The sequence below is a fragment of the Pseudomonas sp. 3JA genome, assembly GCF_036961705.1.
GTDB classification, from domain to species: Bacteria; Pseudomonadota; Gammaproteobacteria; order Pseudomonadales; family Pseudomonadaceae; genus Aquipseudomonas; species Aquipseudomonas fluorescens_Q.
Window position 1 is genome coordinate 1 of sequence record NZ_JBAMDJ010000032.1, and the last position, 57,671, is coordinate 57,671.

General features: G+C 59.9%; 46 protein-coding genes and 3 pseudogenes (1 of these 49 running past the window's edge). 22 read left to right on the forward strand and 27 right to left on the reverse strand.

Annotation, left to right across the window (positions count from 1 at the left end; all coding sequences use genetic code 11):
• Nucleotides 1–3: 3 nt before the first annotated feature.
• Nucleotides 4–1,995: a sigma-54 interaction domain-containing protein gene (locus V7773_RS22240; protein WP_336075153.1), complete on the reverse strand. Its 1,992-nt coding sequence runs from the start codon at nucleotides 1,993–1,995 to the stop codon at nucleotides 4–6.
• Nucleotides 1,996–2,189: 194 nt separating this feature from the next.
• On the opposite strand from V7773_RS22240, the gene V7773_RS22245 reads away from it, so the two are divergent.
• The 3 genes from V7773_RS22245 (at nucleotide 2,190) to V7773_RS22255 (ending at nucleotide 5,006) form a co-directional block, all read left to right on the forward strand.
• Nucleotides 2,190–3,212: a Gfo/Idh/MocA family oxidoreductase gene (locus tag V7773_RS22245; RefSeq protein WP_336075154.1), complete on the forward strand. Its 1,023-nt coding sequence runs from the start codon at nucleotides 2,190–2,192 to the stop codon at nucleotides 3,210–3,212.
• Entirely contained in the window at nucleotides 3,209–4,000 is a 792-nt protein-coding gene (locus V7773_RS22250; protein WP_336075157.1) for a TIM barrel protein, read from the forward strand. The genes V7773_RS22245 and V7773_RS22250 overlap by 4 nt, the downstream gene beginning before the upstream one ends.
• Nucleotides 4,001–4,079: 79 nt before the next feature.
• Nucleotides 4,080–5,006, forward strand: coding sequence for a sugar ABC transporter substrate-binding protein (locus V7773_RS22255; protein WP_336075158.1), 927 nt, complete (start codon nucleotides 4,080–4,082; stop codon nucleotides 5,004–5,006).
• Nucleotides 5,007–5,102: 96 nt separating this feature from the next.
• On the opposite strand, the gene V7773_RS22260 is transcribed toward V7773_RS22255, so the two are convergent.
• The 4 genes from V7773_RS22260 to V7773_RS22275 form a co-directional block, all read right to left on the reverse strand.
• On the reverse strand, nucleotides 5,103–5,864 hold the full coding sequence (locus V7773_RS22260) for an SDR family oxidoreductase (protein ID WP_336075159.1): 762 nt from the start codon (nucleotides 5,862–5,864) through the stop codon (nucleotides 5,103–5,105).
• A 34-nt stretch (nucleotides 5,865–5,898) separates the two neighbouring features.
• The gene (locus V7773_RS22265; RefSeq protein ID WP_336075161.1) at nucleotides 5,899–6,726 is read right to left on the reverse strand and encodes a DMT family transporter; all 828 of its coding nucleotides are present in this window, start codon (nucleotides 6,724–6,726) and stop codon (nucleotides 5,899–5,901) included.
• A gap of 68 nt (nucleotides 6,727–6,794) precedes the next feature.
• Nucleotides 6,795–7,700, reverse strand: coding sequence for a transcriptional regulator GcvA (gene gcvA, locus V7773_RS22270; protein WP_336075162.1), 906 nt, complete (start codon nucleotides 7,698–7,700; stop codon nucleotides 6,795–6,797).
• A gap of 335 nt (nucleotides 7,701–8,035) precedes the next feature.
• Nucleotides 8,036–9,001 (reverse strand): LysR family transcriptional regulator, encoded by a 966-nt coding sequence (locus V7773_RS22275; protein WP_063321798.1) that lies wholly within the window; start codon nucleotides 8,999–9,001, stop codon nucleotides 8,036–8,038.
• Nucleotides 9,002–9,296: 295 nt separating this feature from the next.
• Here V7773_RS22275 and argH point away from each other — a divergent pair, with 295 nt between their 5' ends.
• From argH to V7773_RS22325, 10 genes are all read left to right on the forward strand, one after another.
• The gene (gene argH / locus V7773_RS22280) at nucleotides 9,297–10,724 is read left to right on the forward strand and encodes an argininosuccinate lyase (protein WP_063321799.1); all 1,428 of its coding nucleotides are present in this window, start codon (nucleotides 9,297–9,299) and stop codon (nucleotides 10,722–10,724) included.
• Between the two features lie 140 nt (nucleotides 10,725–10,864).
• Nucleotides 10,865–11,743: an amino acid ABC transporter permease gene (locus V7773_RS22285; RefSeq protein ID WP_063321800.1), complete on the forward strand. Its 879-nt coding sequence runs from the start codon at nucleotides 10,865–10,867 to the stop codon at nucleotides 11,741–11,743.
• Between the two features lie 10 nt (nucleotides 11,744–11,753).
• Nucleotides 11,754–12,518, forward strand: a complete 765-nt coding sequence (locus V7773_RS22290; RefSeq protein WP_008001408.1) for an amino acid ABC transporter ATP-binding protein — start codon at nucleotides 11,754–11,756, stop codon at nucleotides 12,516–12,518.
• A 39-nt stretch (nucleotides 12,519–12,557) separates the two neighbouring features.
• On the forward strand, nucleotides 12,558–13,382 hold the full coding sequence (locus tag V7773_RS22295) for an ABC transporter substrate-binding protein (RefSeq protein WP_063321801.1): 825 nt from the start codon (nucleotides 12,558–12,560) through the stop codon (nucleotides 13,380–13,382).
• Between the two features lie 150 nt (nucleotides 13,383–13,532).
• Nucleotides 13,533–14,381 carry a polysaccharide deacetylase family protein gene (locus V7773_RS22300; protein WP_063321802.1) on the forward strand — a complete coding sequence of 283 codons (849 nt, stop codon included), beginning with the start codon at nucleotides 13,533–13,535 and terminating at the stop codon, nucleotides 14,379–14,381.
• Nucleotides 14,374–15,261 carry a polysaccharide deacetylase family protein gene (locus V7773_RS22305; protein WP_063321803.1) on the forward strand — a complete coding sequence of 296 codons (888 nt, stop codon included), beginning with the start codon at nucleotides 14,374–14,376 and terminating at the stop codon, nucleotides 15,259–15,261. The genes V7773_RS22300 and V7773_RS22305 overlap by 8 nt, the downstream gene beginning before the upstream one ends.
• Nucleotides 15,258–16,649: an MmgE/PrpD family protein gene (locus V7773_RS22310; RefSeq protein ID WP_336075170.1), complete on the forward strand. Its 1,392-nt coding sequence runs from the start codon at nucleotides 15,258–15,260 to the stop codon at nucleotides 16,647–16,649. Before V7773_RS22305 ends, V7773_RS22310 begins: the two co-directional genes overlap by 4 nt.
• 20 nt (nucleotides 16,650–16,669) lie before the next feature.
• On the forward strand, nucleotides 16,670–17,848 hold the full coding sequence (locus tag V7773_RS22315) for an MFS transporter (RefSeq protein ID WP_336075173.1): 1,179 nt from the start codon (nucleotides 16,670–16,672) through the stop codon (nucleotides 17,846–17,848).
• A gap of 156 nt (nucleotides 17,849–18,004) precedes the next feature.
• Nucleotides 18,005–18,445 (forward strand): hypothetical protein, encoded by a 441-nt coding sequence (locus tag V7773_RS22320; RefSeq protein ID WP_092142391.1) that lies wholly within the window; start codon nucleotides 18,005–18,007, stop codon nucleotides 18,443–18,445.
• Nucleotides 18,446–18,476: 31 nt separating this feature from the next.
• Nucleotides 18,477–21,386 carry a DUF4132 domain-containing protein gene (locus V7773_RS22325; RefSeq protein ID WP_336075175.1) on the forward strand — a complete coding sequence of 970 codons (2,910 nt, stop codon included), beginning with the start codon at nucleotides 18,477–18,479 and terminating at the stop codon, nucleotides 21,384–21,386.
• Nucleotides 21,387–21,440: 54 nt separating this feature from the next.
• On the opposite strand, the gene V7773_RS22330 is transcribed toward V7773_RS22325, so the two are convergent.
• The gene (locus tag V7773_RS22330; RefSeq protein WP_336075177.1) at nucleotides 21,441–22,355 is read right to left on the reverse strand and encodes a LysR substrate-binding domain-containing protein; all 915 of its coding nucleotides are present in this window, start codon (nucleotides 22,353–22,355) and stop codon (nucleotides 21,441–21,443) included.
• A 185-nt stretch (nucleotides 22,356–22,540) separates the two neighbouring features.
• Here V7773_RS22330 and V7773_RS22335 point away from each other — a divergent pair, with 185 nt between their 5' ends.
• The 7 genes from V7773_RS22335 (at nucleotide 22,541) to V7773_RS22365 (ending at nucleotide 30,584) form a co-directional block, all read left to right on the forward strand.
• Nucleotides 22,541–24,061, forward strand: coding sequence for an ABC transporter substrate-binding protein (locus tag V7773_RS22335; protein ID WP_092142400.1), 1,521 nt, complete (start codon nucleotides 22,541–22,543; stop codon nucleotides 24,059–24,061).
• A 102-nt stretch (nucleotides 24,062–24,163) separates the two neighbouring features.
• Entirely contained in the window at nucleotides 24,164–25,081 is a 918-nt protein-coding gene (locus V7773_RS22340; RefSeq protein WP_336075178.1) for an ABC transporter permease, read from the forward strand.
• 9 nt (nucleotides 25,082–25,090) lie between these two features.
• Nucleotides 25,091–25,993, forward strand: a complete 903-nt coding sequence (locus V7773_RS22345; protein ID WP_092344584.1) for an ABC transporter permease — start codon at nucleotides 25,091–25,093, stop codon at nucleotides 25,991–25,993.
• Between the two features lie 16 nt (nucleotides 25,994–26,009).
• Nucleotides 26,010–27,026 (forward strand): ABC transporter ATP-binding protein, encoded by a 1,017-nt coding sequence (locus tag V7773_RS22350; protein ID WP_336075181.1) that lies wholly within the window; start codon nucleotides 26,010–26,012, stop codon nucleotides 27,024–27,026.
• Nucleotides 27,023–28,012: an ABC transporter ATP-binding protein gene (locus V7773_RS22355; protein ID WP_336075182.1), complete on the forward strand. Its 990-nt coding sequence runs from the start codon at nucleotides 27,023–27,025 to the stop codon at nucleotides 28,010–28,012. The genes V7773_RS22350 and V7773_RS22355 overlap by 4 nt, the downstream gene beginning before the upstream one ends.
• A complete protein-coding gene (locus V7773_RS22360) occupies nucleotides 28,009–29,433 on the forward strand; it encodes a M20 family metallopeptidase (protein WP_336075184.1) in 1,425 nt (474 codons plus the stop codon). Before V7773_RS22355 ends, V7773_RS22360 begins: the two co-directional genes overlap by 4 nt.
• Nucleotides 29,430–30,584 carry a M20 family metallopeptidase gene (locus tag V7773_RS22365; RefSeq protein ID WP_336075186.1) on the forward strand — a complete coding sequence of 385 codons (1,155 nt, stop codon included), beginning with the start codon at nucleotides 29,430–29,432 and terminating at the stop codon, nucleotides 30,582–30,584. Before V7773_RS22360 ends, V7773_RS22365 begins: the two co-directional genes overlap by 4 nt.
• A gap of 10 nt (nucleotides 30,585–30,594) precedes the next feature.
• On the opposite strand, the gene mdeB is transcribed toward V7773_RS22365, so the two are convergent.
• The 4 genes from mdeB to V7773_RS22385 form a co-directional block, all read right to left on the reverse strand.
• Entirely contained in the window at nucleotides 30,595–33,291 is a 2,697-nt protein-coding gene (mdeB, locus tag V7773_RS22370) for an alpha-ketoglutarate dehydrogenase (RefSeq protein WP_336075187.1), read from the reverse strand.
• A complete protein-coding gene (locus V7773_RS22375; protein WP_336075188.1) occupies nucleotides 33,288–33,710 on the reverse strand; it encodes a hypothetical protein in 423 nt (140 codons plus the stop codon). The genes mdeB and V7773_RS22375 overlap by 4 nt, the downstream gene beginning before the upstream one ends.
• 46 nt (nucleotides 33,711–33,756) lie before the next feature.
• Nucleotides 33,757–34,215 (reverse strand): transketolase, encoded by a 459-nt coding sequence (locus V7773_RS22380; RefSeq protein WP_092221658.1) that lies wholly within the window; start codon nucleotides 34,213–34,215, stop codon nucleotides 33,757–33,759.
• A 124-nt stretch (nucleotides 34,216–34,339) separates the two neighbouring features.
• Nucleotides 34,340–35,356, reverse strand: a complete 1,017-nt coding sequence (locus V7773_RS22385; RefSeq protein WP_072339314.1) for a 1-aminocyclopropane-1-carboxylate deaminase — start codon at nucleotides 35,354–35,356, stop codon at nucleotides 34,340–34,342.
• A 199-nt stretch (nucleotides 35,357–35,555) separates the two neighbouring features.
• On the opposite strand from V7773_RS22385, the gene V7773_RS22390 reads away from it, so the two are divergent.
• A complete protein-coding gene (locus tag V7773_RS22390) occupies nucleotides 35,556–36,065 on the forward strand; it encodes an Lrp/AsnC family transcriptional regulator (protein ID WP_063321819.1) in 510 nt (169 codons plus the stop codon).
• A gap of 25 nt (nucleotides 36,066–36,090) precedes the next feature.
• Here V7773_RS22390 and V7773_RS30560 read toward each other — a convergent pair whose 3' ends face one another.
• From V7773_RS30560 to V7773_RS22425, 9 genes and pseudogenes are all read right to left on the reverse strand, one after another.
• A complete protein-coding gene (locus V7773_RS30560) occupies nucleotides 36,091–36,951 on the reverse strand; it encodes a sensor histidine kinase (RefSeq protein ID WP_442963496.1) in 861 nt (286 codons plus the stop codon).
• A pseudogene (locus tag V7773_RS30565) lies at nucleotides 36,952–37,446 on the reverse strand (response regulator transcription factor); the annotation flags it as partial.
• Nucleotides 37,447–37,497: 51 nt separating this feature from the next.
• Nucleotides 37,498–39,810 (reverse strand): annotated as a pseudogene (locus V7773_RS30570) (ATP-binding protein); the annotation flags it as partial.
• Between the two features lie 31 nt (nucleotides 39,811–39,841).
• A complete protein-coding gene (locus V7773_RS22400) occupies nucleotides 39,842–41,014 on the reverse strand; it encodes an ABC transporter substrate-binding protein (protein ID WP_336075195.1) in 1,173 nt (390 codons plus the stop codon).
• A gap of 427 nt (nucleotides 41,015–41,441) precedes the next feature.
• Nucleotides 41,442–41,753 (reverse strand): annotated as a pseudogene (locus V7773_RS22405) (AAA family ATPase); the annotation flags it as partial.
• A 9-nt stretch (nucleotides 41,754–41,762) separates the two neighbouring features.
• Complete coding sequence (locus tag V7773_RS22410; RefSeq protein WP_336075235.1) at nucleotides 41,763–42,539, reverse strand: EAL domain-containing protein; 777 nt, start codon at nucleotides 42,537–42,539, stop codon at nucleotides 41,763–41,765.
• A gap of 280 nt (nucleotides 42,540–42,819) precedes the next feature.
• Nucleotides 42,820–43,734, reverse strand: coding sequence for an HlyD family secretion protein (locus V7773_RS22415; protein WP_336075197.1), 915 nt, complete (start codon nucleotides 43,732–43,734; stop codon nucleotides 42,820–42,822).
• A 2-nt stretch (nucleotides 43,735–43,736) separates the two neighbouring features.
• Nucleotides 43,737–43,946, reverse strand: coding sequence for a DUF1656 domain-containing protein (locus V7773_RS22420; RefSeq protein ID WP_336075198.1), 210 nt, complete (start codon nucleotides 43,944–43,946; stop codon nucleotides 43,737–43,739).
• On the reverse strand, nucleotides 43,936–45,945 hold the full coding sequence (locus V7773_RS22425; protein WP_336075201.1) for an FUSC family protein: 2,010 nt from the start codon (nucleotides 45,943–45,945) through the stop codon (nucleotides 43,936–43,938). The genes V7773_RS22420 and V7773_RS22425 overlap by 11 nt, the downstream gene beginning before the upstream one ends.
• 179 nt (nucleotides 45,946–46,124) lie before the next feature.
• Here V7773_RS22425 and V7773_RS22430 point away from each other — a divergent pair, with 179 nt between their 5' ends.
• A complete protein-coding gene (locus tag V7773_RS22430) occupies nucleotides 46,125–46,949 on the forward strand; it encodes an AraC family transcriptional regulator (RefSeq protein WP_336075203.1) in 825 nt (274 codons plus the stop codon).
• A 231-nt stretch (nucleotides 46,950–47,180) separates the two neighbouring features.
• Here the strand turns inward: V7773_RS22430 and V7773_RS22435 are convergent, their stop codons facing one another.
• From V7773_RS22435 to V7773_RS22470, 8 genes are all read right to left on the reverse strand, one after another.
• Entirely contained in the window at nucleotides 47,181–48,218 is a 1,038-nt protein-coding gene (locus V7773_RS22435) for a formylglycine-generating enzyme family protein (protein ID WP_336075204.1), read from the reverse strand.
• A gap of 41 nt (nucleotides 48,219–48,259) precedes the next feature.
• A complete protein-coding gene (locus V7773_RS22440) occupies nucleotides 48,260–49,939 on the reverse strand; it encodes an arylsulfatase (RefSeq protein WP_336075205.1) in 1,680 nt (559 codons plus the stop codon).
• A 26-nt stretch (nucleotides 49,940–49,965) separates the two neighbouring features.
• Nucleotides 49,966–51,360, reverse strand: coding sequence for an alginate export family protein (locus tag V7773_RS22445; RefSeq protein ID WP_238992609.1), 1,395 nt, complete (start codon nucleotides 51,358–51,360; stop codon nucleotides 49,966–49,968).
• A 479-nt stretch (nucleotides 51,361–51,839) separates the two neighbouring features.
• Nucleotides 51,840–53,057, reverse strand: a complete 1,218-nt coding sequence (locus tag V7773_RS22450) for a CoA transferase (protein ID WP_336075206.1) — start codon at nucleotides 53,055–53,057, stop codon at nucleotides 51,840–51,842.
• A complete protein-coding gene (locus V7773_RS22455; protein ID WP_336075207.1) occupies nucleotides 53,057–54,727 on the reverse strand; it encodes an acyl-CoA dehydrogenase family protein in 1,671 nt (556 codons plus the stop codon). The genes V7773_RS22450 and V7773_RS22455 overlap by 1 nt, the downstream gene beginning before the upstream one ends.
• Nucleotides 54,728–54,744: 17 nt before the next feature.
• Nucleotides 54,745–55,644: an HpcH/HpaI aldolase/citrate lyase family protein gene (locus V7773_RS22460; RefSeq protein WP_218190037.1), complete on the reverse strand. Its 900-nt coding sequence runs from the start codon at nucleotides 55,642–55,644 to the stop codon at nucleotides 54,745–54,747.
• Nucleotides 55,641–56,498, reverse strand: coding sequence for an FAS1-like dehydratase domain-containing protein (locus tag V7773_RS22465; RefSeq protein WP_336075208.1), 858 nt, complete (start codon nucleotides 56,496–56,498; stop codon nucleotides 55,641–55,643). Before V7773_RS22465 ends, V7773_RS22460 begins: the two co-directional genes overlap by 4 nt.
• Nucleotides 56,491–57,671: the 3' portion of a 3-hydroxyacyl-CoA dehydrogenase gene (locus V7773_RS22470; RefSeq protein WP_092412213.1), read on the reverse strand. The gene runs 337 nt beyond the window's last position; the window shows 1,181 of its 1,518 coding nt (coding positions 338–1,518); its start codon lies off the right edge, out of view; its stop codon occupies nucleotides 56,491–56,493. The genes V7773_RS22465 and V7773_RS22470 overlap by 8 nt, the downstream gene beginning before the upstream one ends.

Consider the following 57,671-nt stretch of genomic DNA (forward strand, 5'->3'; position numbering starts at 1 on the left):
CCACTAAGAACGGAACGCATCAACCTTGAGCCCAAACCGACTCATCTTGTTGTACAACCCGCCACGCGACACATTCAGCCGTTGAGCAGCCAGGCGGATGTTTCCGCGCGTGTCTTTAAGGGCGGCGATAATGGCATTCATCTCATGGGTGCCCAGGTCCGGCGTCATCCGCGGCCCGGCGGCACTTCCCCATGTCGATGGGCGCCCTCGCTGCCTGATTTCCAGGGCAAGATCGCTCGGCTCGATCAGTTCGGTCATCGCCAGGTTGGTCGCCCGCTCAATGACATTTTCCAGCTCACGGACATTGCCTGGCCAGTGATAGGCGCCAAGCATGTCCAGCGCCGCAGGCGAAAGGTCCTGCATCGACTTGCGTAGCGACCGCGCGCACCGCGCGAGAAAATGCCGCGCGAGCAACGGTACATCTTCGCGGCGCATCCGCAGTGGCGGCACCGTCAGGTTCAGCACGTTGAGCCGGTAGTAAAGGTCCTCCCGAAAGGCGCCTTCGGCCACGGCCTGGCTCAGGTTGCGATGGGTGGCGGCGATGATGCGCACGTTGACCCGCAGCGATTTTTTCGCCCCCACCCGTGTCACCTCGCCTTCCTGCAGGACACGCAACAGGCTGACCTGCGCATCAAAGGACATGTCACCGATTTCATCGAGGAAGATCGTCCCACCATCGGCCAATTCGAACTTGCCTGCCGACCCACCACGCGCCGCGCCGGTGAAAGCGCCTTCGACATGTCCAAACAGTTCGCTCTGCACCAGGTCACGGGGAATGGCGCCGCAATTAACCGCCACAAAAGGCCCGCCACAACGGTCACTGCCATTATGGATAGCCTGGGCGAACAGCTCCTTGCCAGTGCCGCTCTCACCGAGGATCAGCGTGGTCGAATCACTGCGACTGGCAACCCGCGCCAGGTGCAGTGCATCCTCAATCGCCTGTGAACGGCCGAGGATGGTTTCGAAGGTGTAGCTGGCCTGGGTGCCAATGATCCGCCGGGTGATTTCGCGGATGCGTCGGTTCTCGCGCAACGATACAATCCGCCCGCCTTGCTCCAGCGGGCAGACCGACACCAGGCAGGCCAGATGGCTGCGGTCAGGCAATTCAAAGGTGCAGTCCAAGTCGCGCACGCCGTCCCCGCCCGCGAGCAGGACTGCATCGGTCAATTCGCTCTGGCCCAGGCTCTTGAACGGACTGCCGAGCAGGTCATGGCCGACGCGGAACAGTTGTCGAGCGTAATGGTTGAGGGCCTTGATGCGGCCCTGCTCATCCAAAACCACCAAGCCCTCGTTGAGCACCTCAAGGACTGTCTGTTGTTCTTCCAGCAAGGCTTGCAGCGCCATCTGCCTGGAGACCGCCTCGGCCGCAGCCTGGACGGTGCCCAACGTATGGAAATGAAACCAGCCGGGCTCTGCCGTCAAGGTCAACATACCCAGCGTCCGGCCTTGGGCATCGCGGATTGGCGCGGCGGCGCAATGCATCCGGCGCTGGCGCAGGCCAAGCCCGAAGTTCTCCTCGGCCAGCACATACACCAAACGGTCTTCGACAATAGCCAGCCCGGTGCAGTTGGTGCCCTGTACCGACTCCAGCAATCGACTGCCGATGGGTGTGAGGTCCAGGCCACAGAAATACAACGTCGTGCCTTCGGCATCGGTCAGGTTGATATGGCCCCTGGGGTTATAGGCGAGCAAACCGCGCATGACTTGCGCCGCAGCGGCGATCAGCACCCGGTTGGCGGCCAGTGTCGCGGTCAGGTCGGCAGGCGCGACAAAACGGTACTCGCCGTCTTCTGGGTCGAGGCCGGCATGGACGCTGCGCAACCAGGATTCCCAAATCACCCGGCGGATCCCCGCAGGCCGTTCGATAGCTCCCTGCAAACACGCGCGCCAAGCCTCATCCAGCGCAGTGCCTGGCCCTTGGTTCAACGACGCGGGGCCCAGCGTGGTGAGGTAGTCACGGTCTTCGGCACTCAATGCTGCAGGTTGCTGGTTCATTATTCGGCCACATGTCCATATTTTCGACATGTCAGTATAGACATGTCATTTAAATGAACATGACTTTGAATAAAGCCAAATAAATTTCCTTTAATATCAACCAGTTAATTATTGGCACAGCGCTTGCTCCCTGCTTGCACAGACGAGGACATTCTTACCGCCGAGTCGCTAAAACAATAAAGGGAGTCATGTTCATGAGCACATCCAAGACCCTTCGCCTTGGCCTCATCGGCGCCGGCCGCATGGGCAGTTTTCACGGCCTGACCGCCGCCCGGCACATCCCCGGCGCCTGCCTCGCCGCCATCGCCGACCCTACGCCCGGCCAAGCCGCACGCTTGGCGGCAGAACTGGACGTGCAGAAGGTCTATACCGACCCACAGCAATTACTCGATGACCCGGACATCGACGCCGTGCTGATCGCCGCCCCGGCACGCAGCCATGCCGAGTTGGTGATCAGTGCGGCCCGGGCCGGCAAAGGCGTGTTCTGCGAAAAACCGATGGCCATCACCCTCGACGAGGCCGACCGCGCCATCGCCGCCGCTGCCGATGCTCGGGTGACGCTACAAGTCGGCTTCAACCGCCGCTTCGCCAGAAGCTTCCGCACCGCCCACCTGGACGTGGTTGCCGGCCGGATCGGTACGCCACAACTGCTGCGCTCGTTGACCCGCGACCCAGCGCTGAACAACCCGGCTGCGTCACCACAATGGGTGATCTTCCTGGAAACCCTGATCCATGACTTCGACACCCTGCGCTACCTGAATCCGGGCGCCGAGGCGGTTGAGGTTTTTGTGATGGCCGATGCCCTGATCGCACCGGCCTACAAGGCCAAAGGGTTTCTCGACACTGCGGTGGTCACGATCCGTTTCGATAACGGCGCCATTGCCACGGCCGAGGCCAATTTCCAGGCCGTGTATGGCTACGACGTCCGCGGCGAAGTATTCGGCAGCGCTGGCATGCTGACCATGGGCAACGTCAACGACTCCGACTTGCTGCGGTACCTGGCCAATGGAGTCCAGGCCGATACCCAGCGCATGGACACCGACCTGCTGCGGGATGCCTATGTGGCCGAGCTCAACCACTTCGCCAACTGCGTGCGCAGTGGAAAAAAACCTCTCGCCAGCGGTGAAGACGCGCGGGCGGCACTGGCCATTGCCCGTGCCTGTATCGAATCCTTCCAACAGGGCAAAGCGGTGCGCGTGCAAGGAGCCCGGTCATGAGTTTCATCCCGTTCAAACTGGCGATCAGCGCCGAAATGGTCTTCCTCGACCTGCCCTTCATCGAGCGTGTCAAACGCATTCATGCCCTGGGCTTCAGCGTCGAGATATGGAACTGGACGACCAAAGACATCCAAGCCCTCGCAGCGAGCGGCGCGGACTTCACCTCCATGACCGGCTACATCTCAGGCAACCTGACCGATCCCGAGGGCATCCAGCAACTGCTCGACAGCGCCCAGGAATCCTTGGCCGTCGCCGCTCAATTGGGCTGCCCCAGCCTGAACCTGCATGGCACCGGCCTGGGTGACCAGGGCCTGCCGGTCAAACCCGTGGCCCAGACCACCGGGCGCATGTGGTTAAGCGCCTGCAAGACGCTGGAAAAAATCGCCCGCCTGGGCGAAGACGCCGGTCGGGTTTTCCTGCTGGAAAACCTCAACACCGCAGTCGACCACCCGGGTACGCCGTTCGCCCGCGCTGACGATACCTTGGCGCTGATCGAAGCCGTGGGCAGCCCGCACCTGAAGATGAACCTGGACCTCTATCACGCACAGATCGGCGAAGGAAACCTGATCGAACTGATCCAGCGCGCCGGCAACGCCATCGGCGAAATCCAGGTCGCCGATGTGCCGGGGCGCATGGAGCCCGGCACCGGTGAAATCCACTATCCCGCCATTGCCAAGGCCTTGTTCGGCATGGGATACAGCGGTGTCGTCGGCCTCGAAGGCTGGGCCAGCGGTGACAGCGAGGTCGCGCTGGAGCGTTTCCGGCAGGCCTTCACGCTTGATGGATAAAGGCGCGCCGAATTCAAAAGTGCGGCAGATTTTCATCTCTTGGTGACGTACAACTCATAACAACAAAAGGACAATCATCATGCGTCGTTGCACACTGCTTTTCGCCACCCTGCTGTTGCTGTTCAGCCAATGGGCCGCCGCCGACTACCGCATCGGCGTCAGCATCGCCAGGGTCGACGACAACTTCATGACCTACGTGCGTAACGGCCTGGACGAGGCCGCGAAAAAGGAAAACGTGCAGATCCAGTTCGAGGACGCCCAAGGCGATGTGGTGCGCCAACTCAACCAGGTCCAGGGCTTTATCAACCAGAAAGTGGATGCGGTGATTGTCCTGCCGGTGGACACCTCCGCCACGGCCAATATCACCCGCGCCGCGGTCGAAGCGAAGATGCCGCTGGTCTACGTCAACCGTCACCCGGACGAGCGCACCTTGCCCAAGGGCGTCGTCACGGTCGCGTCCAATGACATCGAGGCCGGACAGCTGCAGATGCGCTACCTGGCCGAAAAGCTCGGCGGCAAGGGCAACCTCGCGATCATCATGGGCGACCTGGCGCAAAACGCCACCCACGACCGCACCGAAGGCGTCAAACAGGTGCTCAAGGACTACCCGGGAATCAAGATCGTCGAACAGCAAAGTGCCGAGTGGCAGCGCAACAAAGGGATGGACCTGACCAGTAACTGGTTGCTGGCGGGCAGTCGGTTCGACGCCATCGTCGCCAACAACGACGAGATGGCCATCGGTGCGGCCATGGCCTTGCAGCAGGCCGGCAAGGCCAAGGGCGAGGTCGCCATCGTCGGGATCGACGGCTTGCCCGACGGCCTCGCGGCGATCAAGCGCGGGATGCTGGTCGCCTCGGTGTTCCAGGATCCCAAGGCCCAGGCGACCAGCGCGGTACAGGCAGCGCTCAAGATGATCAAGGGGGAGCCGGTGGAAACGGACGTCTGGGTGCCCTTTCAGTTGATCAAGCCTGAGCAGTTGGCGGTGTTTGAGCAACATTACAAGTAGCGATAGGCCCCTCATTTCGCCGCGATCCCGACAAGGGATTAGCGGCGACTTGCAAGCCCAAATCCTATTCTCTGCAGGACGACCTCGCTAGCCGGTCTACTTCCCTCCGGTCACATCCAGAAAGGTGCCCGTCACAAACGAAGCCTGCGGCCCCGCCAACCAGAGAATGGCCCGCGCCACCTCCTCCGGCTGGCCGCCACGCCCCATCGGGATCGTCTCCTTCACCCGGTCGACTCTGCCCGGCTCTCCGCCACTGGCATGCATCTGGGTGTAGATATGCCCGGGTCGAACGCAGTTGACCCGAATCCCCTCCCGAGCCACTTCCTTGGCATAACCGGTCGTGAACGTTTCAACCGCCCCCTTGGACGCTGCGTAGTCCACGTATTCATTCGGGCTACCGAGGCGGGCTGACGCCGAAGAGATATTGATGACGGCACCGCCACGCCCGCCATAACGGTAGGCCATGCGCCGGGTCGCGTGTTGCGCGCAGAGCATCGGGCCCAAGGTGTTGACCGCAAAGATTCGCTGCATGCGCTCGAAGCCAAGATCTTCCAAGCGAGATTGGCGTGCCAATATCGAAGCGTTGTTGACCAGCACATCGAGTCGTCCGAAGCGCAGGTCAAGGGTGGCGAAGAGTTCGGCGACCTGGGCTGGGTCGGCGTTATCGGCACGTACCGCCAAGGCACGGCTCCCCTTGGCCTCGACTTGCGCTGCCACCGCCAACGCCGACGCCTCATCGGCGATGTAGGTCAGCACGACGTTGTAACCTTGCTCAGCGGCCAGCAGGGCCGTCGCCGCCCCGATCCCGCGCCCGCCTCCGGTGATCAGGATCACAGGGTTTTGCGAACGGTCATTCATGGTCAATCCTCACAGCCCAATGAAAAAAGTGGCGTCAACCGATAACCAGCGTACCGAGCGCAATAACGGCGCATGCCAGCAGCTTGCGCAAGGTCAATGCTTCGCCAAGAAAGGCGTACCCGATCAACGCGGCGAACATGACACTGGTTTCCCGCAGGGCGGACACCGCCCCCATCGGGGCATGGGCCATGGCATAGATCACGACGCCGTAGGCCAGCAATGAAACCAACCCGCCAGCGAAGGCTGCGGCGATACCTGGCCGCCAGGCAAAGAGGCTGCTGGCACCTCGCAGTCCGATATAAACCAGGGGCATCATCACGCCCCACAACAGGCACATCCATGCGGTGTAGGCCATTGGCGCCCCGGAGAGGCGAACACCCATGCCATCGACGACGCTGTAAGCGGCAATGAAAAAACCGGTTCCCAGTGCGTAGCGCAAGTCAGGTAACGCCCGCCGGCGCCCGGTATAAGCCAGCGAGAGGATTCCGGTCGACACCAACGCAATACCTAGCAGTCCACTCGGCGCCACCCGCTCACCCACGAACAGCGAAGCGGCCAGGACGATCAGGACCGGGGATACACCGCGGGCGATTGGATAGGTCTGGCCCAGGTCGCCGGACTTGTAACTGCGTACCAGGAACAGGTTGTAACCCACGTGCAATACAGCGGAGAGTCCGACGCAGAACCAGCTGGCACGGGCGGGCGGCGCCAGCAGCGCCGCCACGATGACGCTCGCCAAGGCTATCGCCACGCACATGATGGTCATGGACCACAAACGGTCGGTGCCCCCGCGCAGCATGGCATTCCAGCTGGCATGCAGCAGCGCGGCGAACAAGACGAGGCAGATGATGTGTAAAGGCATGCATCATCCTAGACCGATCGAGTAGCGCCAAAAAAGCAAAGTCTCTTCATCCCGGCATGAAGAAAACCTCATGCATAAGCGTGCTGCGCGTCCAGGGCCTGGGTAACCAGCCAACGACGAAAGTGGGTGATATGAGGCTGGGTCTCGATCCCCTTGGGGCATACGAAGTAATACGCCAGGGGCGATGCACACGGCAGTTCGAAAAGCCTTTCAAGACGGCCGTCATTGAGTTCGGCTTCGACATGCCCGCTGCGTGCCAGCGCGATCCCTTGTCCCAGGAGCGCCGCCTCGATGGTCATATTGGTATCTGCGTAGCGAATGCTTTCCTTCAAGCTCGTGACCTCGACGCCCACCTGGGCAAACCACTGCTCCCATTTCGGCACCAACGCTGCGCCATCGCGCGTAAGCAGCGGATAGCGCAGCAATTCGGCGGCCGTTTGAGGCGTACCAAAGCGTGCAAGCAACGTCGGGCTGGCGACTGGGAAAATCTGCTCGCGGAACAGAAACTCTGAAAACAGCGAAGGAAAATGCCCGTTGCCCAGGCGGATAGCCACGTCCGGGTCTGTCGTCGAGAAATTAATGGGGCTATCGGTACTGTCCAAGGTAAGCAGAATTTCCGGATGCGCTTGCGCCAGATCAGGCAGCCTGGGCAGCAACCACTTCAAGGCGAAAGAATAGGTCGTGCTCACGCTCAGCCGCTGCCGCCCGTTCTGCTCGCGCAGATCGGCCAAGGTGGCCTCGAGCTTCATGAAGAACTCCCGCACGATGGGCGCAAGCGCTGCGCCTGCCGAGGTCAGGTGCAGCGAGTTGCCGCGATGAAACAGTTGCAATCCCCAGAGCTGTTCCAAATGCTTGAGCTGGTGGCTCACGGCGCTCTGTGTGACATGCAACTCCTCTGCTGCCGCGGTGAACGTGGCGTGCCGGGTAGCGGCTTCAAAGGCGCGCAGGCTCGAAGAAGGAGGGAGGTTTCGCATGATGGGCCCTTCTATGAGTAAACGCTCATGCTAGCGCCTTTGCATCGCTCGTTGTAGGCACACTGTTCGTCGAGCGCTTAGTTAAGTTCTCGACGGTTTCTTCTTCAAGCTTTCGGGGATGTCAGCGCACAGACCGTCCATGAACAGGTCCATCAGTCTGGGAGAGCCGACTTCTCCGTGCCTTGACTGGCAACAATCAGCTGTAGACTCAATCGGTCGACGCAACAGAGGCCGAATAGAACGGCGTTAGTACTGCTGTAAATGCTGGGCCTTTACGCTTGGTCAATCGTTGTTGTTCGTAACCGGTGCTCGTTAGTGTTTAACGCGAAAAACATTCATACCGGGACTTTTAAGTCCACGCCCAATGCCAGAGCAAATGCCTTGACCAGGGGGCTGCGCACTATGTTATGGCGCAGTATCAGACTGAACGGCGTGACGATGTTGAACAGGTCCGGGCGCACCGCGCGAAACTCGCCCCGCGCGACCATCGGCGCGGCGTAATGCTGGGGCAGGAAGCCCAGGAAACACCCTGTTTTGATCAGCAGTGCAACGGCCTCCACCTGGGTTGCCGAGGCGGAAAAGCTGTCGTAGTGGGCAAATTTCAATTTGTCGCGATGAATCGCGTAGCGATGGTTGATGCACTCGTAATCCTTGAGCACATTTTCCCCCAAGTCCGCGTCCGCCATGGAGAACAGCGGGTGGCCGAGCGCGCAATAAACCTCCGAGCGCTCTTCGTATAACGCGTAGTAATCGAACTCTTCGCGCTTTTGATAAATCGGCACAATTCCCGCCACCAATCGCCCCTCGACGACACCTCTTTCAACCTCATCAAGTTGCGTGGCCTGAAGTTGAAACCTGACCTTGGGCGACTGTTCATTTATATGCTTAAGCGCGGCAACTAACGGCGAATTGGAATCAGAGATCGTATTATCAATAACTCCCACGCCAAGATCGCCGACAAGTTCATTTTGTGCGGAACTAAGACGATCGCGGAAATTGTCAACCGAGGCAAATAAATCTATTGACGCCTGATATACCAGACGCCCTTCTTCTGTCAGGTGAAACCCCTCTCGCCCCCGCGTGCAAAGGCGCATGCCGATACGGATTTCCAGATCGGAAATCTGTTTGCTAATGGCTGCCAACCCTACATTCAGCTCATTTTGCGCAGCACTGAAGCCTCCTGCCTCGACCACGGCCTTAAACACCTTGAGCAGTTTGAAGTCCAGCCCACTCAGGGCTAACGGTGCCCGTTGCAGCGGTTTCGGCGGCGGGTTTCCGGAATTGGAAAGTGGGGTTTCCATAATGCTTATTTACCTCTGGTGCCCTATCCAACAGTCTGTGTCCAACAACAAAAAATATAGCTGGCCTAATAATAATGAACACAGAAAACCAGCCTTGGCAACCGCCAATAAATCCCAGGCATCCATGCCAAACCACTGATCTCGAAACATTAAAAGCTGACACTTCGATCAGCTCTCGCTCCGTTGCAACTGCCCCTTGAAAACTGCTCTGGCCCGATTTCGCACGCCTATTTTTCAGCGACGTTTGGGCCCGGATTACCCATTTCAGTTCGCGTTACTGACGAGGAAAACAACAATGGCCCAAACCACCGACCGTCTCTGGGGTGCTCGCTTCAAAAGCGGCCCTTCCGCAGCCCTGGCGGCCCTCTCCCGTTGCCCTGAGCGTTACTTCCGACTTACCCCGTATGACCTCGCCGGCTCCAAGGCCCATGCCCGGGAATTGCAGCGCGCCGGACTACTGAGCGAGCAAGAAACCCTGACCATGCTCGACGCCCTGGAACGCATCGGCGCGGACTACCGCGCTGGCGGCATCGCCCCGACCCTGGATGACGAAGACGTCCACACCTTTATCGAGCGCCTGCTGACAGAACGCCTCGGCGCCCTCGGTGGCAAGCTGCGTGCCGGTCGTTCGCGCAACGACCAGACCGCCAACGACCTGCGGCTGTTCCTGCGTGACCACGTGCGCACCCTGGCCGTTGAAGTGCTGGGTTTGCAGCAGGCACTGGTGGACCAGGCCGAGCAACACATCGAGAGTATTTGCCCCGGCTTCACCCACCTGCAACAGGCACAACCGATCGTGTTCGCTCATCACCTGCTGGCCCACGCCCAGTCGATGCTGCGCGACGTACAGCGCCTGGTGGACTGGGACGTGCGTACATCACTGTCGCCACTGGGTGCGGCGGCCATGGCTGGCTCGGCTATCGCGCGTCTGCCTCAGCAATCGGCAAAGGAAATGGGCTATAGCGGTGTTTGCGAAAACTCCATCGACGCCGTTGCCAGTCGCGATCACGTCGCCGAGTTCCTGTTCATCGCCAGCATGCTCGGCATCAATATCTCGCGCCTGGCCGAAGAGTTTTGCCTGTGGTCGTCGCGGCAGTTCCGCTGGGTCGCGCTCGATGACGCCTACGCCACCGGCAGTTCGATCATGCCGCAGAAAAAGAATCCAGACATCGCCGAACTGGCACGGGGCAAGGCGGGACGCCTGATCGGCAACCTGACCGGTCTGCTGTCCACCCTCAAATCCTTGCCACTGTCCTACAACCGCGACTTGAGCGAAGACAAGAACGGCGTGCTCGATAGCGTCGACACCCTGTTGCTGGTGCTGCCGGCCATGGCCGGAATGGTTGCGACCATGAAAGTCAACGTCGAAGAACTGCGTCGCCAGGCACCGCTGGGCTTCACCCTCGCCACCGAAGTCGCCGATTGGCTGGCAGTGCGCGGCGTGCCGTTCAAGGAAGCTCACGAGATCACCGGCGCGTTGGTCCAGGCTTGCGAGAAAAACGATATCGAATTGTGGGAAGCCTCCCCCGCACTGCTGGCGGAAATCGACCCGCGCCTCACACCGCAAGTGCGCGAAAGCCTGACCCTCGAAGCCGCCATCGCTGCCCGTAGCGGCTGGGGCGGGACCGCGCCACAACAGGTGCGCGAACAGATCGGCCGGTTGAAAACCGCCCTCGCCGCCCAGCAGCAATGGACCGAGGACTATCAGGGCTTCCGCCTCTGAAGCGGCACACAAAACCTGTGGGAGCGAGCTTGCTCGCGATTACGGCTTCACCTTCAACATCAACGTGGACTGACCCACCGCTATCGCGAGCAAGCTCGCTCCCACAGCGATAGCGCCGAAACCGAGTACGGAGAACCACCATGAGCCAGACACAGGCAGAACGACTCCAGGCGGAGCGCAAGCTGGCGGAAAACCAGTTCGACATCACCCAGTACGATCATGTGCCCCGGCGCTACTACGGGCGGATCTTCTTCGCCACGGTGATCGTCATCGCACTCATCGGCCTGGTGCGCGCCTTCGCCGAAGGCAAGATCGAATGGTCGTACATCGGCCAGTTCCTGACCTCCCAGGCGATCATGTGGGGCCTGCTCAACACCGTCGTCATGGCGGTGCTGGCGATGGCGCTGGGGATCGTGTTCGGTGTGATCACCGCGATCATGCGCATGTCGGCCAACCCGATCCTGCGCTATGTGGCGCTGATCTACACCTGGCTGTTTCGCGGTACGCCGCTGATCCTGCAACTGCTGTTGTGGTTCAACCTGGCGCTGATCTTCCCCACCATCGGCATCCCCGGCCTGTTCGAAATGGACACCGTGAGCCTGATGACCCCATTCGTGGCGGCCCTGCTTGGCTTGAGCATCAACCAAGGTGCCTACACCGCTGAAGTGGTGCGTGCCGGTCTACTCTCGGTGGACACCGGGCAGTATGAAGCCGCGAAGTCGATCGGCATGCCGCGCCTGCAAGCGCTGCGTCGAATCATCCTGCCCCAGGCCATGCGCATCATCATTCCACCGGTGGGAAACGAGTTCATCGGCATGGTGAAAATGACCTCGCTGGCGAGCGTCATCCAATACTCGGAACTGCTCTACAACGCCCAGAACATCTACTACGCCAACGCCCGCGTGATGGAGCTGCTGATCGTCGCCGGCATCTGGTACCTGGCCACCGTCACCGTCCTGTCCTTTGGTCAGAGCCGCCTGGAGCGTCGTTTCGCCCGCGGCGCCGGCAAGCGTTCCTGAGGAGTTCCACATGAGAAGCATCGTCAAGGCCGTGAGCCTGAATAAATACTACGACCAGTTCCACGCGCTCAAGGACATCAACATCGAAGTCGAGCAAGGCGAAGTGCTGTGCATCATCGGCCCGTCCGGCTCGGGAAAAAGCACCTTGCTGCGCTGCGTCAACCAGTTGGAAAAAATCGACAAGGGCGGCCTGTGGGTCGACGGCGAACTGGTGGGCTACCGGATCGTCGGTAACAAGCTGCACGAACTCAACGAAACGCAGATCGCCCGCCAGCGGCTGTCCACCGGCATGGTGTTTCAACGGTTCAACCTGTTCCCGCACATGACCGTGCTGCAGAACATCATCGAAGGACCGTGCCAGGTGCTCAAGCGCTCACCCAAAGAGGCAAATGAGGAAGCGCTGGAGCTGCTCGCCCGCGTCGGCCTGGCCGACAAGCGCAACAGCTACCCGATCGAGCTTTCGGGCGGCCAGCAGCAACGCGTCGCCATCGCTCGTGCATTGGCCATGCGCCCCAAGCTGATGCTGTTCGATGAACCCACTTCGGCACTCGACCCGGAACTGGTCGGTGAGGTGCTGTCGGTGATGCGCGATCTGGCGCAGACCGGCATGACCATGATCGTCGTCACCCATGAACTGGGCTTCGCTCGCGAGGTTTCCAACCGCATGGTGTTCATGGACGGCGGGCAAATCGTGGAGGCTGGAAGCCCCGAAGAAATACTAATAAGTCCGCAAAACCCTCGCACCCAAAGCTTCATTTCTGCCGTTCGAACCTAAGCGCCCGTTGGCGCTCACAACACTCAAAAGAGAACGACCATGAAGAACTTCGTTATTCCAGCATTGCTCGCAGGCGTTATGGCATCCGGCGTCACCGTCGCCACTGAATTGCCGGCCAGTATCAAGGCCAAGGGCGAGATCGTCGTAGCGATCATGCCGAACTACCCGCCGATGGATTTCAAGGACCCGGCCACCAACACCCTCACCGGTCTGGACTATGACCTGGGCAATGCCCTGGCCGAACGCCTGGGCGTGAAGATCAAATGGCAGGAAACCGGCTTCGAACAAATGATCAACGCCCTGACCACCGACCGCGTGGACATGGTGCTGTCGGGCATGACCGACACCGCCGAACGTCAGGCCAGCGTGACCTTCATCGACTACTTCACCAGCGGTCCGCAGTTCTACACCCTGCAGAAAAACAAGGACACCAACGAGATCGTCGACCTGTGCGGCAAAAAAGTCGGCACCAGCCGCCGCACCACCTTCCCGACGGAAATCGCCGAGTGGAGCAAGGCCAACTGTGAAGCCGCCGGCAAGCCTGCGATCAATGTGATCGGCACCGAAGGCTCGGCCGATGCCCGTGCGCAACTGCGCCAGAGTCGCATCGATGCGGCCATGCAGGGCAGCGAAACCCTGCCCTACCTCAAGACCCAGGAAAAGGACATGTACAAGACCGTGGGCCTGCCGATCTCCGAGCAGTTCAGTGGGATGGGCGTGAGCAAGAAAAAACCCGAGCTCAGCGAAGCGGTGAAGGTTGCGCTGCAGAGCATGATCGATGACGGCAGCTACCAGGCGATCCTTAAAAAATGGGACTTGGAACTGGGTGCAATCAAGACCGTGACCATCAACGCCGGGAAGTAACCGCGCAACGTCCCCTAATCCAATGAGGGAGCGGGCTTGCTCGCGAAAGCGATGAAGCCGGCGCAGATGTGAGTGTGCCGACTTCATCGCGAGCAAGCTCGCTCCCACAGGGATAGGTTGTGTATTTGAAAGATTATTGGAGCACTACAGATGTCCTCCTCGCCCCAACCCACCTGGCCTGACAAATACAAGGCCTGCCTGGCCCTGGCCTTCGACCTCGATGGCCCGACCGGTGACGCCATGCTCAACGGCTCGATCTGGCGCAAGCCCGAGTACTTCGGTTTCGGTGGCTATGGTCCTTACCGGGCGCTACCACGCCTGCTCGATCTGCTCGACGAGTTCCGTATCCCGACGACATTCTTCGTGCCGGCCTGGGTCGTAGAGAACTGGCCGATACAGTGCCAGGCGATTGTCGAACGCGGGCATGAGGTGGCTTATCACGGCTACAAACACGAATCTTTTTACGCCCTGACGCTGGATCAGCAAAAAGAGGTGATGAACACCTCCCGCGAGGTGTTCTGGAAACACCTGAACATTCGCGCAGAAGGTTTTCGGACGCCGTCCGGCGACTGGCGTGCCGAAACCCCGGCCATGCTGGTGGAGGCCGGTGTTACCTATTCCAGCAGCATGCGTGGAGACGATCGACCGTACTTGGTGAACGTGCCGGGGTTCGATACGCCGCTGGTGGAAATCCCTGGCCGCTGGGAAATGGACGACTACGCCTCCCTCGCCTATACCCGCGCGCCGAACTTCCCTTGCGGGCTGGACCGCACGGCCAGCTACGCGCTGACCTTGGATAACTGGTGCCGCGAATACGACGGCGCGATGGGCGAAGGCTTATGCCTGACCACCCTGTTCCACCCCAAGATTACCGGTAAGCCGGGGCGCATCCTGCTGCTGGAAAAACTCTTCGAACACATGCGCCAGCGCGACGACGTATGGTTCGCCACCTGCCGCGACGTCGCCCAGTGGTGGCTAAAGGAGCATCACCATGGCTGATCTCACTCCCTGGCCGAAAGGTTATCGCTGCGCCGTGGTACTGACCGTCGATTACAACGACATCCACGGCATCCTGACCCAGGCCCCGGAAGTCGCCGGACGTGACAAGACCTTGTCGGTATGGCGCTACGGCACCCAACGCGGCGTGGAGCGGTTGCTCGGCCTGTTCAAGGAACTCGAGGTCTTCAGCAGTTGGTTTGTCCCCGGCATCGTTGCGCAGGAAAACCCCGAACACATTCAGGCGATCCAGGCCGACGGCCATGAAATCGCCTGCGCTGGTTATCGTCATCAGGACTACGACACGCTGGACCTGGCCGCGCAAAGCGATGACATCGCCAAGGGCTGTGAGGCCCTGGCCGGACTGACCGGCCAGCGGCCGGTCGGCTTTCGAATCCCGGCGGGCAATGCCGCACCGGGGTTCATCGAGGCCTTGAAAGTCCAGGGCATCCGCTGGTCCTCGTCGTGGCGCGGCGATGACTTGCCATTCGCTCACCCAACTGCACCCAGCGTCATTGAACTCCCCCTGCATCATGAACTGGAAGACGAGCCTTACTTCGCCTTCAACCTGAGCCCGGCGGTGCCGCCGGGGCAATCGCGGATCGCGTCCTACAGCCACACCTTGGGCAACCTGCAGATGGACTTCGCCGGGTTTCATCGCTTTGGCCTGTGCTACGTGCTTCGCCTCCACCCGGAAATCATCGCCACGCCGGGACGGATAGGCGTGTTGCGCGAGTTGATCGAGGGCATTCAACAGCACGATGACGTGTGGATCGCCACGGGTGCCGAGGTCGCGCAGTGGTGGGCAGAAACCGCAACGCCGGTCGCCGAGGATCATCCGGCGTCCGTTTACGAGCGACATTATCGGGATTACGTTTTATGAGCGAACGTCTGCAACGTCTGGCGCAATTCTGTGTGGACCTGCGGTTTGAAGATTTGCCTCCTGCATTGGTGGCGCAAGCCAAGCGGCACATTCTTGATACGTTCGGCGCGACGCTGGCCGGAGCCGATAGCGGTGTCGCAGAACAGGCGGGCAAGGTGTTTGTCGGTGAAACGGGTGAGGTGGCGGTTTGGGGCACTGATCTGCAGGTTAACGCGGCTCAGGCAGCAATGCTTAACGGTGTTGCCGCCCATGCCCTGGAGCTGGACGACACCGGTGGCTGCGATCATTCCGGTGCCGTTGTGCTCCCGGCGGTGATGGCGGCAGTTTCGCTGCTCGCGCGGCCAGTGAGTGGTCGTGAGTTCATCTGTGCCGTAGTGATCGGCTACGAAGTGGGCCGTCGGGTGCTCGAAGCATGCGGTGGCTATTCAGCCCACAACGGCGCCGGTTGGCATTCCACCGCGACCTGTGGAGTGTTCGGTGCGGCAGCAGCCAGTGCACGCATCCTGGGCCTGGATGCGCGGCAAACCCTCGCGGCGCTAGGCATTGCCGGCAGTTTCAGCGGTGGCCTGTGGGCCTTTATCCACGACGGTTCGCAGAGCAAGAAACTGCACAGCGGACGAGCCGCAGAAGGTGGGCTACTGGCGGCGCGGTTTGCCCAACAGGGCATCAGCGGGCCGACGCAGTTGTTCGATGAGGTCTGGGGTGGTTTTCTGAAAACCCTCGCCCCGGAGACCTCCATGCCCGAAGCGCTGGATGCGGACCTTGGTGTGGTCTGGAAGCTCGCCCGTTGCTCGATCAAACCCCATGCCTCCTGCCGCGGGACCCATTCGGCCATCGACGCTCTGGGGCTGCTGCTGGATCAACTGAATGCACGGGTCGACCAGGTCGAAGACGTGCAGGTACTGCTGAGCAGGTTTCTCCACAACATGTGTGGCGGTCAGGACGTCAGCACCCTTGCAGCCGCGCAAATGAGCCTGTCGTATGCCTTGGCCGCGCGGCTGGTGCAGGGGCATTGTCGATTGCAGGCTTTTGACGACTCGCAACGCAACGATCCGCATATGACCCAATGGCTGTCGCGCATTCACCTTGAAGTCGACCCGCGCCTGTCCGAGGATGGCGAGCCCGTGGTGACGCTGCGGACCGTGGATGGCCGGCAGGCGAGCTTGTGCGTGGAAGTACCATTGGGCGCGCCAGGCAATCCGCTGACTGATGTGGCTCTGGAGCAGAAGTTTTTCAGCTTGACGATGCCGGTGATGCCGCGGGAACAGGCTGAAGGACTACTGGAGCAACTGTGGCGTATTGAAGAACTGCAATCGGTACGCACACTGGATCGCTGGCTTGTCCGCGCTCGCAGCGACGCGGTATTGCGGCGAACGCCAAAAATCTGAATAAGGACATTTATAGCTCCGTGGCCACTTACTCGCTCGTTATCCGACGCTTGATGATCGTTTCACTGACCATCGTCGTCAGCCGCGCCATTACCAGTCCATTGCTCACGTTATTCCTGAGCAATAAGTTGGGCCTCAACCAACAGGATGTCGGCTTGCTGCTCGGTATCGCAGTGTTCATCGCCACCCTGTTGGCACTGTATGGTGGCTATGTCATCGACCGCCTGGAAAAGCGCCGCCTGCTGATCCTGGCGATGCTCTCCAGTGCCATCGGTTTCATCCTGCTGACCTTTGCCGAAAACCTCTACCTGACCACCATGACCGTGGTAATCACCGAGACCGCGTCAGCGCTGTTCCTTATCGGTTCGAAAGCGATCCTCAGCGAAAACCTGCCCATGGGCCAACGCGCCAAGGCATTTTCCCTGCGCTACACCCTGACCAACATCGGCTATGCCACCGGCCCCATGCTCGGCGTGGTGATTGCCGGTGTCTACCCGATTGCGCCGTTCCTGATCGCCGGTGGCATCGCGTTTTTCAGCATCTTCCTGATGACCGGAATCCCCAGGGATGCCGCTCTGACACCGGTCATTGGTCAACCGCCCAGTTTTCTCAAGACGCTGAAGACCCTGAAAAACGACCGCACCCTGATCATGTTCACCTGCGGCTGCCTGCTCAGCACCGTGGTGCACGGACGCTTTACCCTCTACTTGTCGCAATACCTGCTGGTGACCCACGACTCCAAACGCGCGCTGGACATCATGGCCGCCCTGCTCGCCTGCAACGCCGTCACCGTAATTCTGCTGCAATACCAGATCGGCCGGTTCCTCGATCGCGAGAAGCTGCGCTACTGGATTGCAGCGGGCACCAGCCTGTTCATTCTTGGCCTGATCGGCTTCAGCCTGGCAGACGACATCGTGAGCTGGTGCGTGGCAATGTTCATTTTCACCCTCGGTGAAATGATCATTTACCCGGCCGAATTCCTTTTCGTCGATACCCTGGCGCCGGAAGAGCTGCGCGGCAGCTACTACGGTGCTCAAAACCTGGCAGCTCTCGGCGGCGCCTTGAGCCCGGTGATCTGCGGATACCTGCTGATGCATACTCCGGCCCCCACGATGTTCTATGCGTTAAGCGCACTGACCGCCATGGGGGGCCTGCTGTGCTTCATGAGTGGTCGCAGGATGGCGATAGTGAAAAAGTAATCTGAGCCAGGCACCGTACGAAAAGTAATGTCGTAAACCACAACCTGTCAGGCTTCTATTACGACGCCCGAGCACGCGGCGCGATGAAGTTTATTGCCGGCCGGGATATGCTAAGGCGCCATCCGCCCGGCTGGCTTGGCTTGCAAGGAATGCGTCATGGAGTTCGTGGTTCATAGCTATTGCCTGAAAGGCGCACGCCAGGAGCCTTTGCTGCCCCCTGTCACCCTGACCCCGAGTTCGTTGACCTTGACGGTCGCCGAGCTCATCCGCCTGACCGTGGCCGAACAGATCGCCGCGTTGTCGGTCCAGCACTGGCTGGAACAAGCGTCGATGCGTGAAATGCTCGACCGCCAGTACCTGAACGAGCGGGACGTTCTTCGGCAAGCCCGTGAAGGTGCGGTTGTCATGCCTCAGGCCCGCGCGGCTCCAGACCTGGATGTCGGCGTTGAGGTCGAGCGAGCCCTGAAGGGGTTTGAAGCCCGTGCATTCCGCGTTCTGCACAACGGCGTCATGCTGCAAAGTCTCGATGAGACAATCGAATTGAGCCCCCCTTCCACGCTCACGTTTATCCGCCTGGTGCCGCTGATTGGCGGTTGATCCTCGTCGTTCACTTCCCTCGGATACCCTCATGCATTCACGCCGTCCTGTGCCCGAACAAGCCACACGCCTCGCTGCGCTGCGAGCATTCTGTGATAGCGCGTTGGATGACTATCCCGAGCTCAGCCAATACGACGAATTCGAGCCCGATTTCTGGGACGGCATCGACTGCCTGCGCATAGCCGATGATTGGGTCAGGCAGCATCCCCAGGAGGGGCCCAAGGCGCTGGCGGATGGTTTTGTGTTCCCGACCATTTGGGATGATCTGGAGGACCGTCGCGATCAACAGCGCTATGGCCTGCAATATCGACTCTGCGATGCGTGGATCACGGCTCACCCGGACGCCTATGCGCGGGAGCAGATCTGCGCGCGACTGCGGCACATGCTGCAATTCGCCTTAGAGGACAGTGACTATCCATTGCCCACTGACGAAGATGGCCCGGCCTATTACCGAAGACGTCCAGACCAGGCCTGGGCCTTCCCTGACGTCCCGGCGTGCATCAATCGCCTGAGTCATTACCCGTCCACCCCGGCCTGGCAGACCTTCGCCGAATGGTTGCTGGACGGCAGTTGGAACCGCGAGCAGCCCCCTTCAACGCCGGGTGGTGAACAAAGGACACTCGCCGATGCGTATATCTACGGGCACGAGGAAATCAGGCGCATCGCGTTGGGCCTGATGGAAGCGGGCCGCCTCGATTACCCGCGCTTCGTCCGGGCGGCCAATACCTGGGGCCGTGCCATGATGTTCTACTCAGACGACACCGGGCTGGACAGCGATGATGCGGACCTGGATCGGTACGCCGATGAAGATTTCGACGAAGACGACTCAAACGACGATGACCCGCAAGACATCGATGATGAGTCATCTCAGCCTGACGACGCCCCCGCCGAAGTGCCTTCGGAACTGGCGAACTTCACCGCTCGTTACGTCGAGGACGCCCTGGCTGGATTACCCGACAACGCCGCGAGGCTGGCTGACACCTTCCGCGCGGTCGAGGTGTATCAGACCCGCTGGTTGCTGCAGGCCTTGGCGGTCATCGAACGACTGGGCATGACGCCGGATGACTTCGACAGCTTCGGCGATACGGCCGCGGTGCTGCAATGCTTCCTGCTGCTCCAGGATTTGCCCAAAGACCAATCGGCAGCGCTGCTCGCGACGTTGTCCGGCTTTTCAAGAAACACCCTGCTGACCGCCCTGCCCTACGCCGGACAAGCCAGTCGGGTGGTGCTCGACGCACTCGGCTGGCGTGACCTGCAAGCGTTCCAGCGTGAATACCTGAACATTGCCCTGGCACCTCGATCCGGCTGGGGCACCGACCTGCCCAATACGCTGGATGAAACCGTGGGTGTGGTGGATCGCTACCTGCTGGACAAGGCGCTGGCCGAGGCCGACCCAGACCACCTGCGCGAGTACCTCGCGGCACTCGAACCCTCGCACTGGGCGTTTCCCGAGACGCGTGTGCTGCTCGACGCCTACCAGGGCATCGGTCGAGCGGCGCTGGAAAAGAAGTTGACCCGCCATGCACAGGCGGCCATGCGCATCTATGGTGTACTGCCCGTCAAGGATGCGGACGACGTACGCCAACGCTATCTGACACTCAAGAAACTGCACAAAGAGGTGCGCAAGTACGGCGCTGAACGCCAGGCCAACTCCCACGCAGCGGTGCAGGCAGGCCTGGAAAACCTGGCGCGTGTCGCCGGTTACCCCTCGGCGATTCGCCTGGAGTGGGCCATGGAATCGGAGATCGCCGAGTCCGCCCTGACAGCCGCCACCGTCGATGGCTATGACATCACCCTCGTCATCGACGGCTTGTCACCCACGTTGGCCATCTGCAAAGCCGGAAAGACACTCAAAACCGCGCCGCCTGCGGTGCGCAAAAACGCCGATTTCATCGCCCTCAAAACGCAGCAAACCCAGCTCAAGGAACAGATCGCCCGCTTCTGCCGCACCCTGGAAGCGATGATGAGCAGCGGCGAAACCCTGGCCCTGGACGACCTGAAGCCGCTGTTGAAAATGCCCGCCGTTCGCCTGCTGCTCGAACAGCTGATTGTGCAGGCCGACGACGCCGCGCTGGGCTGGCTCGATGCCGCGACGCTGACGGTGACTGACCTTGAAGGCCGCCAACACGTCGCTGAAAAGACTCTGCGTATCGCTCACCCTTTTCATCTGTTCACGGCAGGGCAACTGTCGGCCTGGCAGAAAGAAGTGGTGACCCATCGCCGCGTGCAGCCGTTCAAACAGGCCTTTCGCGAGCTGTACCTGCTGACACCTGCTGAGCGAGACACCGGCCTGTGGTCCAACCGCTTTGCCGGCCACCGCCTGAAAGCCAAAGTCGCCGCCCGGTTGCTACAGGTCCGCAACTGGTCGACCTCCAGCGTCGAGGACATCTATTACGAGAGCAAAGAGCACGGCATTTACGCCCTGTTCAACTTTCTGGATACCGGTCATTACCTCTCGGAAACAGAACACTTTACCTTCGACACGATTGCGTTCCACCGCGACCACAAAGCCCTACCCCTTGAGCAAGTACCGCCGCTGCTGTTCTCGGAAGTCATGCGTGACGCCGACCTGCTGGTCTCCGTGGCCCACGCCGCGGACGACTACAGCACCAGCCAAGAAACCCTGCAACGACGCGCCGAACTGGTCGGCGAGCTGATTCGAGGGCTAGGGTTGCAAAACGTTAAATGCGAAGGGCATTTTCTGCACGTGACCGGCCAGCGTGCGAACTACCGCATTCATTTGGGCAGCGCGGCCATCCACATCGAACCTGGCAACTATCTGTGCATCGTGCCCGCAGGCAGCAGCGTCACGGAGTTCTACCTGCCGTTCGCCGACACCGACAGGAAAATGGCCGAGGTGCTGAGCAAGATGTTTCTGTTGCTGGACGACATGAACATCACCGATAGCCTGATACTGGAGCAGATACAGCGCGGCGGCTGATGGTCAAGAAAATCGAATGACGTCATTCAAACATTGAGAACACATTCACCCGACTCAGAGCTTGGCTTTCGCCAGATCCGCAATCAGAAAATCCCTGAAGGCACAAACCGCTGCCGGTAAATTGCGTCCAGCCATGCTTTGCAGTTCGATGCGCCGCGCATGCATGCCTTCATCGAGGATCGGCAAGCATTGCAGGGCCTTGTCCGCCACCTGTTTGTACAAGGTCATTTCGCTGGCCAGGCTGATACCCCCCTCTTCGCGGACGAAGCTATAGAGCGAGGCAACGTAATTAGTGGTCAACACCGGGTCGAACAACAACCCCTGTACGCCGCAACAGATGTCGAACAGTTGCCGTATCGTGGTGTCGGCCTTGGGGAGCGCAATGGGCCAGGGTTGCAACTCGGCGAGGCTGACCGCTTCACGCCCGGCCAAGGGATGAGCATTGGAGACCACGGCAAAAATCGCCCCGCTGAGGACATGTTCGACCTTGATTTCCTTTTGCGGCGTCAGGCTGAAGGTCATCGCCAGATCGGCTTCGCCGGAACGAACCTTCTCGGTCGCTTCGGCAGGCGCACAGACCTCCAACGTGAAATGAATACCCTGATACTCACGCCGGAACGCGCTGATGGTCCTGGGCATGTATTCCAGTGCAAAGCCTTCCGAGCAGGCCACATGCACATGACCTCGTTGCAAGCCATGCAGCTCGGTAATTTCCAGCACCACCTGCTCGGCCTCGAGCTGCGACTTGCGCGCATAAGCCGCCAGTCGTGCCCCCGCCTCGCTGAGCACCATGCCCCGGGCACGACGCTCGAACAGGCTGGCATCCAGGGCCAATTCAAGCTTGGCAATCTGCCGGCTTACCGCTGACGCCGCGACATTCAGCCGTACCGAGGCTTCGCTGATCGATCCGCATCGCGCCACTTCAAGAAAATAGCGCAGTGCCGTGGACTGCACACCATACAGCTGCATCGGCGCCCCCAAGGTTTGCCTTTTCGGCAAAGGAAGTATCGAAATATTATTCTTGTGGCATTGATAGCCTTTCCCTACATTCGTGTCCAGATCAAAAAAAATACAGCCTGATCTTTTTACCCCCTTTCCGCTTTTGCGATTCGCTGCCCTTTGATTCAACCACTCTCGCCAACGGAGACGACGGCATGGGCATCAAAGGTTTCGCCTGCACTATTGCGCTGATGGGCTTCATCAGCAGTTTTCCGGCTCATGCCGGTAAAGCCAACGACACCCTGGTTTACGCTTCCGACAGTGAGCCTGAAAACATCAGCCCCTATCACAACGATCTACGCGAAGGCGTGATTCTCGGGCGGCTGATCTGGGACAACCTGATCTACCGCGACCCCAAAAGCGGCCAATACCAACCCATGTTGGCCACTGGCTGGAAACAGGTCGACGACACCACCATCGATTTTGAGCTGCGCAAAGGCGTCAAATTTCACAACGGCGACGCCTTCACCGCCGACGACGTGGTGTTCACCCTCAACTACGTGGTGTCGCCCGAAGCGAAAGTCGTGACCGTGCAAAACGTCGACTGGATCAAGAGCGCCGAAAAAACCGGTGACTACAGCGTCCGCCTGTATTTGAAGAAGCCTTTCCCTCCGGCCCTGGAATACCTGTCCAACGCCGTTCCGATGTTCCCCAAGCAGTATTTCGAGAAGGTCGGCCTGGCCGAATTCAGTCGCAAGCCAATCGGTACCGGGCCGTACAAAGCCGTGTCGGTGGTGGCTGGCGAAGGCGTGACGATGGAGATCAACAAGGACTACTTCCCGGACAGCCCGCAAGGCAAGCCCCATATCGGCCACCTCAAGTTCCGGGTGATCCCGGATGCCGAAACCCGCCTGGCCGAGTTGATGACCGACGGTGTCGACTGGACGTGGCGCGTGACCCCGGATCAGGCAGTCGACCTCAAAGGTATGCAGAGCCTGACCGTGACCAGCGGCGAAACCATGCGCATCGGTTTCCTGATTCTGGATGCCCGGGGCACCTCCACTGAAAACTCGCCCATGAAAAACCTCAAGGTGCGTCAGGCCATCAACCATGCGATCAACCGCAATGCGCTGGCCACGCAATTGGTCGGTGGCGAAGCCAAGCCCTTGCAGGTGGCCTGTTATCCAGGCCAGTTCGGCTGCGATACCACCGCGGCGACGGTCTACGACTATGACCCGGCCAAGGCCAAGGCGCTGCTTGCCGAAGCCGGTTACCCCAATGGCTTCGAGACCGAAATCTTCGCTTATCGCGACCGTGATTACGTCGAAGCCATCATCGGCAACCTGCGTGCCGTGGGCATCAACGCCAAGCTGCGCTTCTTGAAGTACGCCGCCCTGCGCGATCAGCAGCGTGGCGGCAAGGTGCCCATGTCGTTTCAGGCCTGGGGCTCGTTCTCGATCCTCGACACCTCGGCGTCGGCCGGCACCTGGTTCAAGGGCAATCCGGACGACAACATCAAGGATCCGCAAGTCCAGGGCTGGCTGCAGACCGCCGATAACGCCCTCGACCCGCAAGTGCGCAAGGAGAACTACCGCAAGGCGTTGCAGCGCATCAGCGAACAGGCGTACTGGGCGCCGATGTTCAACTACTCGATGAACTACGCCTACACCGCCGACCTCGCGTTCACGCCGTACCCGGACGAGCTGCCGCGTTTCGTTCAGTCCAGTTGGAAATAATCCGCACCCAGCGGATTGATCGAGAGGTGCCGTGGCTTGCGGACCAACCCGCACCACGGACACCACCTGACATGTCATCCATTGGATACGAGGAAACTTGCCATGCTTGGATTCCTTCTGCGCCGGCTGGGCATTGCTATTTGCGTGGCCATTACCGTGTCGGTGATCAGCTTTTCTCTGTTGCACCTGTCCGGCGACCTGGCCACGGCCATTGGCGGACCGGAAGCCACCAGCGAACAGATCGAACAGATCCGCGTGCAATACGGTTTGAACAAACCGCTACCGACCCAGTACTTCAACTGGCTGGGCGATTTACTGCGGCTGGACCTGGGCGACTCTTTTTTCTTTCAGGAATCGGTCTACAACCTCGTCGCCAGCCGCTTGCCGATCACCCTCGGGTTAGGGGCCATGGCGCTGGGTATCGCCTTGCTGGTGGCAATTCCACTGGGGGTGCTGGCCGCGGTCAAGCGCGACACCTGGGTTGACCGACTGGCCTTGAGCATCGCGGTGCTGGGCCAGGCGATGCCCAGTTTCTGGTTCGCGCTGATGTTGATCGTGGTGTTCGCGGTGACGCTCAAGTGGCTGCCGGTGTCCGGCAATTCGACCCTGCTGCACTTCGTCATGCCGGCCATTGCCCTGGGCTACTACGCGACGCCGGCCATCATGCGCCTGACCCGTGCAGGCATGCTTGATGTGCTCAGTTCCGATTACATCCGCACGGCCCGCGCCAAGGGCCTGCGCCCTGCCCGCGTGTTGTTCAAGCACGCACTGCGCAACGCCTTGATTCCAGTCGTCGCGCTGGCGGCGGTGGAGTTCGGTTTCATGCTCGGCGGTTCGGTGGTGATCGAAACCGTGTTTTCCCTGCAAGGCATCGGACAACTCGCCTGGGACGCCATCGCCCGTGACGACTTTCCGGTGGTACAGGCCGTGGTCCTGCTGATTGCGGTGATCTACATCATCCTCACCTTGCTGGCCGATGTGCTCAACGCACTGCTCGACCCGCGCATCCGCGTGCGCTAGGAGGCTTACATGAGCACCCCCACGACCCTCGCGATCAATGACTACCTGCCACCCCCGAGCAGCCTGAGCCGAGTCCTCGGCAAGAGCTTTCGTCATCGTGGTTTCGCCATCGGCGCGGTGTTGTTGCTGATCATCTTCGCCGGCGCACTCTTCGCCCCGTGGCTGGCACCTTACGACCCTTATGCGCAAGACGTGATGCTGCGCATGAAACCGCCTGTATGGATGGCCAACGGCACCTGGGAATACATCCTCGGCACCGACAAGCTGGGCCGTGATTACCTGTCGCGCTTGCTCTACGGCGCACGTATTTCATTGTTCATCGGCATCGCGGCGGCGCTGATTTCCGGCTTTATCGGCACCGTCATGGGGCTGTTGGCGGGTTACTACGGCGGCAAGGTCGATGCGTTTATCAGCTACCTGATCACCACCCGGCTGGCGATGCCGGTCGTGATGGTCGCTCTGGCCTCGGCCTCGCTGATGGGCGGTTCACTGAAAGTGGTCATCGTGCTGCTCGGCTGCCTGTTATGGGATCGCTTCGCGGTGGTGGTCAGGGCTTCGGTGCAACAGATTCGCGATGCTGAATATGTGGCCTCGGCCCAGGCGCTCGGCTGCTCGACCCTGCGCATTCTGGTCAGTGAAATCCTGCCCAATCTGGTCGGCGCGCTGATCGTCGTCGCGACCCTGGAAATGGCCCACGCGATCCTGCTGGAGTCGGCCCTGTCGTTCCTCGGCGTTGGCGTGCAACCGCCGACGCCGTCCTGGGGTTTGATGATCGCCGAAGGCAAGCCCTACATGTTCTTTTCCCCGTGGGTCATCGCCATTCCCGGCGTCGCCCTGATGATTCTGGTGCTGGGCATCAACCTGGTCGGCGACGGCCTGCGCGATCTGATCCTGCCCGACGGCCGCAACTGATTAGAGGAGTCCGGACATGGCACTACTCCATGTTGAAAACCTGCGCGTGGACATCCCCATGGGCAACAGCCCGACGCCGGATGACATGCTGCATGCCGTGCGCGGTCTGGATTTTGAAGTCGAGCGCGGTGAAATGCTGTGTATCGTCGGCGAATCCGGCTGCGGTAAATCCTTGACCTCGCTGGCGCTGATGGACCTGCTGCCACGCAAGGCCAGACGCACCGCGTCCCGGCTGACGCTGGACGGCATCGACATGCTCGGCCAAAGCGAGCGGCGCATGTGCGACCTGCGCGGCAACCGTCTGGCGATGATTTTCCAGGAACCGATGACCTCGCTGAACCCGGCCTACAGCATTGGCGATCAGCTCAGCGAAGTACTGACCCAGCATCGCAAGGTGTCACGCAAGGATGCCCTGGCGCGCGCCGCGCAGATGCTGGAGAAAGTCGGTATCAGCAACGCCGCCGAACGCTTGCGCCAGTACCCGCATCAACTGTCTGGCGGTTTGCGCCAGCGGGTGATCATCGCCATGGCGTTGATGTGCGAGCCGGACCTGATCATCGCCGATGAACCCACCACGGCACTGGACGTGACCATCCAGGCGCAGATCCTGCGCTTGATCCGCGACATTCAAAAAGAACTCGGCCTGGCGGTGATCTTCATCACCCACGACCTTGGGCTGGTGGCACGGATCGCCGATCGGGTCGCCGTGATGTATGCCGGGGAAATCGTCGAAACCGCCCCTGCCCTGCAACTGTTCGAGAACCCGCAGCATCCGTACACCCGTGGTCTGCTGGCCAGTATTCCAATCCCTGGCCGGACCAAACCGGGTGAGGCGCTGGGCTCGATTCCAGGGCTGGTGCCGAGCCTGGTGGGCGAACAGCAAGGTTGTGCGTTCCGCAATCGTTGCGCCCAGGCGATAGCGGCCTGCGCGCAAAACATCCCTGAAATCGAACAGGACGGCCACATGGCGCGCTGCCTGTTCGCCGCACCGGCCCCGGCGCCGATACGCCTTCAAGAGAGGGCTCGGTCATGAAAAAAGACATTGCCTTGGAGCTGTGCGACATCCGTCGCGAGTTTCGGATCAACAAGGGCTTTTTCAAACCCGCCGCCACCCTGAAAGCCGTGGATGGTGTTTCCCTGCGCCTGATGCGTGGCGAGACCCTCGGTCTGGTAGGTGAGTCCGGTTGCGGAAAAAGTACCCTGGCAAAGCTATTGCTCGGTCTGTTGGCGCCAACCAGCGGCGATGTGCTAATCAATGGCAAACATCTGGCAGCGACGGATCGCAAGGCAATGGCCCGGCACATCCAGCCGATATTCCAGGACCCGTATTCCTCGCTGAACCCACGCAAGACACTGCGCGAAATCATTACCCTGCCGCTGATCGTGCACGACATTGGCAGTACTGCCGAGCGGCGCAAGAAGACTGAAGAGATGCTCGATGTGGTCGGCCTGCCCAAACGGGTCATCGACAGCTATCCGAGCCAACTGTCCGGCGGCCAACGGCAACGGGTGGCCATTGCCCGGGCGTTGATCATGCGTCCTGACGTGTTGATCTGCGACGAACCCACCTCGGCGCTGGACGTGTCGGTGCAGGCGCAGATTCTCAACCTGCTGCAAGACCTCAAGCGCGAATTCGGCCTGACCTATCTGCTGATCAGCCATAACCTGGCGGTCATCGAACACCTCGCCGATCGGGTCGCGGTGATGTACCTGGGGCGCATCGTCGAAGAACGTACGCGCGAATCGTTATTCGCCAAACCCGGCCACCCCTACACCCGCGCCTTGCTGGATTCGGTGCTCACGCCCGATCCGCGCCTGGGCATTCCCGAAATCGGCCTGCACGGCACCTTTCCCAATCCAATGTCACCGCCCTCCGGTTGCGCTTTTCACCCGCGCTGCCCGAGCTGCTTCGCCCCCTGCAAAACGGCCTACCCGGCCAATGATCCGATTATCGGCGGCAACGTGCGTTGCCACCTCCACGACAGTCCCGCCCAAACACTGGAGCTTGTCCACTCATGAGTCGTTCACTGGCCATCAGCAACACCACCGAACAATTCGATAACGGCGCATTTTTCAACCTGCTCGAACGCAGCGTCGCCTTGCACACCGAAAGCCAGGCAACGGACAGCCGGCCCGAGTTGTATCGCTACCTCCATGACTTCATTACCCCGCATGTCGAGGCGATGGGCTTCAGCGTCAAGATCTATGACAACCCAGTGGCAGAGCGCGGCCCCTTCATGATCGCCACGCGCATTGAACATCCGGAACTGCCGACCGTGCTCAGCTATGGTCACGGTGATGTGGTACGCGGCTATGACGCGCAATGGCGTGAAGGCCTGTCGCCGTGGCAAGTCATTGCCGAAGGCGATCGCTGGTACGGCCGCGGCACGGCGGATAACAAGGGCCAGCACCTGATCAACCTGACCGCGCTGGAGCAAACCCTCAAGGCTCGCGACGGCAAGCTGGGTTTCAACGTCAAACTGCTGCTGGAAATGGGCGAAGAAGAAGGCTCGCCGGGCTTGAATGCATTCTGTGCCGCGCACAGTAAAGAGCTCGCCGCGGATGTTTTCATCGCCTCGGACGGCCCGCGCCTGGCGGCCTCACGACCGACGATTTTTCTCGGCTCACGCGGGGTGTTCAACTTCGAGCTGGTGGTCAATTTGCGCGAAGGCGCCCATCACTCCGGCAATTGGGGCGGGTTGCTGGCCAACCCTGGCATCATCCTGGCCAATGCCATCGCGAGCATGGTCGATGAACACGGTCGGGTGAAAGTGGCGGGCCTGATGCCCGAGACACTGCCTGAGCCGGTTCGCCAGGCGCTGGCCGATATTGACGTCGGTGGCGGACCGGGCGATCCGGAAATCGACGCCAACTGGGGTAACCCCGAGCTCTCGCTGAGCGAAAAAGTGTTCGGCTGGAACACCCTCGACGTCATCGCCTTCAAGACCGGCAACCCGGACGCCCCCGTGCATGCGATCCCCGGCAAGGCCAACGCCCACTGCCATATCCGCTTCGTGGTGAACAGTGACTACACGACCTTTATCCCGGCGGTGCGCGCCCACCTGGATACCCATGGTTTCAGCAATGTCGAGGTCAAGCAAAGCCACGTCGAGGTGATGCATGCCACTCGGCTGGACCCGCAAAGCCCGTGGGTCAATTGGGCGCTCAGCTCCTTGGCACAGACCACCGGCAAAAAACCCGCGCTGCTGCCAAACCTCGGTGGCTCGCTGCCCAACGACGTGTTCGCCGACGTGCTCGGCCTGCCAACCTTGTGGGTGCCGCACTCGTACCCGGCCTGCTCACAACATGCGCCGAACGAGCACTTGCTGGCACCGGTGGTCAAGGAAAGCCTGCAAATCATGGCCGGGCTGTTCTGGGACCTGGGCAACGACGCGGCACGCCTGACCCAGGAACATCAGTTGCGGGAGCAGGCGCAATGAATGCCACTGCACAACAGGCGCTGGACTGGCTGGCTGACCAGCGCCCAGCCATGGAAGCGCTGCTGCAGCGTATCGTCGACACCGACTCCAACAGCTACGACAAGGCCGGCGTCGACGCCGTGGGCGCGCTGCTCGCGGCTGAACTGGAAGCCGACGGCATCCTGCTCAAGCGCATGCCGGTGGAGGGTTTTGGCGACGTGCTACTCGCCGAAGTGCCGGGCGAACCTGGCAAGCCAGTGCTGTTGCTGGGCCATCGCGACACGGTGTTCCCCAAAGGCACCACCACGACGCGCGGCTACAGCCGCGACACCAACCTCGCCTATGGCCCCGGTGTCGCCGACATGAAAGGCGGCTTGGTGCTCAATTGCTTCGCGCTCAAGGCACTCAAGCGCGCCGGAGCGTTGCCCTATCCGGTGCAGGTCCTGTACACCGGTGACGAAGAAATCGGCTCCGGCAGCGCCAGAACCCATATCGAAAACGCCGCCCGTGCCGCCCGCGCCGTGCTCAATACCGAACCCGGTCGGGCCAGCGGCAACGTGGTCAGCGCCCGCAAAGGCGGCGCCACGCTGATCATCGAAGTCAGCGGGCGCGCGGCGCATGCCGGGGTCAATCATGCCGACGGCGCCAGCGCCATCGAGGCCCTGGCACGCAAGATCGTCAAGCTCCATGCCTTGACCGATTACTCGGCAGGCATCACCACTAACGTTGGCCTGATATCCGGAGGCACGTCCAGCAACACCGTCGCGCCTAGCGCCTGCGCGCGACTGGACGTGCGCTTCATCGAACTCAAGCACTGGGATCAAATCCTTAGCGCAATCCTGGCCATCGTCGCCGAAGAAGAACTGATCGGCACCCACGCCATCCTCAAGGAAGCGACCACCTTTCTACCGATGGAAGCCCGTCACAGCGAACGATTGCTGCACATCTACCAACAAAAAGCCCTGGCGCTGGGTTTCAGCGTCGAAGGCGAGTTCACCGGCGGTTGTGCCGACTCCGGATTCACCGCCAGCCTGGGCATTCCGACCCTGTGTGGCCTCGGGCCGGTGGGGGGCAAGGTCCACACTGATCGTGAATACCTGGAGCTGGACACACTGGTGCCTCGCGCCCAGGCGTTGGTGGCGACCATCCTGGCTGTCGGTGAAAGCGGTTGATGGCCCGGCTTCAAGCCTCCCAAGGGGCCACGGCGTCAACGTCAATGGCGTAGCGTTCAATGGCCTCGGCACAGACATTGGCGTCCAGACGCCCCTCATGCACCAGCGAGGTCAGCACACTGAGGACGATCTGGTGGCGGTCCACTTCGAAGAACCTGCGCAGTTGGCTGCGGGTATCGCTGCGGCCAAACCCGTCGGTGCCGAGTACGGTGTAATGGCCATCGAGATAACTGGCGATCAACTGGGGCAAGGCGCGCACGTAATCGGTACAGGCAATGATCGGCGTCGAGTCGTGGAGGCATTCCTGGACATGACTGCATTTGGCGGGTTGCCCGGGATGCAGTCGATTCCAGCGCTCCACTTCACGCGCATCCCGGGCCAACTCGGTGAAGCTGGTAACGCTCCAGACCTGGCTGGCGATCCCCCAATCGCTCGCCAGCAACTCGGCGGCGGCAATCACTTCGCGCAGGATGGCGCCGGAACCCAACAACCGGACACGCCCACGCGCATCCTCGACTTCATGCCGGGCAAACAGGTACATGCCCTGGATAATGGCCTGTTCGACACCTTCAGGAAGGGTGGGCTGCGGGTAGTTCTCGTTCATCAAGGTGACGTAGTAAAACTCGTCGACCTGGCGCTCCAGCATCTGGCGCATGCCGTGATCCAGGATCACCGCGAACTCGCCGGCGAATGCCGGATCGTAAGCCCGACAATTGGGCACCATCGCCGCCATCAGATGACTGTTGCCGTCCTGGTGCTGCAGACCTTCACCACCCAATGTCGTGCGGCCTGCAGTAGCGCCCAGCAGAAAACCACGAGCCCGTTGATCCGCCGCCGCCCAGATCAGGTCACCGATGCGCTGGAAGCCGAACATCGAGTAATAGATGTAGAACGGTAGCATCGGCAAGCCATGCACCGAATAGCTGGTCGCCGCTGCCACCCAGGAACTGATCGCCCCCGCCTCGCTGATGCCCTCTTCGAGAATCTGCCCGTCCAGGGCTTCTCGATAACTGAGGATCGAACCGATGTCTTCCGGCTCGTAACGCTGCCCCACGCTGGAGTAGATGCCGATCTGCTTGAACAGGCTGGCCATGCCGAAGGTACGCGCTTCATCCGCCACGATCGGCACGATGCGCGGCCCCAGTTGCTTGTCCCGGAGCAAGCCGCTGAGCATCCGCACGAAGGCCATGGTGGTGGACATTTCCTTGCCTTGGGCGGCGATGGCAAACCCGGCGTAGCTGTTTACGTCGGGCACGGCCAATGACGCGCAGACCGAAGATCGCGCAGGCAGGTAGCCACCCAATGCCCGGCGCCGTGCATGCAGATAACGCATTTCCGCGCTGTCGTCGCTCGGCTTGAAGAAGCTCAGCGAGGTGGCCTGTTCATCGGTCAATGGCAGGTTGAAACGGTTGCGGAACGCGATCAACGCCTCACTGTCGAGTTTCTTCTGCTGGTGCACGGTCATCTTGCCCTGCCCGGCGTCACCCATGCCGAAGCCTTTCTTGGTCTGGGCCAGGATGACCGTCGGTTTCTTGCCCTCGAGCATTGCGCTTTGATACGCGGCAAAGATCTTCACCAGGTCATGACCACCGCGTTTGAGGCGGTCGATCTGCTCGTCCGTCAGGCCTTCGGCCAAATGCGCCAGGGCTTCGTCCTGGCCGAAGAAATGCTCACGGTTGAAGCGCCCATCCTTGGCCGCGAACGTCTGGAACTGGCCATCGACCGTGGCCGACAAGGCCCGGACCAACGCGCCGTCCTTATCCCGGGCAAACAATCTGTCCCAGTCGGAACCCCAGACCAGCTTGATCACGTTCCAGCCCGCACCGCCGAACAACGCCTCGAGCTCGTCGATGATGCGACCGTTGCCACGCACCGGGCCGTCCAGGCGCTGGAGGTTGCAGTTGACCACCCAGACCAGGTTATCCAGCCCTTCGCGCGCCGCCAGGGTCAGCGCCGACATGCTTTCCGGCTCATCCATTTCACCGTCGCCAAACACGCCCCAGACGGTGCGCCCCGAGGTCTTTTGCAGGCCGCGGTGCTCCAGGTAACGCATGAAACGCGCCTGGTAGATCGAGCTGATCGGACCGATCCCCATGGAGCCCGTCGGGAACTGCCAGAAGTCCGGCATCAACCAGGGATGCGGATAACTCGACAACCCCCGGGCGCCATTGGCGCGTGCGCCGATCTCTTGTCGATAGTGCTGCAGATCCTTTTCTTCCAGGCGTCCCTCAAGGAAAGCCCGGGCATAGACGCCTGGCGCCGAGTGAGGTTGGTAGAACACCAGATCACCGCCGCCGGTTGGGGTGCGCGCCTTGAAGAAGTGATTGAAGCCCACTTCAAACAAATCCGCCGCACTGGCATAACTGGCGATGTGTCCGCCCAATTCGCCATAGGCGTGATTGGCCCGGGCAACCATCGCCAGGGCATTCCAGCGCATGATCGATGCCAGACGCTCCTCCATGGCCAGATCCCCGGGAAACACCGGTTGCTGCTCAACGCTAATGGTATTGATGTAAGGGGTGCCATGGCTGGGTCGCCAGCCGATGCCCGAAGTGCTAGCAACAGCCAGCAGCATGTCGAGGATCTGTTTGGCCCGGCCCGTGCCGCCGTGGGCGGCGACCGACAGCAAGGCCTCACGCCACTCGGCCATTTCTTCATCCTCGACAGCCCGGGCCGGCCACTGGGCATGGGGATTGGACAGGTTCATAGGCAACTCCTGCTGGTGTCGGGTATCGCTTCGAGGTGGCGCGAATGGCTTCCTCGGGCGAGGCTTTTGACTTGCTCTACCGCGGCAATGACGAAGCGCTCGGCCGCCTCGTCTGGTGCGACCGGATAGAGGCATGGCTGATCAATGGAAAGGTCGTGCAAGAAGCGCTCATCCAGTTCACCGAGCACCACAAAACAGTAGTCACTCTTGGCCACTTGCACGCCAACCAGCTTGCCATTCACGGTATTCACCGTATCGACATGGATCAGCGCAACATTGTCAAAACAGCTGAACCCCTGATGGATCAAAGCGATATGGTCGCTATCGAGTCCGCTCACGATGACCACGATACGCGTACAACTGGAAGGCTCGCGCATCCACTTCATTGCATGGATACGACCCTCGGCGGTTCGGCTCATAAGCGTTGCCTTTCTGGTTTCAACTGGCGAATTGACGAGGACTGGGTTAAATGACGCCACGCGCCTGCAGCACGCTTTTGGCCAGGCTCCGGGTCGCCGATAACACTTCTTCCACCTGTCGATCCATCGCCGCAGTGGATGAGGCTATCGTTCCCAGTTCGAGGACGCGCAGCGGATGGCCGCAGACGGATCCCAGCCAGGTCAGGCCAGGCACCGTACCGACTTCCAGTAAAAAGCTGCCGTGTGGGACGCAGCGCAACAGTTGGCGGGCATAACACGCGTCGCCCCCGGTAGACGGCTCCGGACTGGACCCGACCCGCAACCAGTCGACCAACAACGCCTCGGATTGCGTGACGGCCAGATAAGCCACCTGGTCCCAGTCATCTATCGTCACGTGCAGCTTGTCGATCATGTATTTGGGTAACGCGGCGCTGGTCACGATGACCACTCCGGCATCCGCCGAAGGCTCCTTGATCCAGACTGCGGATTGCGATATCCCATGCATGGCGGTACTCCCGGCGGTTGGGTTGCAGCGGCTTGCTCCGAGCGGCGATCCTGACATTCAACATTGATGCCGACTAAGCCACCGCCTCGTGAGCAAGCGCTCGCCTACAGGTCAATGGCGTGAATCAGCCGTTGCGGAACAGGAAGCTGTAGGCATTCAGCGCCGGCGCCCCGCCCAAGTGCGCGTAAAGCACTTTCGAGCCTTCGGGGAACTCGCCACGGCGGACCATTTCAATCATCCCGTGCATGGATTTTCCTTCGTACACCGGATCGGTCAGCACACCTTCCAGGCTGCCGCACAGGCGAATCGCTTCCAGCGTGCCGTCGTTAGGCAAACCGTATTCCGGATAGGCAAACCGCGTATCGAGCACCACGTCCTCTTCGGTAATTTCGCGGCCCAACTCCACCAGTTCTGCGGTATGCCGGGCGATACGCAGAATCTGGGCCTTGGTTTTCTCTGGCTTGGCCGAGGCATCGATGCCGATCACGTTCTTCGAGCGGCCGTCCGCGGCGAAACCGACGACCATGCCGGCCTGGGTACTGCCGGTCACGGAACAGACCACGATGTAGTCGAACGTGAAGCCCAGTTGTTTTTCCTGCTCGCGCACTTCCTCGGCAAAGCCGACGAACCCGAGGCCGCCATAGGGATGCTCGGAACAACCCGCCGGGATCGGGAACGGCTTGCCACCCTGCTCCACGACATCGCTCATGGCCTTTTCCCAACTTGGCCGGATACCAATATCGAAACCTGCCGCGTCCAGTCGTACGTCAGCCCCCATGATGCGCGACATCTCGATGTTGCCCACCCGGTCATACACCGCGTCGGAATAATTCACCCAGTTTTCCTGCACCAGCACACACTTCATGCCCAAGTGGGCAGCGACGGCAGCGACCTGGCGGGTCTGGTTCGACTGGATGCCGCCGATGGAGACCAGCGTATCGCAGCCTTGCTCGATCGCTTCGGGAATCAGGTACTCGAGCTTGCGGGTCTTGTTCCCTCCGAAAGCCAGGCCACTGTTGCAATCTTCACGCTTGGCATACAGCTCGACCTTGCCACCCAGGTGTTCACTGAGACGCTTCAAGGGCGTGATGGGAGAAGGACCGAAGGTCAACGGATAACGTTTAAAACGATTCAGGTTCATGACTCTGCTCCTCGATTATTGAATATCCAAGCGCCAGGCCGAGAAGCAAAGGGCTGCATTCCAGGCTCTTTCACGGGGGCTTCGATGAGTTCAATACTAAGAAGAAATCGAAAAATATGTATTGCAAATTATTATCGATTAAAGAAACATAATTTTCAGCAAAAACCATCAAACATACTTTTACTTCGTAGAAATACATATGAGCGCAATAAATACTCGCAAGAAGCCGACCGAAACAGCCTCGACGCCGCAGCCGCTGGATCGAACCGACCGCGCCATTCTCAAGGCCCTGCAGCGAGATGCCTCCATCTCCAATGTGGCGCTGGCAGAGAAGGTCAAACTGAGCGCGCCAGCCTGCCTGCGACGCGTCGAACGGCTCAAGCAGGCCGGCCTGATCAAGCACATCGTCGCATTGCTGGACAATGAAGCGCTGGATGCGGGGATGGTGGTCTTGATCGGCGTGGTGCTGGACCGTTCCACACCGGAGTCCTTCGCCGCATTCGAGGCGGCCGCGCAAAAAGTGTCCGGCTGCATGGAATGCCATGTGGTGACCGGGGAGTTCGACTACTTCATGTTGATACGAACCAAGGACAGCAACAGCTTCAACCGGCTCCACGCGGAGCAACTGCTTTACCTGCCCGGGGTTCGCCAGATTCGCTCGTTCATGGGGTTGCGCCAGGTCTTGTCGACCACCCACATTCCCCTTTGAGGCGCCAGTCAGGCCGGGTAGGTATTCATTGCTTACTCAGCGAAGCATCAAGAGGAATATCGAGGGTAAAGGTTGCGCCCTGTCCAACCCCGTCGCTGTGCACGGTCAAGCTGCCACCCATTTCCTGCGCGGCCAGCGCGCAGCTGTGCAGGCCAAAACCGTGACCGTCTTTGCGCGTCGTGAAGCCATGGGTAAAAATACGCTTCAGGTGCTCAGGCGCAATCCCATTGCCGTTGTCGGCCACCGTGATACGCAATACTGCCCCGTCAACGAGGGACACGCTGAACGTGACGCATGGGCTGCGATCGATCACGCCGTCCAACGCCTGCTTGGCATTGCCGATCAGGTTCACCAGAATCAGCAGCACCCGGTGCCGATCCAGCGCCAGCAGGGGCAAGTCGGCAATGTTCTTGACCATCGTCACCTCCTGGCGCGCCAGTAATCCAGCACTCATGCGCAAGGCATCGTCGATTAACTCGGCGACCGGCACTGTCTCGACAATACTGACGGCGACGGCATAGGACTGCTGGGCAGCGACAATGGTTTTGATGTGGTCAATGCCCTTGGTGAGTTGCCCAAGTTCTTCGATGATGCCCTGTTGCTCCTCCGTCACCACTTTCGCCAACCTGAGCAGGTAGTCGGGCAGCATCTTTCCTTTGTGGTCTCTGGTGAGAAAATCGCTCAGGTCATGGACGTGTTCGCTCAGCATTTGAGCCACCTTGCCCAGCCCCAGGGCTTTGGAGGTGCGCATCTGGCTGCTGACCAGTTCTGCCGATACGTTCACGCTGTTGAGGACGTTGCCGACGTTGTGCAGCACAGTCGTGGCGATTTCGGCCATGCCCGCCTGACGAGATTTAGCATTCAGTTCGGTTTGCACCTGGCCCATGCGTAGCGCCGCGCGTACGCGAGCCTTGAGCTCCAACGGCGAGAAGGGTTTGGCGATATAGTCATCGGCGCCACTCTCCAGCCCGGAGACGCAAGCCTCGCTACCGCCGCGGGCGGTCACCAGGATCACGGGCAAATGGGCGAAACCGGCGCTGGCCTTGATTCTGGCCGTCAAGCCAAAGCCGTCGAGCTTCGGCATCATCACATCCGAGACGACGACATCGATGGGCCGACGCTGCAGGAGTGCCCAGGCCTGCTCTCCATCAGTTGCGGTGGCGACGCTGTAGTCGTCGCACAACAGCTCGCGCAGATAACTAAGCATTTCCGGGCTGTCGTCTACCACGAGCACTTTGGATCGCAAGGCGTGTTCCGAGTGCTGCTCGACCGCGTCTTCCATCGGCGCCCGGTCATTGCGACTGCCATGGCGGCCGTCGTCGAAACGCAGGTGGCGCTGCTCGGCTGTGCTTGCTGTGCTCGGTGACGATCGCTCGTGCATATTGCTGGTTTCGGCCGGTACAGTGTCTTGCTCGGCCCCCAGCGGAAGTCGAACAAAGAAGCACGAACCCCGTCCGGGCTCGCTATTCACGCCGACTTCGCCCCCCATCAGTTTGACTAGATCCTTGACCAGGGCGAGACCGATGCCGGTGCCGCTGTAATGGCGCGTGGCGGAATTGTCGATCTGGGAAAAACGCTGGAACAGCAACGGCAGTTTGTCAGGCGCAATGCCAATCCCGGAGTCTTGCACCGCGAGCTCGAATCGCTCGCCATCAATCGCGGTCACTGCCACGTGCACGGTGCCGCCAGCGGGCGTGAACTTGATGGCATTGCTCACCAGATTGAGGAGAATCTTCTCGAAGTGCCGGGGGTCCAGGAACACCGTGCCGAGCGCGGGATCGATGCTGCAGGTCAAGGTGCAGCCTTTGCCCTCAGCCACCATGGCGGCATCCTCGGCCAGCACACCCACTGTCTTGTTCAAGTCCACGGGCATCGGACACAACTCGAACTTGCCCGCTTCGGCCTTGGAGAAATCGAGGATGTCGTTCACCCGGTTCATCAAGCGCAGCGCGTTGCGTTGGGCGCGGTCGACTTGCACATGCCAGTCCGCCGGCGGGGTGGTCGCCGCCCTGAGTTGCTCCAACGGAGCGAGAATGAGGGTCAGGGGGGTGCGCAGTTCGTGGCTGACCGTGGCCACGAAATCGCTCTTTGCCTGGTTAGCCGTCTCGGCCTGGTTGCGCGCCTGAATCAGTTCGATGGCCTGCGCCTCCAGCACCTCGGTCTGGTGGTGCAGCGCGTCGGTCCGTTCGGCGACCATTCTTTCCAATGAGGCCTGGACTTGCTGTCGTTCGGCTTCGGCCTCGGCCTCCAACACCCGGATGCGCAGGGCATTCTCCTGGAACACCCGTACGGCGCGGGTCATGATGCCAATCTCGTCGCCCCGTTCGGCGCTGGCGATCTCGGCGTTCAGGTCGCCAGCCGCCAGCCGGCGCATGACCGAGGCCAGGGCCACGATGGGCTGGGCGATGAATCGCGACGTGCTCCAGGCGATGGCGCCGGCCAGCAGGATGGCGACGGTACCCGCAACGATCGTCGCAAGCATGCCGCGATCATTGTGGACCAAGGCATCGGAGCGCGCCTGGCCTGCGAAACGCGCCACCAACAGGCCGGCGCTTCGTGCCTCGTTGCGAACCTGGTCGCGCGCGTCGCTCAAGGCGTCGCTCGCCTGACGGAACCGGGCGAATGCCGCCCGGTAGCCGGCGATCTGATCGCTGACCGTCAGGGGCGTAGCCTTGGCTTGCGGTCCCCCGGACGAAGGGAGAACGCGCGCGAGACGGGAAAGTTCGGCCAGGATCTCACCGACCGAGCCGGCGACCTCGGCCGACGGTGACAGGCGAAACGACAAGGTCTGCGCCTCCAGGGTGGCCACACGCTCGGCGAAACGCTTGGACAACGCGGCGGCATTTCGCAGTAAACCGGTTGCTGCCTGAATGTCGCTGGCGTCATGGGCAACGTGCCCTTCCACTTCCCCCAACATTGCCTCGAGGCGCTCGACCGTATCCCCGACGGCGGCGAGATACCGCAAAGCCTCGCCTCCCCGGAGCTTGGGTGCTTCGCCAAGATGCTCGACCGCCACGCCGGCAGCGTCGAGCGCCGTGGCCAACTGACCTAGAGCCTCTCTTTCCTGCGGTGCCCCCATCAACTCGCGCAATTGTTCGACCACGGGGCGGAGTGCCGCGCTGGCGTTCCGTGCCGCAGTGGCAGCCGTCCCGTCACCGGTCACCAGCATCCTGGCCACGTTAGCGGTGATGATCCGTTCGCCGTTGCGCAGGATATCCAGGATGCGATGGGCGCTTTCGATGTTGCTCACCCGCGCCTCGTGCTCAGCGGTGCGGGACTCAAGCCCCTTCATCCCATCAGCGATGCCCTGTTCGACGAGGATCGTCGCCTCTCGCATCCGCCCGTAGTGGGCTGTCATGTTCTCCGTTTCGCCATCCATGGTCAGGGTCGCCGCGCGCAAGGCGGCGATTGCCGCGGCGAGCCTTTCCAGACTGCCCTTGAGCGATTGCGCCTCTGCCACCGGAATGGCGGTGAGGCCGGCGATCGCCGTCGCCACCATACCTTCGGCCTGGGACAGGCTTTCCTGGTCGCGGGTGGCGATGAAGTTTTCCACCCGCCCGGTGGCCCCGTTGACCGAGGCCAGAATTTCCGCGGAATGGCTGGCGGAATCCACCGCACGGACCATGCCTCGCAGGCCATAGAGGTTCACGAGCGATACCACCAGCATCAGGAACACCAGCGCGGCGACCGCCAGGCCAATCCTGACGGCAATGGGCCTGTCCGTGGAGGATTTGAATGTCAACATGGCGCCTCGCCTCCCCGCTCCACGCCTGCCACTACGGCTTCGTCACCTCCGGCAAAGGCGTCGGCGGCGCCGTATTGCTGATGGCCGCGTCGATCATCGCCGCAACGGAAGCCTGGTCATAGGAAGGATTGGCGGCGCCGCCCACCGGCATGGTGGCGAGCCAGGCATCCAGGTCTTTCCCATCGATACGCACCAGCGGCACTTCGACGAACTTCGGCACCTGCTTGCCCGCCAGAATCTGCTGGGCGACCCAGAAACCCACCTGGGAGACGCTCGGGGAAGCGGAGACAGAGACGGTCTCGTAGCCATTCGCATCGCGCTCCTGTTTCCACAGGGCGAGTTCGTCCTGACGGTTCCCCATCACGATGATTGGCAGAGGGCGTCCCGCCGCCTTGAAGGCCATGGCCGCGCCATAACCGTCGCCCCCCTGCGTCGCGACGGCATCAATGCTGGGCAGCGACGGCAGCGCCAACGCCACCTCCTTGCGTGCGACAGAAGCTGTCCAATTCCCGTATACCGTCTTGGCGAACTTCAGGCCCGGATAGTCGCTAGCGGCCTTGCGGATGCCGTCGCTGATGTTTTTATCGGTGGCATCGCCGGCAATGCCGCGAATCTCCAGCAGCGTTCCGTTCCCCTTGAGGCGCCCGGCGATATAGTCCATTTCCACGCGGCCCATGGCGGACCAGTTGTAGTCCACGGTATAGACGCAGGGTTCGGTGACCAGGCTGGCCATGACGACCACCACGATGCCGGCGTTGCAAGCATCGCGGATCACGCCGTTGAGGGCCGTGTCGGACGCGGCCAGGATGACGATGGCGTTGGCACCCTTGACGATCATGTCCTGGATATGAGCCGCTTGTTCCGAGGCCGAGTTATTGGCACTGACCACCGGAGCCTCGCGGATCAAGCCATCCTTTTGCGCCTGGACCGCAATCTCCTGCCAGTTGCGCACCATCACCTTGCGGAAATCGCTGCCCGCGTAGGAGTTGCTGAAGGCAATGCTATAGCTCGCGGTAGGGCCGCCGGCGATGCCACCGTCGGCAGCGTGGGCTGGATTGACAGCAACCAGCGCCAGCCCAGTCACGCAGCCGGCGAAGCGCCAGAAGATTTGGTGAGTGTTCGAAATACGCCGATGGACACGCGTTACCAGACTGCGCATTCGACCATTGAGATAATAGAACCAGGCACGAATAATCAGACACATACAGACTCCTTTCCTTAGTGGGTGACCAGTGAAAACAGTACATTGCCTGCAGTGGCAATGAGCATAGTCTCAACGTGCCCGCTTCGCGCGCGGCCATGGAAGGATTTCAGCCAACTGAGTGCCTCACAACGCACCCGAGCCCTTTCCGAGAAGCGCAGAACACGCCGTCATAACGCAGTCCACGTTTAGCAGGATTGAATGGCCTATGGCGGGAGGGTGATGCCAACCTGCCTGTACATTTTTTGAGCGCCCGTTAAAACGCCCTGCCTATCGGGCATCAGCTCGGTTATCCACAGACATACTCACGGATTTCTTGGATAACTGGATGGCATCGTGAAGCACGCCTGCCGTAGCGAACCTATGGATTCGATGCCCTGTATTTCGCGAGCTGCAAACCCACCTTTAATGCCCCGACATGTTCAACAGATCAAACTCGGTGTATGACAACATCCAGCCCTTCCGCCTGGTCGGGTGCACGAAAGTAGCTCGTGATCAGGTCGAATTCAGCATCAGTGGCTGCGAAGTCATGCTCGCCACGGGCATTCCTGTGGTGCAGCCTGCGACGGCAGGTGTCGTCGTCCACCTCAACGTAGTGAACACGGTGAGGGACTTTCGCAGCGTCAGCCAGGCTGCGTAGCCAATGACGATCTGCTGGAGTGTTGGCAGGAAAATCGAGAACCACGGGTGTCCCCGTCGAGAGCATGTCGATGACCAGCGGCCCCAGGACATCCTGGATCCGCTGCACACGTCAACCCAAGTCAAAGCATCCAGCCGGGAGATGACCGACCTCGGGCCTTGCATACAAGTATCCCTGCATCAGCTCGATCCCCATGCCTAGAAGCGTCGAGCTTTCTTCACGCGTCTCGACACCTTCGGCGATGACCAGGATATCCAAGCGCCTGGCGACCAGGATGATGCCTTCGACGATCGCTTGTTTGACCGAATCTTGATCGATGCCTCGGGTCAGTGCCATGTCAATCTTCAGCACCTGCGGTTGGAACATGGCCAGCAGGTTAAGGCCCGAATAGCCCGCGCCAAAATCGTCGACAGCGGTCATGAAACCTTGGCGCTCGTACTCCACGAAAATCGACTTGAGGTGCTCAGGGTCTACCACCTTCTCGCCTTCGGTCACTTCGAACATGAGCCTCTCTGGCGGAAAATGGGTCAGGCGTGCTGCTTCCAGGGTGGCCCGGATACATGTCTGCGGCCGGTATACGGCGTTGGGCAGGAAATTGATGCTCAGCAAGCAATCGGGAATCTCCAACAGGCCCAGCCTTGCGGCTTCCTCGATGGCTTTCACCCGGCAGGCCTGGTCGAATCGGTAGCGGTTGCTGTCGTTCACGAGCCCCAGGATGTGGCCAGCCGATTCGCCATTGACGCCTCTGACCAATGCCTCATAAGCAAACGCAGCGTGTGTCCGGACGTTGAAAATAGGCTGGAAGGCCATAGTGAAATCAAACCCCAACGCCTCGTGGTTGCGGCATTCGGCGCAGCCAAGCGATTGGAACGGAGGGCGTTTCGTCATGATCAATATTCCGTGGCGGTCGTGATACATTCCTGTGATTACAAGGAACTGTAGCCGACACCACCTGAGTCGGCGCGGGCCGAAGTTTCTGAAACACTATCGGCCGGCCCCACCGCTCACCTTGATCGGTGCGACCTGCATCAGGCACTGCTGATCTCGAATGCTCAATGCAGCTTTACGGTAAGGAGGTGCGGCGGGTCGGATTGGATTTGTGTCTTGCTGATGTAGATGTACAGAAACTTCCGCAATCCGCACAACGTTTCTCTCTTGATGTCAGGGATCAGTCAAGCTGCCTTGAGGCCTGCGAAGGAATCGACACTGGATGCCGAGCTGACGGGATGATCTCAACACTCGCTGTCATGCCTGCGGCCAATTCAACGCCTGCTGGCACTCTATTGATATGGATGCGAACCGGGATCCGCTGCGCAAGACGCACCCAGCTAAATGTCGCCGCCACATTTGGCAGGCCGAGATGACCAGGCGAATCGTTACTGTTCTCGATACCCCGTCCGATGCTTTCGACATGCCCCGACACAGGCTGAGCAAAGCCCATCAGCATGATCCGCGCCGGCTTGCCGACGCGGATCTGCCGGATCTTCGTCTCCTCGAAATAACCAGTAACCCAGAAACTCGCCGCGTCGAGGACAGCAACCGTTGCCGAACCGGCCGTCGCATAGTCACCCGGGCGCAACCTCAGATTAGTGACATAGCCATCGACCGGCGAGCGGATCGTAGAGCGGGCGAGATTGAGTTTGGCGAGGTCCAGAGCCGCTAGCGCTGCTTGATAGGTGGCGCTCGCCACTGCGGCCGCGCCTCCTGTTTGCTGAACATCTTCTTGGGACACGATATCGCGCAGTTGGCCGCGCCGCCGCGCCGCCGCTTGGCGAACGAGCCTATCCTGACGCTTGGCTTCGACGTCGGCTTCGGCCGCCGCCAAGGCGAGCCGGTACCGTTGCGGGTCGATCACATACAGAACGTCACCCCGATGAACATACTGGTTATCAACAATCGGGACGGCACTGACAGTGCCGGAGACTTCCGGTGCGATTTGCACGACATCCGCGCTCACTCGCCCGTCGCGAGTCCAGGGCGTTCGCTCGTGATGGTTCCACGCCCCCAGCGCAATGAGCGTGGCGCCAGCAACGAGGCAAAGAGTCAGGGCATAGCGGCTGAGCAAGGATAGAACTGGCTTCAAGATTAGCGTCCGATTGATGGCAGGTGCTGCACGAGCAGAGCGTAGATGAGCGCGAAAATGGCGAGTTCGACGAGCGGCCGGCGAGCGAATAGGCGGTAGATGCCCACCACGCAGAGAACGCGGATCATCGCGACGGTGGCAAAAATAGCGACGAATACCAGCGCCAGTAAACCGGGGATGAGGACGCCACCGACGTCGAGATCAACGATCATGAGGCGCGCTCGCCGTATGACGGGGACCTAGTGCAAATCCAAGGTCCATGAGCAGCTCGGCGATCCGCGAGCGGTCGTTGATCGAGCTGTCAGCGATCATCACCTGCAAGGTCTCGATACGCTGGTCAAAACCGATCGGGTCAACATGATCCGTAAGGTCCCTGGCGCTGAAGTGTGCCGCGATCGCGAAAAGCATTTCACCCAGTTTTTCGGCAATGTCGCCGTCGACCTGCGGGATCATCTTGCGCAGCGATCCAACAGCGTGGCCGACACGCAGATGGTGCAGGGTATCGTCGAGAACATCCGGATAGCCTTTGTTGGACACCCGTAGCCTTGGTAGCAGCAGCGCCGTGCGATCGATCATAAGGTTCGTCCAATACCGGTCATCGGGCACATCACCCAGCGCTCGACGGCTGACGCCCCTGCGACTCAATCGAAGCAGCCGACTGATCGCCGCGTCGACCGGGACGCTCTGGAACAAGGTCATGCTGACCGCCCCGAATCCGACCGCCGCAAAGAGTGCAACAACGGTATTGAGGGATGCCGCGAAGTCGCCTGCATAGGTGGCGCGCAGCCCCGAAAGGATCGGAATGGTCAGGGTGATACCGAGCGCCATGAGCGTCGTCGGCGGACGCGCTTGCAGGGACCCCGCGAACAGGAACGTCGGTGCTAGCACCATAACAAGGAGAACGAAGTCCGTGACCTGAGGAAGAATGACGAAGCTGTAGGCAAAGCTGATGACCGCCCCATAGATCGAGCCGAGCATATATTTGATGACGTTAGGGACTGGCTCATCGACATTCCCGAACAGCGTGCAACATACGCCGAAAATGGATACGGCCGTCCCGCCCTCGGGCCAGGCCGACCAGATCCAGAAAGCGCAGTTGATCAGGATGCCGACGATGGCACCCAACGCGGCCCGGCCCGCCATCCAGCGATCGCGGTGATAGATGTAGCCCTTCGCGGGCTTGGGCCAATGAAGCACTGTCGCCTCGTGTGATTGCTCGGCAGTCACGATGTGGCGCCCCAGGTTGTCGCAGTCTTGGAGCAGGCCAATCATTTCGCCAAGATAACCGGCGAGATTAGCGGCGAGCCTGGCGCCAGACGTTGCGGCGCCTACACCGCAACGTTTGTTGATCGCCCGCGCGCGGGCGATTAAACACATTGCGACGTCCTCCCGGTCGACCGCCTCGACAGCTGGAATCCACGTCGCGATATCATCGAGCAAAGCGACCAGTTCATCGGGCGAGTTGTAGCCGCCCATACCCAGGGAATGGATCCGGTCCTCGATCTCCGCAGCGAGCGCAAGCAATCGCGCCAGCCGGTCATGGATCAGTTGTACCGACTCGTGCCGCAGCGCAGGGGCCGGATCATAGGGCAGGTGCGATGCAAGCCCCTGAAGGGCAAGAAGATCCGCCGCGAGCTGGGTCCAGTCGCAACGATTCTCGCTCGGCGTTCCCTTCAAGGCGTCAGTTGCCAACCGACGGGCGTCCCGCAGCGCTGCCAACAGCTTGCTGATGAACTGACCCGTCATACGTTTGGGCAGGATGTAGCGATGCACTAGAACGGCACACAGTATCCCGATGGAGATTTCCTGAACCCGCACGGAGGCTGTATCAAACACCGCGCCTGGATCAAGGACGCTGGGAAATCCGATCAGGCTCGCGGTATAACCAGCAAGGACAAAAACATAGGCCCTTGGCGTGCGATCGAGCAGCGAGAAATAAAGACACAGGCCGATCCAGCAGGCGAGCACCACGCTGCATACGATAGGGTCGTTCACGAAATTCGGAATGATTGCCACCGTTGCCGCCGCCCCGACGAGGGTTCCCACGAAGCGATAGACACCGCGACTGAGCGAGGCCCCAGCAGAGGTCTGCGAGACAATGTAGACGGTCACTATTGCCCAGTAAGGATTGGCAAGTCCTATACGCAACGAAACATAGTAGGCCAACATCGCTGCGGCAAAGCTCTTCGCCGAAAACAGCAACGCATCCACGTCGGCCCTCATTGCAGGGGTTTGCAGGAGGGACACCACCACATGCGCTATGCCGACGCCGGCGCTCCCTGGTGGTTTGTTCACAGCGGATAGTATGTTCATGCGAACTATTATTGCGGCGTTGCAAACGCAAATAAATTCAGTATTCTTCCAAAATATCCCTAAAAACTGCCAATTGTATGCCGCTCACGCGATCAGCCGTTTCCGTCTTCGACCCTGACCTCACGGACCGGCCGGCGGTGGCCCGGCAGCTCGACTTTGCAGATCACCAAGCGGAAGTGCCGACACATGTGCATCGCAAGGGCCAACTGATCCTCGCGCTGCACGGGGCGGTCACTTGTACTGCGGACAACGAGATCTGGATCGTACCGCCCTACTGCGGCGTCTGGATTCCGGGCGGCGTGCCGCATAGCGCACGGGCGACAGCGAATGCTCGGCTCAATTATCTTTTCGTGAACCCCGGAGCGGCGAAACTACCCGAGGGTTGCTGCACGCTGTCCATCTCCCCAATGATCCGGGAAATGATTGACCGGCTAGCACAGGAGCCTGCCGATTATCCTTCAGTTGGCCATACCGCCAGGCTTGCGAGAGTGATCCTCGACGAATTGGTCGAAATGCCGCGTGAGCGCTTCAACCTACCCATCTCCAGCCATCCAAAGATTCGTGCGATAGCAGATGCACTGACGCTCGACCCTTCCGACCGCAGTACGTCAGCCGAATGGGCCAAACGCGTGGCGATGAGCGACAGGTCGCTGTCTCGATTGATGATTCGTGAGACGGGCCTTACATTTGGACGCTGGCGGCAACAGTTGCACCTTGTTGTTGCACTGCGAGAATTGGCCAGTGGTGCGAAGGTGCAGAACGTTGCAACCGAGCTGGGCTACAACTCGGTCAACGCCTTTATCACAATGTTCAAAAAGGCCCTGGGGAGCACGCCCGCACAGTATTTTGCTCAACGTGGGGCGCAATTGCCGTCGGCTCCAAAACGAATACCGAATAACTGAAATTCATGACTTCGAAATCGCCTGGAGACCACAGTTGGGGGGCAGTTGCGAGGCATGGAGGTGAAACACGAGGTAATTTACGCCAATTACCTACTCAGCCGCGAACGCTGTGCTTGCGATCAATGCCTCGCCTCTAACGGGTTTATTGGGCCATAGCTGACTGCAACTAAGATTGCGAACCCTGGTATTAAATAAGTCAACTAAACCATTCAACAAATTACGTTCAGGTCTTCAAGGAAGGCTCACCGTGCGAAAACCAATATGATTAGTTCCCATGGTTCGATCCTGAGCATGTCGCGCACTCGGACGGTAGCGTTTGCAGTACGAGGGTGAACAAAGAAAAGATCCCCCTTTGATTGTACCCAGCAGAAGCGTTCGCGCTTGGACGCTGAGCGAGTCCTCAAGATCAATTTCCGGATGAGGCTCTTCCTCGATGGAGTGATAAGGCGTCCAGTCATCCATTACCCACTCCCAAACATTACCCACCATATCAAAAAGATGGTAGGCATTCTGAGGAAAACAGCCAACAGGCGCTGTCGCGACGAAACCATCAGTGGCGGTATTCTGAAATGGAAACACGCCGGTCCAGGTATTGGCCATCTCCTTCCCGTCCAAATGAAGACTCTTGCCCCAGGGGTAGGTTGTACTGCTCGCACCTTTAGCCGCGTACTCAAATTGAGCTTCGGTCGGTAATGCACGGTTCATCCACTTCGCGTAAGCCTGAGCATCTTCAAAGGCTATTTGTACAACGGGATGATTATCCATGTTGTCGATGGAGCTGCCTGGACCGCTAGGGTGTTGCCAATCCGCTCCTTCTATAAAGTGCCACCACTGAAGGTTGATGACCTGCAGATCGCGAGGGGGTTCGAACACTGTTGATCCTGGACGGTACATCTGATCGGGCAAACCGGGGAATACTTTAGGGTCTAACCCGCGCTCAGCCAATGTTTTGTATCCCGTCGCCTCAACGAACGCTCGGAATTGCGCATTCGTCACTTCATGCCGATCAATCCAAAACCCATCCACCGTAACGTTCCGCTCTTGCGCTTCTTCTGGATAGTGCGTATTGGAACCCATAGTAAAGGTGCCCCCCGGCACCCATACCTGCTCTATAGGTACATCCTTGGGCGGTAAGCCTGAATATTGCTTGCAAGATGATACGTCCCCCAAAGATGAATAAACAGGTTCAGCACTGACATCATCAATGGTCACCATCACGCTCAATAATGCCCCGGCTATCAGAGCACGCCTGTAGTCATTCATTTTCATAACTCATCAATGGGGCCTCTTCACGTGGGAGGCCCTCTGTATCAATAGTCACGACGTGGGTAGGTTGTATCACGCCCCGTACTGATGACATTGTTCTGCCGCACATACTGCGTCCACTCAGTCAGCAGCTCATTCAACTTGTCTGGGTGCTTACTGGAAAGATCGTGTAACTCACCGCGGTCGGTCGCCAGGTCGTACAGCGCCCAAGTACCCTTGCCATCATCAAAGGAGTAAACGATTTTCCAGTTGCCCTTGCGGATAGCATTACGCCCCATCAATTCAATGCCGACGGTATAGGTGGAATCATGCACTGCGTGGCTTTTACCTTGGAGCATGGATAAAGCACTCGCCCCCTTCATCGGCTCAACGGTTTTGCCTTGGTATTGCGTACCGGGATGTTTGATACCTGCCACATCAAGTATCGTTGGCATGACGTCCATGGCAGTCACCACGGCGTCGGTGCGTTGAGGGTTGTCATTGAATGGAAGACGCATGAACGATGCAGAACGAACACCCCCTTCATTGGTATAGGCCTTGAACATTCTGAATGGTTGGGCGCTGACTTGCCCCCAGGCGGGTCCCTCATAAGCGAAAGAGTTTGGACGTCCAATATTGTTTAACGAGACGTCAAAGTGTTTGGGGATCCATTGATCATTTTCAACATCTTTGCTCCAATCATTACCTTCTGGTCCATTATCGGACAAGAACACGATCAAGGTGTTGTCATAAAGCCCTTTGTCCTTGAGGTGATTGATAAGTCTGCCGATCTCATGGTCAAAAGCATCGACCATTGCTGCGTAGGCTTCCATTGTCCGTGCCGAGTATTCTTTCTCTTCGACACTGAGTGCAGACCATGGCTTTACCCCCTTGGGCATCGGAACTGGTGTAGCTTTTGCGTCGACCAGGCCAAGAGATTTGAGTTTTTCGATTCTGCGTGCCGCGGTCACTTCGTAACCTTGGTCATAACGTCCCCGATATTTCCGCAGATAGGCGTCGGGAGCCTGGGAAGGTAAATGCGCGGCGGTGTAGGCCGCATAGGCAAAGAAGGGCTTTTTTTCTCCCAGGCCAGCATCGACGTACTCAATCAACTTGTTCGTAAAGTTGGTCGACGAGTAAAAGTCCGCTGGCAACTCTACCTTGATGTCATTCTCCCTGTAGACGGGTTCCGGGGCGTCTGACGCTATTTGCATAGGTGCCGTTTGCTTAAAATGAGCGGCCCCACCACCCATAAGGACATATGACTTATCGAACCCACGCTGCTGTGGACGCAGTCCATCAGCGCCACCCAAGTGCCATTTTCCGACCATGAAGGTCTGGTAGCCAGCATCCTTCATCAACTCTGGCAGGGCCGCTACGCGCTGGTTTAGATAACCCTCGTAGCCAGGCTTGCCCATCTGCTCAGGTGTGAGGTGAGGCGTCATCATTTCCGCCATATTACCGACACCTGCGAGATGATTGTCGGTCCCCGACATCAACATGGAGCGGGTCGGCGAACAGGTGGGGGCAACATAAAGCGATTGAAGCAAGGTACCGTGCTTACTCAGTTCATCCAGATTCGGGGTGTCAATTTCCCCGCCAAATGCTCCTAGATCTGAATACCCCAAGTCATCGGCAACAATTAACAAAATATTGGGTTTCGCTGAGGCTGCGAAGGCCTGGGGGACAAGACACGCCACAACGAGCAAGGCACTAGAGGCGAGCCAGTTCAAGTTTTTTTTCATTTCTTCAGAACCTTTTCTGTCATTTTTTAGAAGTGAAAAGCCACGACTAACTGGCTGTAGACGTTAAGATTATCGTTCCCCAGTTGGGAGCCGCCTTGTTCTGCACTTTTCTTAGGTTTATAGAGCCCCACCAAGGGACTGATAACCCAGTTCTCTCCCACCGACCAATCCAGGTATGCATCCACTTCACTGGCGTCCAGGTCGCCTTGTCTTTTGTCCAGACTTCTAAACGAGTAAGCCAATGCGCCCAAGGTCAGATTGGCGGTCGGATGCAATTGGAGTTCCGCCATATGAATGCCAGCATTTCGCTGAAATGGCCCTGAGTAGTTAGAGGCGACTTCGCCTTGAAACCAAGTGCCGTAACCACGACTGTAACCACTGAAGAGGGGGTCGTAGTCTTCGGAGTAACGACTGTAGCGATAGCCCAAGCGAGGCGTCCATGGTAACTGGGAGAAGGTCCACGCGCCTTCCGCGTACCAGGCATGTTCCTGCCCCTGTGACTTGTCCTCATGGGCATATTCGAACGATAAAAACAGGTCCTTGATACCGAAGTCACCTTGCCCACGAAGGCTGACAACTTCAAGACCATCCCTCTGGGCGCTGAAACTGTTCGCCAAGCTTTCGTCAACCCCCAAACCCTTTATATAAGTGAGGCCGAACGTAGCATGCTCATCTCCCCTTTCCAGTACCGCAATCCCGAGTTCTGGTTTGGCTTTGATCTCATTATCCGATTTCAGCCAAATCAAATCGCCACGCCATAGATCCTGCGCCCCAAGGTGCAGCTTCACCGTATTATGAAAAGCATTGCGCGGGGTGAGGTAATAGGCGCCACCTCTATCCAATTGACCATCGGCAATATTGTTGCCGACACTTAAGCCATCCCCGTTGATGATGAATCCATCACCTATCTGAATTTTCTGGCTGCCCACAGATAGATCGACAAAATCTTTTCCCCAGTCATGCATCAGATTACCCGAGCGCCAGCCGATATAAGCCCGATCGATTGATGCCCGTCGCTCGGAGCCGTCCGTGTATCCCGCAGCATCGCCACCATCCCAGGTACCGCTAGCCACCCAAGTGGTTTCTCCGTAGAGCGAACTGTCATATAACCCAGGTAATAGCGTCTGGCCTTTAAACCCAGCCCTGAGTACCCCTTCTTGCCAACCGGCGGCACCAGACTTGATAGGACCGCCCTGATTATAGGATTCACTGCTGTGAAACGCCCCGTAGATCGCCTGTACCGTGAAGTCAAGCTTCGTGTTGTCGTCTTTATAAATCGTTGCAGCCGAAGCACTGTGATCCACTACAGCCAACGCTAATCCGAGGAAAATATTAACAGCGCCGAACTGAACCTTGAAGGAGCGAACCTTCTGTTCATCCGGCTTCTTGTAAGTCAAGGTGATCCGGCTTTTCGAAGACATACTTCACCATTTTAATTATTGGAGGCAGGAAGGTAAGTTCACGACGCCGAGCGTTTTTTTAAGTGTGCTCGCTTGGAGGTGATCGTATGCCCGGATCGGGAGGCATGGCTTGTCTCTGCGTGACAGCAGAATTAGCTGTCGCTGCCATAAATCACTCGGAAAACAGCCTGAAACCAGCACTACTGTCTGTGCTGGATTTGTGCCGATTGGAGGTGGGTCAGTGTTGCGTTAGCACATGAATCAATCGGTGCCGGCATCAACAATCCCTATCAAAAGCCCGGTGGTCACCTCAAGCCATTGCTTGATCAGCCGCCATACCTACGGCAATTCGGCGCATCGTCTGCATGCGACGCGCGCGAAATAAGACAGACGATGACTGGCGGGGCTCTCTTACGACTGCACGACCTGACAACCATGAGCAAGATGGTCGTTTGGATCTCCTGCAGTTATCCTCGCCCGACGTTGACGCGGGCACATCCCTACCGATGTGCGATACGCACCAATCCCTGGTCATGCAACGCGCCGAATTCGCTACTGCTCAACCCCAGCACGTCCATCAACACCGCCTCGGTATCAGCCCCCAATTGCGGTGCCGGCTGCGGCGTGCGGTAGTGGCCGTTGAAACGCAGGGGCATGCCGGGGGTGAGTATTTGGCCGATGCCGGGTTGCTCCAGCATTTTGAACAAGGGGTTTTGCTCGGAGCAGGACGGGTCTTCTTCAAGCAGTGTGCTGATGCTCTGGTAGTGGCTCCAGCACACGCCGCGGTCTTCAAAGAGGGCGGTTATCTCTTCCAGGGTGCGCTCCGCCACCCAGGGGCTGACCAATGAGGCCAAGGCCTCACGGGCGTGGAAACGCTCACCTTCGCGATTTAGATCGACCTGTAGGTGTCGACCCAAGGCCTCCACCTGTTCGGTGATAGCTGTGACCTCGCAAAGGCTGCGCCACTGTTTGAGGGTCAGACCAACCACCATAATGCGCTGCCCGTCACGGGTCACGAAGTCGCGGCCAAAGGCGCCGAACAAGTCATTGCCGTGGCGTTGCCGTTGTACGCCGCGCTGGGCTTCGGCAAGAAAGCCCAAATGGCCCATCACTGCCAGCGCCACATCTTCCAGAGCCAGCTTCACCTGCTGACCAATGCCCTGCCGGCTGCGCTGACGCTCAGCGGCAAGTAGCCCAACGGCCGCCATTTGCCCAGTGATCAAATCCCAGGCTGGCAGCACATGGTTGACCGCGCCATCGACGTCTTGGGGGCCGGTGAGATAGGGCAAACCAATGCGCGGATTAATCGTGTAATCAACCGCCGAGCCGCCATGTCGATCGCCCTGAATGGTCAACTGAATCAGGTCCGCGCGCTGGGCACGCAGGGTGTCATAATCTAACCAGCCTCGGGGTGGAAAATTGGTCAGCAGCATGCCGGCGTCTAAGCCCGGCGCGGTGATCAGCGCCTGGGCCAGTTCACGGCCCTGGGGCTTGTTGATATCAATGGCCACCGAACGTTTGCCTTTATTGAGCCCGGCCCAGAACAAGCTGGTGTCGTCGTCGGTGACCGGCCAGCGGCGATAGTCCAGGCCGCCGTCGAGACCGTCGACGCGGATCACATCGGCCCCCATCTGCGCCAGGGTCATGCCACCTAGCGGAGCGGCGACAAAGGCCGATACCTCAATTACGCGCATGCCCTTGAGAATTGCCTCGCTCATCAGGCGACCTCGGCTTTCAGTGCGGCTTCCAGCAGGCTGCGGCCAATGACTTTCAACGCCAGGGTTTCTTCGGCGCCCTCAAAAATTGACAGCACCCGTGCGTCAACAAAGTAGCGGCTCACCGCCACTTCCTCGGCATAGCCCATGCCGCCGTGAATCTGCAGGGATTCGCGCGTCACCATTTCCGCGCTGCGGCAGGCAAACAACTTCACCAGGCTTGCTTCCATTCGGCCCTCGCCCTGAGCCAGCATGCGTCCCACCGAATAGGTGAGATAACGGCTGGCGACATAACGTGCAGCCATTTTTGTCAGCTTGGCGCCGGTCAGCGGATAATCCGCCAGTGGGGCTCCGAACACCTTGCGCTCCGTCGCATATTGCAGCCCCGCCAATAGAGCCGCCCGCATCACGCCGCTGGCCCGTCCGGCCGTTTGCATACGCCCGCCTGTCATCCCCGCCATGGTGTAGTAGAAACCTCTGCCCAGGCCCTGAGTCTCGCCAATCACATTACCGTCGGGCACAAAGAAGTCCTCGAACGACAGATCGAACGAATGCATGCCGCGGTAGCCGATGGTGGGGATTGCCCGCCCGGTAAGGCGCCCTCCCCCAGGCTGGCGGAAATCAAAGTCGTGGCCGTCGTAGCTGGGCTTCTCCGCCAACAACAAACTGAGGCCGCGGTGCCCCAATTTTTTGTCGGGATGAGTACGGGCGACCACCATCAGCACCCCTGCCTTTCCGGCAAAGGTACACCAGGTTTTCGCTCCATTCAGGCGCCAGCCGCCCTCGCAGGGAGTTCCTCGCAGGGTCAGGTTGGCCACATCGGAACCATAATCAGGTTCGGTAATTGCAATCGCGCACAACGGCTCTCCCACAGCCAGTCGCGCAAGCCAATGCTGCTTCTGGGACTCAGTGCCGCCGCTCAGTAGCGCTCTCGAGAGAATTTCCGGACGAGTGATCAGGCTGCCTGCTGCAGCCAGTGAAGCCTGAGACAGGGCCTCGGTGACCACAATCATGGTTAACGGATCCTCCTGATCGTCTGGAGCGCTGCCTCCGTACTGCTCGGGAATGGACAGCCCGAAGACGCCCATATCGCGCAAGGCTGCCAGCAAGCTGTCGGGGATGGTGAGGTCTTCGCGATGAATGTGCTCGGCAAGTGGTGCCACGGTGTCAGCAGCGAAGCGGCGGAACTGATCCTCAATCATCGACAGTTCGTCCCCCATCGCCACCTGACCGATCTGCTCCGGACGTTCTGCCATTAAACGCGCACTGTCATGCAGGGCAGCACTCGATAAAACACTACGACGTAATGCACGCAGTCTAGGGTCGGCAGCGATGGCATGCAGGGCACCATCGGCCAGATCCAGCTCGACACAAATAGCCTCCAAACGACCGTGCACCAAGGTGATGGCCTCCACAGCAAACACCAAAATCAGGCGTCGATCCACCGCGCTAGTACCGGCATCAATGGCCTGCAATGAACGCTCGGCGGCCAACAATTCGGCACTGGCCCAAGCGAGTTCGAAAGTCGGTACTTGCATCAGGTCCAGCAGGTCAGCATCCAGTTGCTGGCCCTTGGTGCAGCGTGAAGCCAAGGCACTGGTGGCCTGCTCCAGTACGCCGCGCAACTGTAACAGCAGGCCCAGCAAATCGTTGGTAGCGGTAATTGGCAGCATAGGTCGAACTCCAAACATTATTTAGCTGGCAGTCGTTGGCAGTGAATGGCAGACATGTGGCGGGTCAGCAGCTCTCGAGCACGGGCGACGATCGGCGCATCGATCATCTTGCCGCGGAAGGCGAAGGCGCCTCGCCCCTCGGCTTCGGCACAGGCATACTCAGCCAGCAGAGCGACGGAGTATTCAACCTCGGCATCGCCAGGAGAAAACACCTCGTTAAGCACTGCCACTTGTTCAGGGTGAATGCAGAAGGCGCCGATCATTCCCAACTGCCGCCCCAGTACGAGGGCCTGACGAAAACGTGGGATGTCACTGAAGTCGGCAATCGAGCCTGGAAAACCAAAGGGCAGAATTCCTGCGCGGCGGCAGGCAAAGGCCACTTGCTGGTTGGGCCACAGTAACGTTTCCGGCACAGGTTCCATTCCCGCGGACACGGAAAAATCTTCCGGGCCCAGGCTCATGCCCATCAGCCGTGGCGAGGCCGTGGCAATTTCATCCAGTAAGGGCAACGCCGCTACGTCTTCGATCTGCGCGAGGATCAGCGTTTGTCCCACGACCATACCGCGCTCGGTTTCCAAATGGTCCAGTTGCAAGGCCACGTGGCGCACCACCTCGGCAGAGGCCACTTTGGGCAGCACCACGGCACAAACGGCTGGGCTGACAATTGCCTGCAAATCCAACACCCCGCCGCTATCGAGCGTATTGATACGCACCAATACATCCAGGCCATGGTTGGAGATGTTCTGTGCGGCGCTGCTGGCAGCGTCGCGAGCTTGTGTCTTTTGCCCGGGAGCAACACTGTCTTCGAGGTCTAGGATGCAGGCATCAGCGTTTCGCTCATGGGCTTTTTCAGTGAACTTGCCAATATGTGCGGGAACAAACAGCAGCGAGCGCCACATTGGGAACGCACGACTCATTGCGGCACCTCCACGTTGGCGGTGGCGATCATGGTGACAAAGCCATCCTGGTTCTGCGTCCACAGATCAACACGATCGCCACTGCGTTTGCTGCACAGCAATAAATGGTCAGTGTCGAACACCGGGCGCACAGCGCGAAAACCAAAACTGCTTACCCGTACCTCGGGCATTTGTATCGTCACCTGCTCGGCCAGTAAGGTCGCCAACAATGGGCCATGTACCACCAGCGCCGGATAATGCTCCTGCCGCGTGGCGTAGTCGCGATCGTAGTGAATGCGGTGACCGTTGAAGGTCAGCGCGCTGTAGCGAAAGAGCAGTACCGGGTCAGGTTGAAATGGCTGCTTAACATCCGCTTCATCTGGCGCGGGCTCGCCGGGCAGCGAGGGGCTGGGGCCGTTGGCCATTTCCCGGTAGACCAAGTGTTGTTTCTCCACAAGACAGCGTCGTCCCTGCTGGCTGATCTGATGTTCCAGGCTGACAAACACCAGGGCCCCGGTTTTTCCCTCCTTCAGCTCAACAGAAGTGACCACCGAGCGCTGTTCGGCCAGTTCGCCGATGCGCAATGGCCGCTCACACATGAACTCACCCGACGCCCACATACGTCGAGGCAAGGGCACCGGTGGCAGGAAGCCTCCGGTTCTGCCATGGCCGTCAGCCCCCAGGTTGGTACGCTGGGCGCAGTCATTGAAGTACAGCCATTGCCAGGTAGGTGGCAGCGTCTCGCCTTGCATAGGCACCTGTTCGCGATCCAGCGTAGCGCTCAGCGCCTGGACGGCGAACGGCGCCAACAGCTCTTCACGCACACGCTCGCGGCCTACCCAGCCACGCAAGTAGTCGATATCAATTTCAGTCATCGCGCGCTGTCTCTGCTGTGAGTAACGAGAGCCCCAATGCCGCGCGCCGGGCCAACCAGGGGCTGGGGCGGTAACGCGGGTCACCGCTGAGCTCATGCATGCGAGTAAGAATGTTCATCACCCGCTTGCCACCAATGGCATCGCCAAGGCTTAGCGGTCCTTGTGGGTAACCCAGACCAAGGCGCACCGCATCTTCGATGTCAGCGACGCTGGCGATACCCCGTTGAACAATATCGGCAGCGATATTGACGATAGTCGCCAACACTCGCTGGACAACGAACCCGCAGCTGTCGTTGATCACCGTCACTGGTGTGTCTTGTGCGGCCAGCATCGCCCAGGCGGCATCGCGCACCTCTGGACGGGTGACGCTGCTGAGCATCAGGGTACGGTGGTTTTCCAGGCCAGGTAGTGGGTCCACGGCCACCGTTCGGGTGGGGTCGAGACCGTGCACGGCGCAGTAACGCGAGACGTCATCGCCCCAGAACTGCACCAGCGATATATCCGCCTCATCAGGCAGATGGTGCAGCATCATGCCGACCTCCAACACCAGACCTTGCAGGCGTTCGTAGTCGTCGGCAGCCGGGTCCACCCAGACCAACAACTCGTGGTTGAGCGCAGGAACAGGCCGAGCAGGTGCCACCTGTTTTTTGAGGTTGTCGCAGTAGCGATACCAGCCTTCACCCGTCTTGCGTCCATAGAGGCCAGCACCCAGGCGCGGCGCGACCAGTGGCGATGGACGAAAACGCGGCTCTTGGTAAAACTGCTGGTAGATGGACTCCATCACCTTGCCGGACACATCCAGCCCCGTAAGGTCGAGCAGCTCAAATGGGCCCATGCGAAAGCCACCGGCTTCGCGCATCAAAGTGTCGATGTCCTGTACCGAGGCCACCTGCTCCTCGAGGATGCGCAAGCCTTCGGTGTATAGCCCACGGCCGGCATGGTTAACCAGAAATCCCGGCTGGTCTTCGGCCACCACCGCGCGGTGACCCGCCCCCACTACCACTGACTGCAAGGCAGCGACTGTGGCGGGCGCAGTACGCACAGCGGCGATGACTTCGGCGACCTTCATCAAGGGTACCGGGTTGAAAAAGTGCAGTCCGGCCACGCGTTCGGGACGGCGGCAACCGGCAGCGATATCAGCGATCATTAGCGAAGACGTATTGCTGGCCAGAA

Coding starts and splice junctions, on each gene's coding strand:
- V7773_RS22240 (WP_336075153.1), bottom strand. CDS start 1,995: ATGAACCAGCAACCTGCAGCATTGAGTGCCGAAGACCGTGACTACCTC.
- V7773_RS22245 (WP_336075154.1), top strand. CDS start 2,190: ATGAGCACATCCAAGACCCTTCGCCTTGGCCTCATCGGCGCCGGCCGC.
- V7773_RS22250 (WP_336075157.1), top strand. CDS start 3,209: ATGAGTTTCATCCCGTTCAAACTGGCGATCAGCGCCGAAATGGTCTTC.
- V7773_RS22255 (WP_336075158.1), top strand. CDS start 4,080: ATGCGTCGTTGCACACTGCTTTTCGCCACCCTGCTGTTGCTGTTCAGC.
- V7773_RS22260 (WP_336075159.1), bottom strand. CDS start 5,864: ATGAATGACCGTTCGCAAAACCCTGTGATCCTGATCACCGGAGGCGGG.
- V7773_RS22265 (WP_336075161.1), bottom strand. CDS start 6,726: ATGCCTTTACACATCATCTGCCTCGTCTTGTTCGCCGCGCTGCTGCAT.
- gcvA (WP_336075162.1), bottom strand. CDS start 7,700: ATGCGAAACCTCCCTCCTTCTTCGAGCCTGCGCGCCTTTGAAGCCGCT.
- V7773_RS22275 (WP_063321798.1), bottom strand. CDS start 9,001: ATGGAAACCCCACTTTCCAATTCCGGAAACCCGCCGCCGAAACCGCTG.
- argH (WP_063321799.1), top strand. CDS start 9,297: ATGGCCCAAACCACCGACCGTCTCTGGGGTGCTCGCTTCAAAAGCGGC.
- V7773_RS22285 (WP_063321800.1), top strand. CDS start 10,865: ATGAGCCAGACACAGGCAGAACGACTCCAGGCGGAGCGCAAGCTGGCG.
- V7773_RS22290 (WP_008001408.1), top strand. CDS start 11,754: ATGAGAAGCATCGTCAAGGCCGTGAGCCTGAATAAATACTACGACCAG.
- V7773_RS22295 (WP_063321801.1), top strand. CDS start 12,558: ATGAAGAACTTCGTTATTCCAGCATTGCTCGCAGGCGTTATGGCATCC.
- V7773_RS22300 (WP_063321802.1), top strand. CDS start 13,533: ATGTCCTCCTCGCCCCAACCCACCTGGCCTGACAAATACAAGGCCTGC.
- V7773_RS22305 (WP_063321803.1), top strand. CDS start 14,374: ATGGCTGATCTCACTCCCTGGCCGAAAGGTTATCGCTGCGCCGTGGTA.
- V7773_RS22310 (WP_336075170.1), top strand. CDS start 15,258: ATGAGCGAACGTCTGCAACGTCTGGCGCAATTCTGTGTGGACCTGCGG.
- V7773_RS22320 (WP_092142391.1), top strand. CDS start 18,005: ATGGAGTTCGTGGTTCATAGCTATTGCCTGAAAGGCGCACGCCAGGAG.
- V7773_RS22325 (WP_336075175.1), top strand. CDS start 18,477: ATGCATTCACGCCGTCCTGTGCCCGAACAAGCCACACGCCTCGCTGCG.
- V7773_RS22330 (WP_336075177.1), bottom strand. CDS start 22,355: ATGCAGCTGTATGGTGTGCAGTCCACGGCACTGCGCTATTTTCTTGAA.
- V7773_RS22335 (WP_092142400.1), top strand. CDS start 22,541: ATGGGCATCAAAGGTTTCGCCTGCACTATTGCGCTGATGGGCTTCATC.
- V7773_RS22340 (WP_336075178.1), top strand. CDS start 24,164: ATGCTTGGATTCCTTCTGCGCCGGCTGGGCATTGCTATTTGCGTGGCC.
- V7773_RS22345 (WP_092344584.1), top strand. CDS start 25,091: ATGAGCACCCCCACGACCCTCGCGATCAATGACTACCTGCCACCCCCG.
- V7773_RS22350 (WP_336075181.1), top strand. CDS start 26,010: ATGGCACTACTCCATGTTGAAAACCTGCGCGTGGACATCCCCATGGGC.
- V7773_RS22355 (WP_336075182.1), top strand. CDS start 27,023: ATGAAAAAAGACATTGCCTTGGAGCTGTGCGACATCCGTCGCGAGTTT.
- V7773_RS22360 (WP_336075184.1), top strand. CDS start 28,009: ATGAGTCGTTCACTGGCCATCAGCAACACCACCGAACAATTCGATAAC.
- V7773_RS22365 (WP_336075186.1), top strand. CDS start 29,430: ATGAATGCCACTGCACAACAGGCGCTGGACTGGCTGGCTGACCAGCGC.
- mdeB (WP_336075187.1), bottom strand. CDS start 33,291: ATGAACCTGTCCAATCCCCATGCCCAGTGGCCGGCCCGGGCTGTCGAG.
- V7773_RS22375 (WP_336075188.1), bottom strand. CDS start 33,710: ATGAGCCGAACCGCCGAGGGTCGTATCCATGCAATGAAGTGGATGCGC.
- V7773_RS22380 (WP_092221658.1), bottom strand. CDS start 34,215: ATGCATGGGATATCGCAATCCGCAGTCTGGATCAAGGAGCCTTCGGCG.
- V7773_RS22385 (WP_072339314.1), bottom strand. CDS start 35,356: ATGAACCTGAATCGTTTTAAACGTTATCCGTTGACCTTCGGTCCTTCT.
- V7773_RS22390 (WP_063321819.1), top strand. CDS start 35,556: ATGAGCGCAATAAATACTCGCAAGAAGCCGACCGAAACAGCCTCGACG.
- V7773_RS30560 (WP_442963496.1), bottom strand. CDS start 36,951: ATGGGCCAGGTGCAAACCGAACTGAATGCTAAATCTCGTCAGGCGGGC.
- V7773_RS22400 (WP_336075195.1), bottom strand. CDS start 41,014: ATGTGTCTGATTATTCGTGCCTGGTTCTATTATCTCAATGGTCGAATG.
- V7773_RS22410 (WP_336075235.1), bottom strand. CDS start 42,539: ATGACGAAACGCCCTCCGTTCCAATCGCTTGGCTGCGCCGAATGCCGC.
- V7773_RS22420 (WP_336075198.1), bottom strand. CDS start 43,946: ATGATCGTTGATCTCGACGTCGGTGGCGTCCTCATCCCCGGTTTACTG.
- V7773_RS22430 (WP_336075203.1), top strand. CDS start 46,125: ATGCCGCTCACGCGATCAGCCGTTTCCGTCTTCGACCCTGACCTCACG.
- V7773_RS22435 (WP_336075204.1), bottom strand. CDS start 48,218: ATGAAAATGAATGACTACAGGCGTGCTCTGATAGCCGGGGCATTATTG.
- V7773_RS22440 (WP_336075205.1), bottom strand. CDS start 49,939: ATGAAAAAAAACTTGAACTGGCTCGCCTCTAGTGCCTTGCTCGTTGTG.
- V7773_RS22445 (WP_238992609.1), bottom strand. CDS start 51,360: ATGTCTTCGAAAAGCCGGATCACCTTGACTTACAAGAAGCCGGATGAA.
- V7773_RS22450 (WP_336075206.1), bottom strand. CDS start 53,057: ATGAGCGAGGCAATTCTCAAGGGCATGCGCGTAATTGAGGTATCGGCC.
- V7773_RS22455 (WP_336075207.1), bottom strand. CDS start 54,727: ATGCTGCCAATTACCGCTACCAACGATTTGCTGGGCCTGCTGTTACAG.
- V7773_RS22460 (WP_218190037.1), bottom strand. CDS start 55,644: ATGAGTCGTGCGTTCCCAATGTGGCGCTCGCTGCTGTTTGTTCCCGCA.
- V7773_RS22465 (WP_336075208.1), bottom strand. CDS start 56,498: ATGACTGAAATTGATATCGACTACTTGCGTGGCTGGGTAGGCCGCGAG.